This is a genomic window from Acinetobacter sp. Swhac1 (genome assembly GCF_013390985.1).
GTDB lineage: Bacteria > Pseudomonadota > Gammaproteobacteria > Pseudomonadales > Moraxellaceae > Acinetobacter > Acinetobacter towneri.
In genome coordinates this window covers 1-49,812 of the sequence record NZ_JACASN010000024.1, presented here as the reverse complement: position 1 = coordinate 49,812, position 49,812 = coordinate 1, and the positions used below count along the sequence as shown (strand labels likewise).

Genomic DNA, 49,812 nt, shown 5'->3' with positions numbered 1-49,812 from the left:
TTAAATTAAACATTCAATGAACACTGAATAGCCGGCACTTTTGCAAATTTACCTTGTCTCTATAAGCTCACATCAATTTCAGGTAAGAATAACAATAGATAGTGAACCGTACCGGGTTTGTCGGAGACTTTTTATTTAAGTTAGGCCACCTGACCTAACGGGTTAATCTTATCATTGTACATTGCTTCAAACTCAAAAGGCGATACATTGTCAACGGCATTCTAAAATTGACCCCTTTTACCTTACAAATGGCAAAGTAAAATTGCCCCCTGAAATCAGAGAAAGAGCGGTTCAATTACTAATTGAATCTGAAAAAGATTATCCTTCTACTTGGGCAGCAATCACAGCTATTGATCCTAAAATCGGTTGTACTCCTGAAACATTGCGTGTTTGGTATCAAAAATATTTAGATCAACAAAATCCTGTCAAAGTACAACAGATATCTGATCAAAAAAAAATGAAGGGTAATCCCCCCTAAAATACTAGCTCTTTAAAAGAGGCAGTATTATGCTTTTACAACATGGTGTTTAACTTGAGAAACTGAATTTAAAACAATCTACTGTAACTCTTCCAGACAGATATGAAATTAATCCACCCCTAACCCTTTAAACACCGCATCCACCGGATCTGCATAAAAGCTGGTCTGGAACTTGGTAAACAGTTCCACAGGAATCGTTGGGATATCTGCCGCACTACTCATTGGTAAAGCAACCTTCTTGGCACCCGCATCAAAAGCAACTTGCAGACATTCGGCAATACTTTCCACCGGTGTCACTGAACCACCCAAGCTCATATCACCCAGTACCACCATCTGACTTTGTACCGATCGTCCTAAGAGGCCAGAAGCGAAAGCCACTAAACTTGGCAGAGCAAGATGGCTGAGCGGGCCGGTATTCTGTAATTCCACCACATGTAAGTGGAAATCATGTTCCAGCACCTTACTGCCACCCGATATTCTGGATGCATTGGCCTTGAAGTAATCAAAAGCAATTTTGACCTGTTCTTTGGCACTGCTTGAATTCCATAAGCCTGATGTCGCCAATTTTCCTGAACCTTTGGTGACTTGAAGTTCTAAGCGGTATAAGCCTGGCATGCCTTTATTACTGAGCCCGATGGTATATAAGAAACCTGGCTTGGCTGGACCTTCGGGAATCAGTCCGCCACCACCCTGCTCTTTGACTGAGACAAAATGTTCTTCTAAGGTATCATTATCGATATAGCTGAAATGCACATCATAGAATTCCATACCACCAATTTTCTTCAGCTGCTCTTTGACCCGACGGCGTACCTGCAGCGCATATTCCAGACACTGGCGTACATCTTCTTTATTAAACTGACCGTGTGGGTAGAGCAGCTTCATCAATCCAGAAACCGTCTTGCGAACGGCAATCACATCGCGCTGATTCAGGTTATTTCCGAGTTTGAAGTACTTCTCAATGGCATCCGCAAAACTACGCTTACGCATTTCCCTGAAGAATTCAGCCAGATAATCAACGATTAGACCATAACGGTTGGTGAAGAACTCCGGACGCATTTTTGGAATTTCCCAGCCGGGGATATAGGCATGAAAGCGATCAAAGAATGCTGAATCGATCATGGCTTCAGGGAACGGCGCCAAGAGATGGCTGGTTTTAACCAGAGATTCCACGCTTTGGTTGATATTACCCACAAAAACCATCGAAGCTGAGGCTTCCATCTGTTCACGGCCACGGGCAAAAGATCCTGAGGCCATGTAGTCTTTCATGATCTGTACGCCATCTTTGTCCTTAAAGGAAATACCGGCGACTTCATCAAAGGCCACCACATCCCACAACCCCACCAGACCAATACGGCGGCTACTCATGTTATAGAACAGGTTGGCGACAGTCGTTTGCCCACCGGAGACTAAAATACTATTCGGTGAACACTCTTTGTAAATATGGCTTTTCCCGGTACCGCGTGGTCCCAGTTCACAGACGTTATAGTTATTTTCAACGAACGGAACCATACGCGCTAATAGGTGCCATTGCACATTCTCTTTTAGCGAAGCCGGTTCCATGCCGATAGAACGGATTAAACTCTCGCGCCACTGATCCGTGCTTAATGCTGCTCTGCCACTGAAGAGTTCATCCATATTCATATTCGGCATCTGAATCGGCTTGAGTAAGCTCACGCCAAATGGAGAACTGGTCTGCCCTTCATCAAAGTAGTAGCTGAGTGTGGCGATGACCCAGATACCACCCACCAGTAATTTTTCATACTCTTTAACGATGCCTGCCGAGATTTCGGCATCTTTGATACCCAGATTACTAAATGATGCTTCGTATTTGTCCTTACGCTCATTCAGCTTTACGGTCACCCGATCAATGACCTTATAACTGCCACGTTCACGGACCAGGGATTTCACCTTCTCAGCTTCATCAGGTCGTACATAGTTCTCTGCCAGAACCGTCTTTACGTTACGTAGTCCCTGTTCAATGATCTCTGGATCATCCGAGGCACAGTACATCCCTAGCAGGTATTCGAGTACATAGACCGGGACATTGGCCCCTTCTTTGATCAGTTTAGTCAGATCCTTACGTACCACCCGCCCAGCAAAGTGTTCATTCAGCAGCTGATCCAGTTCTTTATCGTTAGCAGATTCCATGTAGGCTACGCTCTATCGTTAATTCGTTATTAGAAGAAGTCATCGGTAAATGCCAGATCAATGGTGACCTTATAGCGCTGCATTTCGATATTCAGGTCTTTGTCCTTCAGTAACAGGAAGTAATCTTTCTTACGGTCAAAATCAGTGCCAGACAATGACAGTCTGACCTGTTTTACCCGTTCCGCAACAGAGTCTGTACTGCTATCAAAGGTCAAGGTTTCTTCACTAGATACTTTGAGATCCCCATCATAAATGGCAATCGACAGGGTCACTGGCATGACCAGCTCACTTACAGCTTCGGTTTGCATCAAATCAAACTTCTGGATGTTATTGACCATCTTCAGCGTGGATTTGGTAGAAATAACCTCAACTTTACGCTTGGTTCGTTGTCCAGCTTTTTCACCACGCAGCTGTTTTACCGTTAGTACAGGCACTACGATTTCCTGAGGCATGATTCCGCCATGTACGAAACGTGAGCCTCCCACAAAATGGAAACGGTTCGCCCCTTTTGGAATCCAGAAATCAGTCGCAGATAGTGTGCCTGCCGTAGCTTGGGTTGAGCCTTTCCATGCTTCCTTGCTCTCTGGTAAACCATGCCCAATCACATAGCGTTTTTTGCTTTTCAATGCATTGGTCGGTTTTTCAGTCAAGCTTGAACGATCCGCAGATTCCAGTTTACTTTGCTGGAACAAGAAGCCATGGTCGGCTGTGATCAACAGGGTAGAAATATTGAAATGCATCAAGATTTTGCGGCTAAGTTCAGTCAGCTCTTCAATGGCATGTTCCACCGCCATAAAGGTTTCTGATTCTGTAGAGGCACTGTCTCCCCGAGCATCAATCACGTTGTGATAAACGTAAATCAAATCATGGTCTTTAAGTGCTTCACGGCCTTCATCACGCGACCAACCTTTTACCGTTTCAGCGGTAACCGCCAATCCATTATAGGCAGCCAGAATTTTGGATCGTGCTGCAGTCCCTTTGCTGGACTGCCCATCTACTAAAACATCATCACCTGCGGCCTCTTTGTACTCCAAAGTCTGATGCGGCAACAACGAGGCCATGCCAAGTGTGGTGTAACTTGGGACAACGCCCAGCTGTGAAGACAATGTCGCTTCAGAATATCGCTTTTCATTGATACGATCACGCAGCTCTACCGCAGCTTCATAACGGAAAGCATCACTGATAATCACCACAATACGGCGTTTCGTTGCGGAACTGAGTAAGGGTCTAACGTGAGTATCGTAGAAGTTCTGCTGATTTGGGATATCCGTCATTTTCCAAACATTCAGACGTTGTTCAGCTTCTACACGCTCGCCCCAGTTGCGTGCCAAGTGGTCAATAAACCAGTAGGAATAGCAATTTTCCACTTCTTCATCGAGTTTTTTCAGGATATCGACATGAGCGCGTTGAGAAGCAGCACTGTAGTGGCGATAGGCCATATCAAAGCGATACAACTCCTGCTCGTAGGCTTTATACAAAGCTTCACTGGAGTCGAAATAGAAACCGGCATCAAACTGCTGTCGCAGGCTAAACAGCTCAATGGCTGCCTGCAACGCTGTATAGACAGTACGATATTTACGGCGTGTTGCATCATCCTTATGTTTGGAAGCCCAATAACCATCCAGACGGGTAGAAATAATCGTTATGAAATGTTCCAGTTCAGCTTTGGTTGCTGCAGGGATATGACTGGCCAAATCAACAATGATCTTTTGTTCAATCACTTCAAAGGTCATGACATCGAGCAGCTGCTCCAGATCAAAGGCCCCGACCTTCTCCTGGATCCGCAGTGCATTTGCCACGGTCTGGGAGAGTGTATCGAAGGTTGGGTAGTATTTAGAACTGTCTCTCCAGCGCGACAAAAAGGCTCTAGCCGTCGCACGGGAGCTGACGGATGACATCACCAGTTCCTGAGCCCATACGGGGATATCGCCCAGGCTTTCACAGAAACCTGTAGTCATCAAACGGATAAAGAACATACCGAGCTTGAATGGTGCTTCACCATTCAATTCTTCAACCGATGCTGGATAACCAATTTCCGCCTGTAATGCGGTCACCAAAGCCGGCACCAGTTGGAATTTTTCCAGTTCAGCAAAGGATTCTGTATTGACTTCCAGATCTAGGTTCTGCTGTACCATTTCATCTGCCAGCGCCAGAACAATATGCATCAGCTCGGCACTGTCGGCCTTGACCACCGCGGCAATCATGGCCATATCCAGATCCTGAGCATCTGCATCAGGCTGGATGTAGCGTTTTAAGGTGCTCAGACGCGCTTTGGCTTTGAGGAATTCTTCACGTTTGGCCAGATGTTCTCTTAGACTCTGCTGCTGTAAACCCAGCTCATTGAAAATAATAGAGAAACGATCGGCATAGAAGCTGCGTGAATACAGCTTGATGTCCAGTAACCAGTCTTTTTCAGTTTCAGGCTCAGCACTTGGGAAATACAGCAAGTATTTACCCTGCTGATCCTCAAGTTCCAGTTTAAGCTTGATCGCAAGGCTGGATTCGTCTGCCATATTCAGAATCTGGACATCATTCAACTTTAATGCCTGTACTTCGTCGCTAAAGGACCGTTCAGCGTCGTACCAAAAGACAATTCGATGTTTTTCAGTGTAGAAAGCCTGTTCCAGACCCTTCTGTAGCTGATCCAGATTCATGCAGTCACCTCTTCTTCTGCCACTACAACAGGAAATGGGATGCTATCAACATGAAGTAGCTTTTCTTTAAAATCTTGATCACCTAACGTGATTTCCCAGCGCTCCTCCATAAATTTTAATAGAGTTAAACCTCTCTCTTTAATTTCTTTAGGCGTCCAATCTTGTTTTGTATTTACTTCATTTTCAGATACTGATCCATTGTAATAGCCGACCCCATCATCATCATTTTTCTTTAACGGGAACGCCACATTTTGCAATGATGAATTTTTAGCACGGGATAAAGGAAGTAGATTTCCTAAGGAATGAGTTAGATATCGTCGTTTTTGCTCATCTAAGTGAGAATAATGCTTCAACCAATATGGGTCATCTGGCGTTTGTGGAAAAATATGTTCTAGGGTTACACAATCCTTTTGGCTAGATTTAACTACATCCCAAGATAATTTATTTGTTGATTGTTTACCTTTCTCTCTAAGCCATTGTTCATGTTCGTAGAGAAAATAACAAACACCATCCCAATGATAAAATCCATCTCGATCAAGCTCATATTTTTCATCAATATAGGCTAGAAATTTCTGTGGGTCATAAAAGTGGCTGATTAAATTTTTAATCGTTTCTATTACAGATTCAATTGTTATGGAACTTGTCAACAAATCTCTCGACATGCCAAAAAGTTCAGTATCACCGGTATTTGAACGGCGCTGACTTAAATTAAATAAAGTAAAATTATAACGCTCTGCTACTTGTAACAACTCGACAATTCTCACCGGATCTTGCTTTGAAACAAATGCAGAGAGAAGTAGTGGCTTAAAAGAACGGAAACTTAAACGTTCCAATCGATCTAACCAGCTTCGTTGTAAATCGGTCAGATTATCAGATTGATCAAAGTAAGGGTTATGAATATAGAACCAATAAATAATTGATTGTTGTAGACTTTTTACATATTCAGAGATCTCTTCGATTTTTAAAGCATCATCTGCAGTTTTAGGATGCGTGATGTTCCGCGCATTAAATTTCTCATTGAGCAAGAAATTAATGTAATCATCGCCTTTTCTTCGTGTGTACTTAAAATACATTGTCCAATGGTTACGAAGAAAAAGATTATCACTTAATGGAGCATCTGAATTTTTCCCTAAATATTCATACATGGTTTTCCAAGCATCGTTGATATTGGATCTCAGCTTGTCTTTACCCGTATTGTCTTTAAAAAGTGTTGATAAATAAATCAGTCTATTCTTTAGTAGCTCTAGACTAGAAAGAGGCCTACCACGATTGTTCATCGTTTCAAAGGTGACAAATACATCTATCTCGTCATTAATAACATAAAGATTGAACTTAAATTTTTGAGTTAATTTTTTATATAGTGCAGTTATATCTTCTAGTGATAAGACAGCCAACCGTTCTTTAAAAAACTCTTTTGAATTTTTCAAATTACGAGTGTAAAGGGTTTCTTGTTGCTGATAGGTGTGTGAATACATCCCAAAAATTTGAGTTCTCAAGAATTCATCACTTGGATTATCTTTTTCGTAGCCAAAAATGTAACTTTCGCGGATATTGTCATCCGCTTTTAATAAAATAAATTTTTGTTTAATTTTATCAACTTTTTGTGATGCAATTAACTCACCAGCCGGTATTGATTCAATAATTGCCTGAATCAGTACCATTGATGTAGTCAAACGTTGCTGTCCATCCACCACATAAAACGGCTTATAATCCAAATCTTCTATAAGCCATTGATCATTTGTCCATTTAGACCAGATTTTCTCAGGTACAGGTTCAAGTGTAATAACACCTGTATAATGTATTCTTTCAGGATCAAGCTGTAGTAAATCTTCCCAATAATCTTCCAATTGGGTCGTAGTCCAAGCATAGCCCCGTTGATAGTCAGGAATTCGTAAAATTCGTTCTTTAAAAATACTATTTAGACTTTGTAATTCCATGATTATTCCCCACTACCACCAGTAATCGCTTTCACTTCAGCCAGCAAGTCCCCAAACTTGCCATAATTCACTTTCACCCCATCATCCAGATCTAAAGTAATACGCTGATCAGCATAGTGACGCAGTTTTTCCTCAAAGCTACTCAGTTCAGCCTGTTGCTTATGTAAATCTTGCAGTTTTTTCTCGATGCGTTTGATTTCAGCCGCAGAGTCGCTATTTTCTTTAGCATTTTCCAGTGAATTAGCAAAAGCAGCCATTTTGGAAATGAGTGGCATCACGTATTCGGTACGCATACGTGCCAAGGTACTTTCGTTATAGCGGTGCAAGTACACCAACGCCTGGAAAGCCCCCTGTTTACCACTGCTGAATAACCAGTAGATCGGGCGCTTTTTATAGGTCTGCATGTGGTCTTTATAGAACTTGCTGGCTAAGTAACGGCGAATGGTATCTTCAGCACTTTCGCTGGCTTTTTTACCCAGACTTTCTGCGAGCCACTGCATATTGGCATCCAGTGTCTCTTTCCCCCAAACGGCAGTTAAGAACTCTCGAATACGGTGCGTTGCATCATCTTCAAACCAGTGCATTTCGGTCAATGGAATAATACCGTCAGCATCTGCCGGGAATGTTTGATAACGGCTAGCATCAAAGTCTTGATTGCCTGCATGGGCATAGATCAGACCTGGTTCGTCCAGGCTATAACGTCCCATCATGCAACCAAGCGCATAAGACACTAAACGTTGGCTGTCTTTTTCACGGTCGGCACGGGTAAGCGTAATTTGCGCATCAGGAACTTCTGGAGTCAGTTCATCCTGTAAACCATAAGCGTCAATAAACAGCTTATTGTTTTCTTCTTCCAAGCGTTTCATTTCAGCCACGGCGTCAGTATTTTGCTGTTGCCATGTGTTAAAGGCTTGTTCTAGGTTTGGTTGTTGAGTACTAATAATTGGATTTTGTGTAAAGTCCCATGAGGTTTCGTAACAATTCCAATCAAATTTAGAAATTTTAATTAATTTATTAATATTGTCTTCATGTATTAAATTTTCCAGCTTTTCGGGATATGGCAGTTTTTTATAATCACCGACTTGAAAATGAAAAGATTCATTCAATACTCTAGACAGCTCATACCCTAATTTAGAATTAAGAAACGCTAATATGATTTTTTGTACTTTTTTATCGACAATAAAAGTTGAATGCCCTGAAACGTCAAATATTGAACCTTTAGGTTGATAACGTGCTGACAACATTGAACTAGTCAAATCCGTCCATGTTATTGATTCTCTGAAGTAATACTTCCTATTCTTAATAACAAATTCAGGATCACTAATCTTAGGATACTTACTTGTAACTAAATCTATAAGTTCTTGCCCATTATTTTCATAACGCACAACATAATGTTGATTACCATACCATCTCCTTAAATCCCCACCTTTATTATAAGGAAACCAGTAACAACCATTCTTATTGCCTAAGTTAGCATTTTCATAATTAACTCCAAATTTTTCAAAAGTAATTTCATGCCAACTTCTCAAGTAAGTTGAATTATCTGTTGTAGCCATACCTTGTCGGGGATCAGAAACCGTACATATATTTGGAGAATTTTTAAAAAAATTATAGATATTATTATTTAACCAATATGCTATAGGACTACCTGGAATTTTCTTAAAATCATCTGGTTTTGCTGTTTTTAGTCGCTTGTTTTTTATAGGAAATTGTTTTGGCACTCCATTTTCATTTAGATCATCATACTCGCAATATGAAAAACTACCTGCATAATCGCCAATGTGTTTATTTAGCATAATTGTTGCAGCAGTACCGAAGGCAATACCCATAACACCATTGCTCATATGAGCCATACATGAAAAAGTTCGATCCTTTAGCAACTTTTCACGCATCGCTTCATATGATGATAGATACATCCAGCTTTGCATGGTCACCATGCTATTGAAACCACTGTCCTTACACCATCCAAAACCACGTTCAATAAACATGGCAAACAGATCTGACTTGCTGTCTGGGAATTTCTTCTTGGCAAAATCTTTTAAGGCTGTATTCATGCCTTTACCGCCCATATATGGCGGGTTAGCGATCACGGCATCATATTGCTTAGCGAGTAATTTAGCTTGCTGTACTAAAGGCAATAACTCTTGTGCTGACTGCTGACTAAAAATATCCCCTGATTCTAAAGCTGTATTCAGCTTGGTTTCTAAATCAGGCAGCTTTTTAGCGAATGCTTGAGGAATTTGAATCAAAGAACCAAAGGTCGAGGCATGCTCAAACAAGTCTAGCAGCTCTTTTAAATCAGCCTGAGCAATACCAGTGTTTGCCAAATCCTGACTGAATGCATCTAAACGCTCAGGCTGACTATCCCGCAACGCAATAATATTTAGCCGTGGTGGATTGCTAAATAAACGGCGGTCATCCTCGCGCGCTTTCATCAACAGTACAAAACTGGCGAGCTGTGCTGCACGGGTATCAATATCAATCCCGTACAGGTTATTTTCTAGAATCAAACGTGGAATATCACGACTGCGGTAACCACGTTCCAGATAAATCGCTTTTAAGCAGTCATAAGCTTCCACCAGAATATGCCCCGAACCACATGCCGGATCCAGCACCGTAATGCTTTCAGGGTTTAAAGTATCGCCATCTTCACTGATCCGCACATCAATCAGTTGTTTCAGTTGTGCATTGACTTCGTCGCTTTGCTCAGCTGGTTGAATATAGTATTCCCACTCACTGGCAAGCGTACTATCAGGCTGTGCCATCATCCATAAACGACCGACACTATTCTGTACCAGGTATTTCACAATCCAGTTTGGCGTGAAGAGTTGTGTCGCGGCAGGAATATCCTCACTTTTGACGACTTTACCAATCACTTGATCTTTCTTTTCAGAAATATAGAACTGATACAGCCAGCCAATAATCTGCACATCCGACCAATCTTCTTCCGGAATGCTGCTGACCAGATCACGGATCAAGGAATCGGTTTTGGTTAAATTGTCAGGAAGTAACAGTTCTGACTCATCAGAAACCTGTTCAAACAAGAGTGGCATCACCTGATTCAATGCATGGCACTGCGCCAGTAACAGCTCACGGTACAGCTCTTCGTCTTTATTACCATCCAGTTTGAGTTCGGCCACACGACTGGCATCTAAACCTGGTAGGTCAATATCCAGACATTCTTCCAGAATCTGTGGCAAGCCGGCACTGCCATCTGCACTACTCAGTACACGGCGACCATGATCCAGTAAGCCTTTGCATTCCATATAACGGATCGCACAGAGACGGTTAAACCAGCTGTAAGCGATATAATCAATCGTCTGCTCAAAACTGCTGGTTTGGATGCGTTTGATCAGCTTCTCACGTGGTTTCATGACGGATAGCGGAAAAACCTGATCGCCAATCAGCAGCAAATCGCCTTTCTGTTCTGCCGGTAAAATGCTGTCTGCGGTGATGCCATATTTGGCGGCCTGCTTGCGCATCGCTGCGATAAAATCGTTACGTGCTTGCGGTGCGTATTTTTTAATATTACTGGTATTCATCTTTAAACCTTTAATTAATGACTGATGCCGATATCCCTAAACCCTGTTAGCGGATACGCACACGCTTTTTATCACTCACGATTTTTTTCAGTTCAGCTTTGAGTGCGTCTACAAACTGATCTACTGACTCTTCTGTTTCCAAGTAAACATTGCTGAATGTTTTGCTATACAGACTCGCCACCTCGACTTCCACCACCGGTTTCGGTAGCACTACGGCTGTCACAGGCTGTACAGGACTCGCAGCAGGTGTTGATGTAGCTGGGCTGGAGATGGTTGCAGTGTTGGTTACACTCTCTGCTTTGCTCTGAGCCAGTTGTGCCGCTTTGGCCTGACGCTGGATTTCCGCCTGAACTTCGCTTTCCAACTCATATAAGGCTTCATCAAAACGCTCCACGGCGGTTTGGGTTTGCAGCATATAGATGGTGGACAGGCTAGTTTCCACTTCAATATCAGTTTTCAGCAGTTGTAGTGGGCGTAATAGCTTGTTACTCAGCTCAGCGCTAGCGATGCCACTGTTTTTAATCTCGGCTTCTAACTGCTTGATCTTGTCATCAATGTGTTCTATCGCCTGATTGCGCTTCTCAGTCAGCAATTTCTCATTGACGCTTTCCACTGTGCGAACCAAATCAGCCACTTTATTTAACAGGCCATAGGGCGATTCAAGGGTGGAAATACGATGTAATTCGGAGAGGGCTTTTTTTGCCACATCATCACTGCCCAGTGCCTGTTTGTTTTTCTCAAAATGACGTAAGGCCTGTTGCAGTTGCTGCCAGCTTGGCATCTGGTTAGTGAAGAACTCATGAATATCACGATAATCTTCTTCCAGATCCAGATAGTCGTCCTTGTTCTCGACCACGGCCTTAAAGAAATCAAAGCTGTCGCTATTCGCCAGCAAACGCTCCAAAGCCAGAATCGATTTTTCAATCACTTTCTTGCCCGGGAACTGTCCGACATCAGTTTTACTCTTATACGACTTAAAGTTGGCTAACCAAGTCTTAAAATGCTGCAAATAGAATTCAAATAGCTCTTTCTCAGTCGCTGGTCCCATGGCCGAGAATAGGTCTTGGGTGAGTTGGCGTGCCTGTTTCAACACCTGATCATCAGTCTGGCGCTTTTTAATGATCGACACATCACGGCGACGGCGGCTGTTTTGTAAAGGCTCAAAGGCATCTTTTAACTGTAAGCTGCCGCCATTTAACTGCAGTGAAATCCGCCCCATCGCAGCCAGCTGACCTACCAGCAGTAAAATCTCGGCATCTGGCCAGCCATAAGGACGTTTGGCAAAACGATCTATCACATCTGAGACTAGAATACGCTCTGTACCAGTGGCGCGTAGTGCAATGTACTGCTCCACTTCCTGTAGGGCTTTCGGATTGCTTTGACCGCCATCCAGAGACAATCCGAGTTGCGCCATATCATCAACAGTCAAGACGGCGTTCAGTTCACGCCAGGCATCCTGCTGATAGACCTGCAAATAGCTCAGTTTGGTATAAGTGTTTTCCAGCAGATAACGACAAGCCTCATCCAGCTTGGTGGTTGGACTTGAAGATGAAAGTTGTAGATGTTGACCCAAGGCATAACTTTCCGCGTCCAGCAACATTTCTTCGACCCGGGCACGCAGACGTTTTTTACGCTCCTGATTCTCACGGCCTCGGTCTGCCAAAATGCGACTGATATCCGATTGAGTGCCATCATCATTTAAACGGATGAATTTATTGGTTTTCAGCCAAGTACGCAGTTCATTAAAGAATTGCTTATCGTCTGCCAGTTTAAACAGTACCTGCCCTTCGGCCTCGGCGCTCTTACCAATACAGTAAGCTTCAGTATAGAGGTTGTATTCCGTATCCAGCGGAGAAATGATTTCAACTTTCAAATCGCTCTCATACTTACCATCCAGGCTATGACCATCCAGAAAACGTCCAATCTGATAGTCCATCTTGTTGGCTTGATGGCGGTATTTGTTCTGATCGCGCAGTAAATCTTTAAAGATCAGATTGGCTAACTCTTTATTTTCTTCTGAAGCTGCTAAGTCAGTGGCTTTAATTTTACGGGTGATATCGCGTTCTTCATTGGTCAGGAACAGGAACTCATCACCATTCCTCGTAATCAGGCTCTCTTTTTCCAGACGCAGTAGGCTTTCTTCAATCCGCTTGCGTAATGCCAGCTTATCTTCATCAATTTTCTCAATCGACAAAGTCACCAGGTTATCCAGCGTACCTTTGATGATATCGACATAGCGGATCATGAACAGGGTACGCAGCATCTGCACATCAAAACCATCCAGGGTCTTATTCTGCCCTGCCTGGTCGATGGTACGCTTCACTGCTGTATCCAGAAATCCTTCCACTGAAGTATAGAAGCGGTGGAAAGGAACCAGGGCACCGACTTCATCTGTAGCAATCGCATTCGCGGCCATCTGGAACGCATCCAACATGGACCGTTCACCATAGGCCAGGTGTGCACCGGTCGCACCGACCTTACGGATTTCTTCAAATACTTTTTGTACCAGCTGAAAATGGTACGGCGCAAAAGGATAGTTATGGATAAAGCTGTCTGGCCCCTCATAGTTCTTTAGGGTTGGGCCTGAACGGTCAAAGGTAATCTGATTTTTTAAGATATCGCCCTTTTGCTCAAACACTGATCTGAGCAATGCTTCTGCTTCTGGGGTTTTACGTAATAAACGTTTCTGGATGACTTCATCGGTATTGGAACTGGACAGTGATAACCGGGTTTTAAAACGACCAGCAATCTTGGAGAAGTCATTGGCTTTGGAAGAAGACATCTCACCTAAAACAGCATCGATGTCTGCCTGTGAGGTGACAATAATCCAAGCGCGGCCTTTACAGATCGTACCTAGGTTTTCAGTAATGGTTTGCAATGTCAGCATCAAGCGGGTATCACTGCCAATAAACTGCCCCACTTCATCCACCAGAAACAACATGCGTTGCTGGGGTCCTTTGCTGTCCAGGTATTCTTTCACCCACTGACAGAAGTTTTCGACCGAAACACTAAAAGTCTGCTCAGAATCCTCAAACCACTTGTGTGCCGCTTCTGCTGATAAGTTGAGGGCTTGGGAAATTGCGGTTTCGACATCATCCTGATAGAACTGATAGCCGTCACGTTCTTCTAGCCAAGACATGCCGCTAGATTCTTCAAAAGCCTGTTTAAAGCGCTCATACACCCCTTTCTGGCTCAGGTGACGTTCCATATGTGCAATATGTGGATGATCGGCACTAAAACCCTGATATTCGTTAAACACGCGTAAAAACACATTCAGAATCGGATTACCATCATCATTGGAGCTGGCTTTACTGTCGATATTAAATAGGATGACATCGGCATGATGACTAACCGCTTTACCAATATCCGCACGGATAAACGCATCCCGGATTTTGCTTTCATCAAAGAATTCTGCAGCACTGCGTTCGTTACCTTCCGCGTCACGTGCCACTTTATTGGCCAGAATATACGACAAGGTTTTCAGGAAATGTGATTTACCTGAACCAAAGAAGCCAGAAATCCACACGCCGACACGATTGGCAATCGAATGGTCGCTGAGGTCTGTACCATAGGACTGGAAAAAGTCACGAAAATGCTTTTCCAGCTCATTGGTGACCACGTACTCATCCAGCTCCTGGTAAACCGTGGCATTATCATCCTGATCTGCCTTCACCACCCCGTTAATTGCACGATCTAATGGCTTGTAAAAAAGTTCTTTAATGTTCATCTCAATCCATTCCCCCGAATTCTTATTTCTATTTGCCGTGTTTAAGGCACTAATCTGAATGCTCTGTAGTAATTGTTGCTTGGAATTTTTCCAAATAAACTCATCGCTTGACCGTCGTAATAGCCCGGGTAAAACAGCACCACTGGCTTATGCCCCAGTAACGAATGCAAACTGTTCAATAAGTGATGGGCACGTAACAGTGGCCAAACCGACCCTACCCCAGTCATCAACACAATATCTTGCGCATTGGTGGCATATTTATTCACCAGATAGGGCGCGAACTTATCCATATGCAGTGGGCCCTTTAAGGCTTTGAGCAGCGCTTCATCGCCTTTGGCTTTTTGCATTTGAATGGCTTTATCGATGAAGTTACGCTCAGCCAGATAATCCACCACGGCTTGCAGCAGGTTGATATTCACCACCTTCAGCTGACTGTGTTTTTTCTCCAGCATCCCGTCTAGAAAATGCAGATATTCGCGCACTTTCAACTCATCTTCAGGTGCATAATCAAAAATCCAGAAGCCAATTTCATTGCCCAATCCTTGACCGGTGATAAACTCGGTGGAAAGTATTCGCTCTGGAATCTGATTCAGACGCTCATGTATTTTTTGATTCATTGCTGCCCCCTCTACAACTACCGCGTCCATAGCGACACTTCCATAGATCTTTTAATGCGTTGTTTATAATGTTCTTCCAACAGGCTACGCAGCTCTGCTCTGACGATCACACGCTGCAACTCCAGCTTACGGGTACTTTTTAAGTAACCGGCTTCTGCCAGCATGCGAAACACCACCTGCCCCATTTTTTTCTTGCTGGACTCTTTCCAATCACAGATATCCGGATCTCGTTGTGAACGCTCATCCAGAAAGTCTGACCAGATATAACTGTCCAGGTATTGAGCCTGGGAGATATAGGCCTCTCTCATCACTGTTTCCATAAACTCAAGCAGCAATAGGTTGCGTTCCAATGCGCCACAAAAAGCCACCTGGGTCGCCAGCTCATCATCCCCATCACGTAGTGCTTTCCAGAAATCAGGCTCCAAGCGCTCCAGACGCTTACGAATAGCGGTGGCATTGCGTTGCGCCGAAGCCGCAGTTCTTTTTTGCAGAATATTGTCAATCTGAATGGCCTGATGCCATTGTTCTGGAGTCGCCTCTCGTAATAACAGATCCGCGATCAGCCGGCTTTCACGTACCATCAGTGAGCCACCAATCAGGTCACTGTCATAATGAAATTGTTCTAACATAGCCAATCTCCTATGAAGCTTGATCAAACAGGTAAGATGACAGCTTTTCGATATCTGAGCGTTGTAGTACCAAGGGATATTTCAAGGCATCATCCGCCTCAGCCAGCGTGATCGCGGCCTGATATCGCTGCAAAGTATAGTGAGCCAGGGCTTTTTTCACCGGAATCTGTAATCTGCCATCAGGCATGCCGAAGTCTTTTTCGACCAGAGCTTTTTGAGCTGCATTCAATTTTGGATTCGGGATCAGCGTCAGTACAATTTCTTCATGCCATTGCTGATCCTGAGCAGGGTCTACTGACTCAATCGCCATCACAACAGGTGTGCGATCAATTCTGGAGAGTAAAAAGTCCTTAAACTGCTTGCTCTGATGGCAATAGGCACGGACATGCCAGCGAAAACCGGTATACACCAGGGTGTGTGGGGAAATGATGCGTTCATGCCACTGCGGATTCTGCATCGAGGCATAAATCATTTTTAAAGTACTTTGGTTGCGGCAGGCACGCAAAACTTCCCGAATCACTTCAGGACGTACACTGCGATCAGGTAATTGAACTGCTGTAAGATTCGGTTCTGGCATCGCAATAAGGGCATGCGATTCACTGACCAAGCCCGAGAGCATATTGAGATATTCATTGATATGCGCTGTAGTCAGTACAGGCTGGAAGCTGGCCTTAGGCACATAACCCTTGACGGAGGGGTCATGAATCAAGGCATCTGGGTTATACAGCGTATTGTAACGCTTGATATCCGCAGAAGCCTGCTGTCGACTGAGCCCAAACCAGCTCATTAAACGATTGGTAACCAAACGACCTTCCCAGTAAGCAAGCAGCTCGATCGCTCGCATTCGTAGCAGGACTTCATGCTTATCTGTCGTCATATACCAATCAGTCAATAAATAGCAGCTTTAAGATTACCCTACAGCAAATATACAGTAAACATTTTTGACGGTATTTAAAGGTAGTATTGCAATCACCAGATAAAAAATATACTAATATCGTGATGATAGCTGTCAAAGTAAGATCTCTAGCAGATCATGGATCCTGGTATAGCGCGTGAATTGAGCTAAGTTTTAGAATGAGAGCAATATGGGTTTTAGATTTCGTAAAAGTATTAAATTATTCCCGGGTTTTAAAATTAATCTGACCCATAAAGGCATCAGCAGTGCCAGCATTGGCAAACCTGGTGCTTCTCTAAATATTGGGAAAAAAGGTACGCGAACCAGTGTTGGTATTCCAGGTACGGGACTGTCTTACTCTAAACACCAGCCTTACTCTAAAAAGACCCGTGTTCCACAACCGACATCGCAAGAACACACGGAATATGATCCTCAGAATTTAGAACAACCGAAGGCAAAGATATGGCCTTGGATTATTTTTGGAATATTGTGTTTTATGGTGGGTGCCGTCATTTTTTAGCAAGAACCGCATTGTATTTTAATCAAAAAAAAATGCCCAGATGGATGAATGGGCAAACTAAGGAATTAATATCCTTCAGAAACTCCAGCGCAATTCTCGCTACTTTCAGTAAGCGACTCTGGCTCAATCATGATAGTCTGACTCAATCGAGTCGAGGTAAATCGATCCATCACAATTGGAGCAGAAATTATGCTTGAATACATTCTTGAATGATGCTGAAAAGTCTTTGAGTTTTAATTAATTTTCTGCTGAAACGCTTGGGGTAAAAACTGCACCCGAACGGCTGTGCCATGCGGTAATACGTTGTTGATTTGACACTCACCGCCAAGGCTATGGCTACGTTCTTGCATGATGGTCATGCCGTAGTGGTGCTGACCGTCATCTTTGGGCTGTAGCCCCACGCCGTCATCTTGGATGTGTAAGCTTACCACGCCTTGTTGGTTTTGCGATAGGCTGATGTGGGCATTTTTTGCCTGTGCATGGCGGTTGATGTTGGACAGGGCTTCACGGGTAATTTGTAGTAAATCAACTTGCTCAGTGGCGGTCAGATTGATGCTCATCAGGCGATTGTCCAAATGCACGGCAAATCCGCCTTTGTTGGCGAACTCATCGCCTGCTTGTGCCAAGGCGGTATCAAAACTGCCTTCTTCTATCTTTAAGCGGAAAGTTGCCAATAATTCACGCAGTTGGCTATATGCCCCATTCAGACCGTCTTTGGTTTGTGATAATACTTGCTCAATTTTGTCGTTATTGGGGTTTTGGTTATCTTTGAGCAAGGTGGTGAGCATACTGACTTGCATTTTGAGATACGATAACGACTGTGCCAGTGAGTCATGTAGCTCTCTTGCCATGGTGTTGCGTTCTTCCGACAAAATTAGCTGATGCTCTTGTTCCCGCTGTTTTTGCCCTGCAAACATCAGTCCAATGAGGTTGGCAAGGGTGTTTAACAATTCATTTTCATCAAAAGAGGGTTCTTGACTATCGGCAAAATTTTGCCAGTTTTGTTCATCCAATAACGTGATACGATTGATAGGTGATGGCTTTTGGGAAGTAGCAGAGTTTGTGGGCTGGGGTTGTTTGCGGATGCCCTTGCCGTGATGATGGCGTGGCTTGACCAGTAATTCACCCCACTGGGTTTGTAGGCTGTTTATCGCATATACCCAAACGCCCTCATCATGCTTGATGTCACAGGTTTGGCAATGTGCTTGGTGGCAAAAACTTCGCCCCAAATGTCTTTTATCACGAATGCCCAAGCTGTGCATCGCCATCGCATCTTTGAAGTTATCATTGTGCAAATTAGCATCATGTAGGCACAGGCTAATGTCAAAATTGGGCAATACCGCACCAAACTGCTCAATAAGTACCTGTAGCCGTGCATAGGCAACTGGCTGTTGGTTAAGCTGTTTGGCAAAGTCATAGAGTAAGGTCAACGCTTGGTTACTTTGGGTAAGGTGGTAGGTTTTTTTGGCAACTTCGGCTTCTAGGTTGTTTTGGTAGGCTTTGAGGGTACTGGTCATTTGGTTAAAAGAATCACCCAACTCATTAAACTCTTCATAACCTGCGACATTAACGCTGGTGTCTTCCCCTTTACCAAATTGCTGTGTCGCCTTACGCAGTTGCCCAACAGGAATCAATACATTTTGTTGAATCTCATGTAACCCTGCCAACATGATAATGATGGTAAGTAACAACGCCCCAATTTGTAAGTTCTGTTGAAGCGATTGTCGATGCTCATTGCGGGTCTGAATTTGTTTGACCAACTTGTCAACATTATCCATATAGCGAAGTGAAATCGCATACAAGGCATCGCGATTGCCCTCTCTAACGCTCGTTTCAAGTGTTGGCTGAAGCTCTGTTGTCCAAATCTGCCGAATGGTGTCAATTTGCTGATTAATTTGGTCATCCCGATTGCCTTGCGACTGCTCATAATGAGCCAACTGGGCAAGACGACTTTGCATATCTTGGGTAAGTGCTGCCAGTAGCTCATCTTTACTCAAATGGCTGCCAATTGGCTGTGAAGCAGGAATACTTCGGGATAGAGCATCATTGGGTGATAACTGTTGGGATTGTATTTCGGGTTGTATTTGGGGTTGCGATTGTACTTGTGACTCATGGTTGGTGGATTGGTTAGCTAATGCTTGGGCGTTGGCTGGGGTTTGTGCTGGTCGATTTTCTTGTTTTCCCACCAAATAATTAATGCGGTAAGTCGCCATCCGCATCGAACCTGCGGTATTGACCGCCTCAGCATCTGGCTGAGCAATCCATGCCAAAATCCCGCTAACCATCGCCATACCGACTACCATCACCATGACAATCGCCACCGCACACCATGCCCGAACAGGCAGTGAGTTGCTAATACTGGGCAAAAAACGTGAACGACATACTGACTTTTGCAAAACTACCCCTAATCCTAAATAGTTGTGATGGCAAAATCGTATAGGCTTTTGCCTAACTTGCGTGAGAGTTTAGCATAAATAATTGAAAACTAGCGACTTTAGGAAATAATCCCATCGCAAAAGCCATACTACTTTAGCAGTAATTTGCATCATTATTGCCCTTGCCAGTCGCAGGGTTCGCCCCTGCCAGACCGGCAAAACCCCTTCATACCTTGCTATGATATTACCCATACACCCATTTTGTGTAAGCTGGAGCATATCATGGCAAGTCTAAAAACCAAACAATATATGGTGCTGACCTCATCCACTATAGCCTTTACGGTGTGTTTTATGGTATGGATGATGTTTGCGGTACTGGGGATTCCCCTCAAAAAATCGTTGGGTCTAAGTGAAACCGAATTTGGTCTATTGACTGCGATTCCTGTGTTGACAGGCTCACTGGTTCGGTTACCGATTGGGCTGTTGACCGATAAATTCGGTGGTCGGATTGTATTTTTTATTTTGATGTTGGCGACTGTGATTCCGATTTACTGTTTGTCGTTTGCCACCGAATATTGGCACTTTTTGGTATTAGGTCTGTTTGTCGGTTTGGCAGGTGGTTCATTTACCGTGGGGATTGCCTATGTCGCCAAATGGTTTGAACCACAAAATCAAGGCTTGGCAATGGGTGTCTTCGGCGCGGGGAATGCAGGTTCGGCACTTACCAAACTCATCGCCCCCAGTATCATCGCCATTGGCACTTGGCAATTATTACCCAAAGTCTATGCGGTGATGATGTTGGTGACGGCAATTGGATTTTGGTTTTTGACCTTTGACAACAAAGAACACCGCACCGCCAGTAATGCCAGTATCGGCAGTCAATTAGCCGTGCTAAAAGACCCAAATGTGTGGCGTTATAGCCAGTATTATTCGATTGTGTTCGGGGGTTATGTGGCGTTGGCGTTGTGGATGACGCACTATTATGTGGATGAATATGGTTTCAACCTCAAAACTGCGGCGTTTTTGGCAGCTTGTTTTAGTTTACCTGGCGGTGTACTGCGTGCGTTGGGTGGCTGGTTATCAGACCGTTATTCGGCTCATACCGTGACTTGGTGGGTGCTTTGGGTGTCCATGTTGATTCTATTCGTGTTGTCGTATCCACAGACTGACCTTGTGGTTCAAACCGTTACTGGCAATAAAAGCTTCCATTTAGGCTTAAACTCCACCCTATTCACCGTGTTGATTTTTGCCCTTGGCATTACCTTTGCGATTGGTAAAGCCTCGGTGTTCAAATACCTGTCTGATGACTACAAACAAAACATGGGAGCAGTGTCAGGCGTGGTTGGTTTGTTCGGTGGTCTAGGTGGCTTTATCCTACCCATTATGTTCGGTATGGCGGTGGATATCACAGGCGTGCGTAGCTCTGCGTTTATGATTATGTTTGGCGTGGTGTGGGTGTCGCTCATTTGGATTTATATGAGTGAAGTGCGTCCTACTATGGAAAAAGGGCATCAAGAACAAATGGCGTTGAAAAAAGCTCAGAGTTAAATGCTGGCTTAAATACTGGCGAAACCAAAAACCCACAAGTTATCTTGTGGGTTTTTTATGTTAAACCTTATCTACTCCCAAAGGATAATATTGCCCCTAAAACCTAGCCCTTGGCATAAGATTTTTTTGCTCAAAAAACCATTATGCTAACAAGGTAAAAAATCCTTTTGAGGCAAATCAAACGCACCCCAAGGGTATATTGGAGGCTCTTATGAACAACGAACTAAAAGGCGGTCGCCGTATTGACGATTGGCGACCCGAAGACGAAAAATTTTGGGCAAATGGTGGTAAACAAACCGCCACACGCAACTTATGGATATCCATTCCCAACTTACTACTGGCGTTCTCCGTGTGGGTGCTTTGGTCAGTGGTCGTGGTGCGTATGCCAGACGCAGGCTTTCATTTTAACAAAGCCCAACTCTCTTGGCTAACTGCTTTACCTGCCTTATCTGGGGCGACGTTGCGGATTTTTTATTCGTTCCTTGTGCCAATTTTTGGCGGACGTAAATTCACCACCCTTGCGACCTTATCACTCTTGATCCCGACCATTTGGATGGGCTTTGCATTACAAGACCCAAATACCCCTTTTGCCACTTTTGTTATCATTGCTTTGCTGTGTGGGTTTGGTGGGGCGAACTTTGCCTCTAGTATGTCCAATATTTCGTTCTTTTATCCAAAATCGCAACAAGGCACAGCGATGGGCTTAAACGCTGGTTTGGGTAATTTGGGTGTGTCGGTCATGCAGTTTTTAGTCCCTGCGGTGATTGGCGTGGGTATCTTTGGGGCGTTGGGCGGTGATGCCCAAACCACTGCCAAAGGCACGACCATGTATCTACAAAACGCTGGTTTTGTGTGGGTACCTTTGATTATCATAGCTGCCCTTGCCGCTTGGTTTGGTATGAATGACTTGTCGTCTGCCAAAGCGTCTTTTAAAGACCAATCGGTGATTTTCGGTCGTCAACAAAACTGGATTATGTGTATCTTATACCTTGCGACTTTTGGTTCGTTTATTGGGTTTTCGGCGGCATTTCCGATGTTGATTAAACAATCATTCCCAGATGTGAATCCGCTTAAAGTGGCGTTTTTAGGACCTTTGGTTGGTGCGTTATTCCGTCCGTTCGGTGGCTGGCTTGCTGACAAATTGGGCGGTGCAAAAGTCACCTTAATCAACTATGGCGTGATGGCATTAGCAGTGATGGCAGTAATGTACTTCCTAAAAGCAGGGAACTTTGTAGGGTATTTTGCGTGCTTTATGGTGCTATTTATCACCACTGGGATTGGTAATGGCTCGACTTTCCGTATGATTCCTGTGATTTTCCGTACTTTCCATGAGCGTTTGGGCGGTGCAGATTGGCAACTCAATGCTCGTAAAGAGTCAGCCGCGGTGGTTGGTTTTACCTCAGCCTTTGCGGCGTATGGTGGGTTCTTTATCCCTAAAATGTTCGGTTCAGGTCTTGGGGTGAATGGCACGTTTACCGCATTGATTGTGTTTTATGTGATTTGTATGGTGCTAACATGGTGGTATTATAGCCGTAAAGGGGCCGAGTTTCCAAGTTGATTTTAGAACCTGTTCTGAGTACATACAACAACCCACAAAATACGTCATAAAGCTCAACCGTTCTTGGTTTGGTCTTCTTCCGAGCACTTTCTAAAATAGGTAGTATGTGCTCGAATTGTTTTCGGCTAATGTCGCTTGGATAGGTTTTTCTCATGGTGATTGATTCGGTTATTAACTGAAGTTACGCACCGCTAATAGCCTTAAGCTGGGCAAAAGCCGACTGATTAGCGGAAATTAGTAACTTCGTACGCAAAGCGAAATGATTTAACTTGGTTTTGATTTTCAAACACTCAAGCTTAAACACCGCATACGTGGCTAAAAACATATGATTAAACCGAGCCCTTTGGCTATGAGCAGGCGACTTACCCAAATTGGCATTTTGCTTTAACGACTTATGATACACTTCAACCTGCCATCGTTTTTGATAGCCGTTGATAAATTTATCCTTGTCGCATTGCAAATCTGAGCATACTAGATATAACACCCCTGTAGAACCGTCCTTGTTTGTAAAGACTCGGCGTAATAACAAGACTTCATCATGATAGTCATTTAAAAAGCCGTGAACAGGGGTATTATCGGGTAAATTAGATTCATCAATACGTACAAAGTTACCTTTTTCTCTATCATCCGGGGTTAAAGCCACCAAGCGATTTGACTTTAACGCAAAGATGAAATGCTTGTTAGCTTTACGAATATGTTTGAATGTTGCTTTGGCTGAAAACCAAGAATCGGCTAATACATAGTCGAATTTGACTTGGTTTTTGATTGCCCTATCAAACATATCAAGCAGTCGCTGATTTTTGGTTTTATCACTTTTACGTTTAACCTTGCCTTTGTCATCGGTAAAGACATTGGGTTTGGTGATGATGTCAAAGCTTAAGGGTATGTCGATATCTTTGCGATGATACAGACAGTTAAGCAGGTTAATGCCTTTAACATTTTTGTTTTGGGTGTGGTCGTAGTGCCAGCAGTTGATGTCGTCGACGCTTGTGTGCGGTTTGGGCTGTATGGTGTCATCAAAGATGAGATAGCCGATGGCATTGGGTGTGGCATTTTCATGCTGTCTTAGCATGGGTTTAATCAGTTGCCATTGTTCTTTGGCGATGAGTGTTTCACTGTTTAGAAAGCGGGTGATGCTGTCATGGTAGATGCTCCCTTGTAGTAGATTGGCAAGTCCTGTGGCGGTGGTTTGCCCAAAACTTGCGATGAGGTAGTCGCTGTAGAGTTCTATCATGTCTTTGTTCATTTGTTTACTCTCGCTGACTACTTTTTTTGTTATGATAGCGCTTTTTTAAAGGGCTGCGTAACTTCAGTTATTAATCGATTATGGGGCTTATCCTAGTTTGACCCTTGCAACGTTATCCAATGTGGCAAATGCACTTGGCAAAAAGCTAAAAGTTGAATTTGTTGATGATTTGGCAATGGCATAACAAATAGTACTTGCAAATATCTCTCCCAAGTAGCTTGTCCAAAGTAAATCTTCCCCTATTACTCCCAAATGAGTATTGTTGCGATTGGTGAATCGGTGCAAAATAAACTTGAGTAAAGCACTGGGAATTCACCATGTCCACCAAAATACCGACCAAAACGTCATCAAAACTGCCGACCAACCTGCACGCTATCGCATCCGCTAATTATCCCCCAAATCCCCACACCCTATCCTAAACTTAGGCTTTCGGGTGTTCTTTGTCGGGGCATCGGTGTTTGCCATTATCACCATGGGGCTATGGCTTGCGGTATTGCAAGGCTGGATAGATTTTACACTGACCGCTTTCACGCCTTTTATGTGGCACGCCCATGAGATGACTTTTGGCTATGCGTTAGCGGTCATCGCAGGATTTCTGCTCACTGCGGTGAAGACATGGACAAATCAGCCCATGCCGTATGGGTGGCGGTTGTTTGCGATATTTCTGCCTTGGGCATTGGCAAGGCTGACATGGGCGTGCTTACCGCAGCTGTCGTCTGATATCACAGCGATTGGGCTAAGGCTTGCCAGTGGACTGGATATTCTTTGGTGGTCGCTGGTTTGCGTAGCGGTGTTTACCCCGATTATTCGGGTACGTCAACGTCGCCAAATCGGTATCCTTGCCAAACTTGCTTTGCTATGGCTTGCATTTGTCATCTTCGCTATTGGGGCATGGCGTTCCGATATCGCATGGCAAAAGACAGGCGTGTATCTAGCGTTTTATCTAATTATTGGGGTAGTGCTGACCATTGGGCGACGGGTCATGCCGATGTTCATCAGCAATGGGATCAATCATCATCTGCCCAAAAACGCTCCCAAAGTAGAACTCAAAAACGCTGTATGGGTGGATAGGGTCAGTCTGTTTGGCTTTCTTGCCTTTATGCTCGCAGACTTGTGCGGTCAGCCTGTGATTGCGTCACTGTTTGCCCTTGTCACAGCATTGGCGAATGGCTATCGGCTGATGGGTTGGTATCACAGTGGGATGTGGGGCAAGCCGTTGGTATGGTCGCTGTTTGTAGCGTTTGGCGGTATGGTGGTGGCATTGGGGCTGTTTGCGTTGTTGCCGTGGGCAGGTTTTGCCCATAGCTTTGCGGTGCATACATTGGCATTGTCAGGGATAGGGGTGATGACATTGTCGATGATGAGCCGTGTGAGTCTAGGGCATACAGGGCTGTCGGTGCATGAGCCACCTAAATTGGTCGGGGTGATATTAACGCTTATGGTGGTGACTATGGTTACTCGTGGGCTGTTGCCGATTGTATTGCCCGCTTACTATACACAGCTGTTGACTGTGTCGCAGGTGTTATGGCTTATCAGCTTTATACTGTTTTTGTGTGTGTATCTGCCGATTTTAAGCAAGCCCAGAAAAGACGGTTTATTTGGTTGAATTTAAATCTTCAAAAGTAAAATATTACGTACCAAAACAAAATTACCTTATTAACATAAAATCTTGTAGCATAAGTTAGTAAAGCGTAACACTCGGAAAACTAGAACAAATTAGTTTTAAAAGCTTTAGACTAAGTGATTGAACTTCAATCACTTAATTAGACTGGTTATCATACGACCTTTGCTTTTCAATCAAATCTTGACCACAGATCTGCATAATATAATTGAACTCCCAAGTGCCGTTTTTTATTTCTATATATTCACCATTGATATGAACTCAAAAAGTAAAAATATTGTGATTCTATGAACTAGAATCTATTTGGACTTCGCCCCAACCCATATATTGAACTGAAGCTTTTATTAATCTAATACCCCCTAAGTAGTAGTATTCACCACCCTATAGCCGATAGGCAAGACACTTTACACCTCCTATACTCATGCTAGATATAACCTTACCATCTAGGGCGTGTCCCTAATTTGAATAAGCCCAAAAGAGCCCTATTTTAACCCTATATTTCAACAAAATATAGGCAAACACAAACAATGGCGAGAACCGTAATAACTGACAACATATGGGAACAATTACAAACAACCATGAAAGCGCACGGCTGTCATCAATGGAAGAACGACCGTACCGTGATGGAAGCCATACTATGGAAGCTAAGAACAGGTGCACCATGGCGAGACATACCTATTGAGCTAGGGTCATGGAAAACCGCTTATAACCGCTTTAACCGATGGTCTAAAAAAGGCTTGTGGCAGAATTTTTTTTTGATCTACGAAAAGAAATTGACAAAGAATGGGTATTCATCGACGGAAGTTATGTACGGTGTCATCAACATGCAAGTGGAGCTCGGCGTGTTTTCGATAGAGCAATTGGACAAAGCCGTGGCGGAAACACGACAAAAATACACCTATGTGTGGACTCGCATGGAAATCCGCTCGATTTTAAAGTCACTGGGGGTAACGTGCACGACAGTCAAATTGCAAACGACTTGATAGAAGTCATACAAGAAGCCCAGTATTTTATCGCTGACAAAGGGTATGACTCGCAAGAAATCAGAGATAAAGCGATAGAACACGGTATGAAAGCTATTATACCAAAGCGTAAAAATGCCAAGCAACCTAACCCTGATTTTGATAGCTACCTTTATAAATTACGCCACTTAGTCGAGAATGCATTTGCACGATTAAAGCAGTTTCGTAGTATTGCTACTCGCTATGAGAAATTAGCTCGTAATTTTAAATCGATGCTTTACTTGGCTTGCTCTATTATTCATGCTAAGTTAAATTGAGGACACGCCCTAGATGAGGATAGCAAAATGAGCCATCTACTCGACCAATTTAAATTTTTTACCAAAAAAACAAGCGAATTTGCTGACGGTCATGGCGAAGTGCGTGACGAAAGCCGTGACTGGGAAAACAGCTACCGCAGTCGTTGGCAATACGACAAAATCGTCCGCTCGACTCACGGTGTGAACTGTACTGGCTCATGCTCATGGAAAATCTACGTCAAAAACGGTCTAGTCACTTGGGAAACCCAACAAACCGACTACCCACGTACTCGCCCAGACCTACCCAACCACGAACCTCGTGGCTGTCCTCGTGGGGCAAGCTATAGCTGGTATATGTACTCAGCCAACCGCCTAAAATACCCAAAAGTGCGTAAACCGCTACTCAAATTATGGCGTGAAGCCAAAGCCCAATTTGCCGACCCAGTCGAAGCATGGGGCAGTATCGTGTCTGACCCTGCCAAAACCGCCCAATACAAATCCAAACGTGGTTTGGGTGGCTTTGTGCGTTCAAGTTGGAACGAAGTGAACGAAATCATCGCCGCCTCGAATGTCTATACCGCCAAAACCTTTGGCCCTGACCGTATCATCGGCTTTTCGCCGATTCCTGCGATGTCAATGGTCAGCTATGCTGCAGGTAGCCGTTATTTATCATTAATCGGTGGCGTGTGCTTGTCATTTTATGATTGGTATTGTGACTTACCACCTGCTAGCCCAATGGTTTGGGGTGAGCAGACTGACGTACCAGAATCTGCCGATTGGTACAATTCTGACTATATCATCGCTTGGGGTTCAAACGTACCGCAAACTCGTACCCCAGACGCTCACTTCTTTACCGAAGTGCGTTATAAAGGTACAAAAACTGTCGCCATCACCCCTGACTATGCCGAAATCTCAAAACTTTGTGACCTATGGCTTAATCCAAAACAAGGCACAGATGCCGCCCTTGCTCAAGCCTTTAGCCATGTGATTATCAAAGAATTTTATCTCAAACAACCAAGTGATTACTTCGTTGATTATGCCAAACGCTACACCGATTTGCCGATGCTTGTTATGGTCGAAGGCGAAGGTCGAGAGTTGCGTGCAGGACGTTTCTTGCGTGCGTCTGATTTGACAGGCAACCTTGAGCAAGACAACAACCCAGAATGGAAAACCGTTGCCATCAATCAACATGGCGAATTGGTATCACCACAAGGGTCGATTGGCTACCGTTGGGGCGATGCCGAACGTGCCGACAAAGGCAAATGGAACTTGGAAGCTCGTGACGGCTCAACTGGGGCTGAGATTGATTTAGCGTTAAGCCAAAAAGACAGTGGCGAAACCGTGGAAGTCGGTTTGGATTATTTTGGCGGTGACGAACACCCTTACTTTACCGCAGTCGCTGGCGATGCCATTCAGTATAAAACTATCCCTTGTCGCACCATCAACCTTGCCAATGGTCAAACCGCCAAAGTCGTGACCGTGTTTGATTTAATGGTGGCAAATCTTGGCGTGGCAAATGGGGTTGGCGGTCAGCACGTTACCGATGATTACAATGATGCCACCGTCGCAGGCACACCTGCATGGCAAGAAGCCATCACAGGCGTAAGCCGCGAAAAAGTGATTCAAATTGCCCGTGAATTTGCCGAAAATGCCCACAAAACGCACGGTAAATCCATGATTATCATTGGTGCAGGGATGAACCACTGGTATCACCTTGACATGAACTACCGTGGCGTGATTAATATGCTCATGCTGTGTGGTTGTATTGGTAAATCTGGCGGTGGTTGGGCACATTATGTTGGACAAGAAAAACTACGTCCACAATCTGGCTGGGCCCCATTGGCATTTGCTCTTGACTGGCACAGACCACCACGCCACATGAACGGCACAAGTTTCTTCTACAACCATTCTAGCCAATGGCGTTATGAAAAATTGTCGGCTCATGAATTGTTGTCACCACACGCCAACAAAACCCATTTCCCAGAGCATATGCTCGACTACAACATTCGAGCCGAGCGTGCAGGTTGGCTACCATCTGCTCCACAGCTAAACCGCAACCCACTCACCATTGCCAATGAAGCCAAAGCAAAAGACATGAAAGTGGAAGATTATGTGGTCGAAAGCCTACATAATGGCTCATTAAGTTTTGCCTGTGAAAGCCCAGATAACCCTGCCAACTTCCCACGCAATCTGTTTATTTGGCGTTCAAACTTGCTTGGTTCATCAGGTAAAGGGCATGAATATATGCTCAAATATCTCTTGGGTACAAAAAATGGCGTATTGGGCGATGAAACCGTTGCCGAACTACGTCCGCATGAAGTCGATTGGGTCGAAAACGCCCCCACAGGCAAACTTGACCTTGTGACGACCCTTGATTTTCGTATGTCGAGTACCTGTTTGTATTCAGATATCGTGTTGCCAACAGCGACATGGTATGAAAAAGACGACATGAACACCTCGGATATGCACCCATTCATCCACCCATTGACTGCCGCCACCGACCCTGCTTGGGAATCAAAATCAGACTGGGAAATCTACAAAGGCATTGCCAATGTATTCTCACAACTGTCAGCGACCCATCTTGGCGTACAGACCGATGTCGTCACTTTGCCCATGCAACATGACAGCGTTGGCGAATTGGCACAGCCATTTGGCGGTACAGACTGGAAAACCGCAGGCGAAAAACCTGTTCCGGGTAAAAACTGTCCACATATCAAAGTTGTGGAACGTGACTATCCAAGCACCTATGCCAAATACACCGCCTTGGGTACGTTAATGGACACTTTGGGTAATAACTCTAAAGGCATGGACTGGGACACCAAAGAAGAAGTGGCACAACTTGGCGAACTAAGCTACACCGTTACCGAGCCGACTGTCGCACAAGGTCGCCCTCGTATTAACACCGCCATTGACGCTGCCGAAACCATCCTGATGCTTGCCCCAGAAACCAACGGTCATGTGGCGGTCAAAGCATGGTCAGCCTTGTCAAAAAATACAGGCCGTGACCACACCCATTTGGCAAAATCGAGCGAACACGAAAAAATCCGTTTCCATGATATCGTGGCACAACCTCGCAAAATTATCTCAAGCCCAACTTGGTCTGGACTAGAATCGGAAAAAGTCAGCTACAACGCAGGCTACACCAACGTACACGAGTTGATTCCTTGGCGTACTATCACAGGTCGTCAGCAGTTTTATCAAGACCACCCTTGGATGCAGGCGTTTGGTGAGCAGATGCAACAATACCGCCCACCGATTGACACCAAAACCGTTGAGCATTTTAAAGGCTACAAAACCAACGGCAATAAAGAAGTGGTATTAAACTTCTTAACACCGCACCAAAAATGGGGCATTCATAGTACCTATTCTGAAAACTTGCTAATGCTGACCCTTTCTCGTGGCGGTCCTTGTGTGTGGATGAGCGAAATTGACGCACGCAAAGCTGACATCGAAGACAACGACTGGATTGAAGTGTTTAACGCAAACGGCTCAATCACCGCTCGTGCCGTGGTGTCGCAACGTGTCAAAGAAGGCATGACCATGATGTACCATGCCCAAGAAAAACTGGTCAACATCCCAGGCTCAGAATCCACAGGCACTCGTGGCGGTATTCATAACTCAGTCACTCGTGCGGTGCTAAAACCCACCCACATGATTGGTGGCTATGCCCAACAAGCCTATGGCTTTAACTACTATGGCACAGTCGGCTGTAACCGTGACGAATTTGTGTTGGTGCGTAAAATGGCAAAAGTCGATTGGCTTGAAGGCAAACCCGATGACGAATTGCCTCGTCCATTACCGACTACGTTGGATTAAGATGTCATTAACCCCAACCCAACCCTCCCCTTAGCAGGGGAAGGAGCGGTTCTCCCCCTGACAAGGGGGATTTAGAGGGGTTAAATAGAGGATGATTTAGAATTATCTAGCTTTTTTAAAGCGTAGTCTAAATATAGGCTACTACTTTAGCATAATGAACCACCCAACTTATCCCCTTTGGCATGATGTTTTTGGCAAGCCGAGGGGGATACAATAAAAAAATGACAAATACCCAAATTTATGCTCGCCCCACTGATGCGGTCAGCCATAAATTAGGCAACCCATAAGGAATTTTTTATGAAAATTCGCTCACAAGTCGGCATGGTGCTAAACCTTGATAAATGTATCGGTTGTCACACCTGCTCAGTCACCTGTAAAAACGTCTGGACCAGTCGTGAAGGCATGGAATACGCATGGTTTAACAATGTCGAATCCAAACCTGGTATCGGCTACCCCAAAGAATGGGAAAACCAAGCCAAATGGAAAGGTGGCTGGATTCGCAACGCTGACGGCTCAATCAACCCAAAAATCGGGGGCAAATTCCGCATTCTCGCCAATATCTTTGCCAACCCAGATTTGCCGAGTATTGACGACTACTATGAACCGTTTGACTTCGATTACCAACACCTACACACCGCCCCGATTAGCGAACACCAACCGATTGCTCGCCCACGCTCACTGATTACAGGCAAGCGGATGCAAAAAATCGAATGGGGTCCCAACTGGGAAGAAATTCTTGGTTCAGAATTTGCCAAACGCCGTTTGGACAAAAACTTTGACAACGTCCAAGCCGATATCTACGGTCAATACGAAAACACCTTTATGATGTACCTACCACGCCTGTGCGAGCATTGCTTGAACCCTGCGTGTGTTGCCTCATGTCCAAGTGGAGCGATTTATAAACGTGAAGAAGACGGCATTGTGCTGATTGACCAAGAAAAATGTCGTGGCTGGCGGATGTGTATTTCGGGCTGTCCTTACAAAAAAATCTACTACAACTGGAAGTCGGGCAAATCCGAAAAATGTATCTTCTGTTACCCTCGTATCGAAAGCGGTATGCCAACCGTGTGTTCCGAAACCTGCGTAGGGCGGATTCGCTATCTAGGCGTGCTATTGTATGATGCCGACAAAATCAAAGAAGTCGCTGGTATCGCCAACGAAAAAGACCTTTACCAAGCCCAACTTGACATTTTCCTTGACCCAAATGACCCTGCGGTCATCGCCCAAGCCCTAAAAGACGGCGTGGATATGTCGGTCATCGAATCCGCTCAAAAATCGCCTGTGTATAAACTGGCAATGGACTGGAAATTGGCATTGCCATTGCACCCAGAATACCGCACCTTGCCAATGGTTTGGTATGTGCCACCACTATCGCCGATTCAAAACGCCGCCGAAGCAGGCACAGTCGGTATGGACGGCTTGATTCCAGATGTCGATAGCTTGCGTATTCCTGTCAAATACCTTGCCAATATGCTGACAGCAGGCGATGAAGCCCCTGTCAAATTGGCACTCAAGCGCTTACTTGCCATGCGTAGCTACAAACGCTCACAACTGGTCGATAAAGTTGATGCCCAAAGCGTGCTAGACAGCGTAGGTCTGAGCAAACACCAAGTCGAAGAAATGTACCGCTACCTTGCGATTGCCAATTACGAAGACCGTTTTGTCATCCCAACCGCTCACCGTGAAGAAGCCCTAAGCGATGCGTTTGCCGAGCGTGGTGGCTGTGGCTTTACCTTTGGCAATGAATGCAACGGTGACAGCGATTACAGTATATTTGGCAACAAAAAAACCAGTCGCCGTGACATGATTGACACCGTGCAAACTTGGGAGAGCTGATATGAGTGACGCTACCCCAACGGTTGAAAACACCAATATTGAGCAAACCAATATTCAGAGCAACAGCCATGATATGAAACTGTTAAAAGTGATTAGTTTGCTCATGGATTATCCCAGTCACGAACTGTTTGCCGATGACACGTTAGACGTTTGCAAAGACTTGGTAAAAAATTCACGCTTGATTAGCCCAGCAGTGCGAGGCGAAATCGCAGACTTGATTGACAGCTTGACAAATTTGGGTGAATTAGAAGCCCAAGCCCGCTATGACAGCCTATTTGAACGTGGTCGCACCTTGTCGCTATGGCTGTTTGAACATGTTCATGGTGAAAGCCGTGACCGTGGTCAAGCCATGGTCGATTTAATGGCTCAATACGAGCAAGCAGGATTTGCTATCGATGCCAAAGAATTGCCAGATTACATTCCGATGTACCTTGAGTTTTTGGCATACCAAGCCGTAGCCACAGGTGACGAAATGCAAGTCCGCATGGACATTGCCGATGTCAGCCATATTTTGGCAGTGCTTGGGGCAAGACTTATTGATAAACAAAGTGAGTACGCCAGCTTATTTAAGGCATTATTGCAAGTCGCAGGACAGCCGTTAAGCTTGATTGATGACGAGCTTGCCAATATGAATAAATCCGAAGCGGTCAAACTTGCCGAAGACAGCCTTGAAGCCATTGACAGCGAATGGGAAGAAGAAATGGTTGATTTCTTGGGAGCCGAGCAAGAAAACTGCCCGAGCAATCAAACCAAGCAACATATCGCCCAAACCCTCGGACAACAAGCCCAACGCAACAGTGTTGCCCCTGTGCATTGGGTCGATTTTAACCAAACTTCTAGTCGTGCCAACAGTCAGTTTAATGAATTACAAAGTCAATCAAATCATCTAAAAAATAACACCCTCAAAGAAGGAGTCCAATGATGAACGCAGAAAATTGGATGCACGTTTTTTTATACGGTATTTACCCTTATATCGCCCTCACCGTGTGTATTTTCGGCTGTTGGGTGCGTTTTGACACCTCACAGTACACATGGAAAACCAGCTCAAGCCAAATGCTTCAACCTCGCAATATGCGTGTGGCAAGCAACCTGTTTCACATTGGTATTTTGATTCTATTGTTAGGGCATTTGTTTGGTATGTTTACACCGCACGCCGTGTATGAACACTTTATCACCGCTCCGCAAAAACAAATCATGGCAATGATCGTGGGTGGCGTGGCAGGGGTCGTGTGTTTGTTTGGTTTAATCATGCTGATTATCCGCCGTTTTTCTGACCCTCGTATCAGCCATACCTCGACCTTTGGCGACAAGGCGTTATTGATTATCTTGTTGGCTCAGTTGTTGTTAGGTCTTGGCACGATTTTTGTGTCAATGGACCACATGGACGGCGTGATGATGATGAACTTGGCAAGTTGGGCTCAAAACTTGGCGATTCTTCGCCCTGTGTATGCTGCCTCACTGGTTGAGCAAGCTGGGATTGTGTATAAACTACATATGCTTTTGGGTACGACTTTGATTTTATTAGTGCCGTTTACTCGCTTGATTCACATTATCTCTGCACCGATTTGGTATTTGGGCAGACGTTATCAAATCGTGCGTCAAAAATCGGCTCAATAATCTAAATGTTATGATACGGATGTAGGGGCACCATGCTTACGCCCCACTATAGTAATTTAAAAAACTGATTTATTTTCCCAGTTCCCACGGATAGAACACTCCAGCCGTCTATTCGTGGTTTTTTTTCGTCTTTAATGACATTAAATGACCAAATTCATATCAACATTATAGCCACTATATTTCAATTCTTTTGCTAAATTCAATTTCCAATCGCCTGTTGTGGGAATATAAACTACTCCTGAAATATCATTCGGTTTTTCAACATTGCCTTTAACTAAGGCAGCAACGTTCTTTCTACCAATTTTGGCAATTAAATATCCATGTTCAAAAACTACGTTTTGCCTTGCTCTTGGTTGAAGATTATCCTTATGCTTTATATCGTTTCCAACATCACAAGGTGTATATAAAACTACTCCAAAGCCAACATCTGTATTTCTATCAATTTTTTCAATGATAGTATCTCCAGAATTTGGTTGTTCATGTAAAATGATAGGTTCAAGTTTCAATCTTTCTATAAAACGAGCAACTTCATTTTTTAACGCATCATCATGACCATGTACAATAAAAACTTTATTATTTTTTGGGCTTGGTTGGTTTAATTTCTTAATAGGAGTTTCAAGAGGTTGAATTCTTCGACAAGTCATCAAAGCACCTAGAATAAAGCTCTTTTGTTTTTCTAAAGTATCTTCATAATTACCATCTAATTGAACTTTATCTAATTGTTCAAACGCTCTCCAAGGTGAACTGTCTCTACCAAAATTAGTTAAAATAACATCCTCGCATTCGGCAATCCATGCAAGCATCTGAGGAGTTGGACGTGAATAAACACCATGATTTGTTCGATAGTTATTTTTTTCAAAACTGTGAATATCAGCCTCTTCAATTAGCTCTTCGACCTTGTCTAATATCTTCATATTTTTCCTTAAGACAATGCACTAAAGTTTCTTAAATATAGATTGAAATTCTAACTTGTAATGCTAAAGCGGTATAGTAAAAAACGACAATACCATCAATAATAATAAAAAATTTTAACCTATATGATTTAAGGGTAGCTTATGAGCGTTTCAACTTTCGACCCAAAAAACAACCAAATCAACCAAGCCAACTCTGAACAAGACGATAATATTCGTATCATGCCAACCTCAGATGACCTCAAACGCCCCCACAGCGAAAAAGAACTCATCGAAGAGGCACTAGCTGAGGCGAAACGCCCCGATAATCTAATCGCCAGTAGTCGCCAACAAATCCCCAATATCAGCGTCAATGGCGTGGTCATCGACCCCGCCGCTATCGCCCAAGAAGTGCAATATCACCCAGCCAATAGCCAAGACGAGGCGTTATTTTTATCCGCCCAAGCCCTGGTCATCCGAGAACTGCTCAAGCAAGCCGTGTATGCCGACCCCACATTGGGCGAATCCGCTTGGCAAGCCGATGAAGAAACCGCCATCAGCGACTTGATTGATAAAAACGTCCAACCCACCATACCTAATGAAGATAGCTGTCGCCAGTTATTCGATAGCAACCCACAACGCTACGTCACTCCACCGCTGTTGACGGTACGCCATATTTTATTGGCTTCGCCACCCGATGCAGGGGAAGAACGTATCGAGCTAAAAAAACAGGCGACAAACCTAATTGAAACCCTGCAAAACAGCCAAAATCGGGACGCTGACTTTATCCAATTCGCCCAACAATACTCATTGTGTCCCTCAAAAGACAACGGCGGTGATTTGGGCGAAATCGTCAAAGGTGAAACCGTACCAGAGTTCGAGCAAGCGGTGTTTGGTTTGCCTGTCGGCGTGTCGGTCAATCCCATCGAAACTCGCTATGGCGTGCATATTGTTGAGGTGTTAAGCCGTGAAGACGGTCAAGCCTTGAGTTTTGAGCAAGCCATGCCGATGATTGCCAATGAATTGATCCAACAATCGTTTCATCATGGTTTGACGGACTTTTTGTTCAAACTTAGCCATAATGCTGATATTCAAGGCATGAATTTGCAAATGAATGAAGAAAATGTGTATCGTGGGTAACGCTTTGCTAACCCGCCCTACTTATTTGAATGTATTAGAGATGAAGTATGATATCCGTCCAAGATTTAAAATCCGCCATTACCGAACGTTGCCAACAATATTTAGCCGAACATCCGCTCAATCAGCGAGCGACCCAAACGCTACCACTATTGCAAGCCAAAAATCATATTTTGGCACAAGACATCACCGCCAGTTTTGACATTCCACGCCAAAACCTATCCGCAATGGACGGTTATGCCTTTGCCAAGGGTAGCGAGCTTGCCGAACACACCGCTCTGACTATCGTGGGTGAATCGGTCGCAGGCAAGGCATTTGACGGCACATTACAAGCAGGGCAAGGCGTGCGGATTTTTACAGGGGCTATCGTGCCGAGCGATTGCGACACCGTGGTGATGCAGGAAAATACCAATTTTAACGATATTAAAGATAGCATTGATAAAACCCAGCGCTATGCCATTACGCTAACTAAAACCGCCACAGTCAGCTCAAATATCCGCTATCAAGGCGAAGAAGTGCAAACAGGCGAAACCGTCCTAACCATTGGCAAACGCCTGAATCCCACTGATATCAGCCTATTGGCAAATCTAGGCGTGGCTCAAGTGTCGGTATTTGCCCCTTTGACCGTGGGTATCATCGCCACGGGGGATGAGTTGGTACAAATTGGTGAGCCACTCACCGATTTGGCAAAGATTTATAATTCCAATACCCCAACGCTGAAATCCTTGCTCCATGAATTGCCCATTATTATCAAAGATTATGGCATTGTTGCCGACACGCTTGAGGCGACTCGAAACACGGTACAGCAAGCAATTAGCGAATGTGATTTGATTATCTCAACTGCAGGGGTATCGGTGGGCGATTATGACTTTTTAACCACGGTGATTGATGATTTGGGGCAAATTAACCATTATAAAGTGGCGATGAAACCCGGAAAGCCGTTTGTGTTTGGAGAGTTTAAAAAAGCCGAAAAAACCGTTTTGTATTTTGGTTTACCCGGAAATCCGTTATCGACGGTGGTCGGTTGTTTGCAGTTTGTCAAACCTGCGTTATGGCGACTGTCAGGGGTCAATGAAATGGATCTGCCAAAGCCATTAAGGTTACAAGCCAAAACCACCCATAACATCAAAAAAGCGGTTGGCAGACAGGATTATCAACGAGCGATTGTTGCCCAAGACGATGAGGGGAATTTAAGCGTCACGCCCTTATCCGCTCAAGATTCGCACCGTATCAAGCAGTTAAGCCAAGCGAATTGTTTGTTGGTATTACCGCAAGACAATGCAGGGGTGATGGCAGGTGAATGGGTGACGATTGAGCCTTTTAGTTGGAACTTTCAATAATTTTAATTTTTAAAATTGTTAAAAATACACTACATTGGTGAAATGATTTTGGATATCAATAAATTTTCCATCTTTCAAAACAATAGTAGGTGGGAAAAAATTGGTATCTTTAAATTCATTAATAGCTTCATCTATAGAGATAATTTCAGGATTTCTAAATTTGAAAAAACTTAACTCTCTTAAATGCTCATGAAATATCTCATCAACGAATTTAAATTTATTAATTTCTTTTTGGTCAAAGTCATCAGAGTTTTCTAAATAATTTACAAAATCCGAAAACAAAGTTTCTATAATGGCATATTGTGCATTATCAATATATTGGAGTTTTTCCATTCTGACTACATCACTCCAGTCATCATAGGTAAATAAAAAACCTTGTGAACTCTGTTGTAATATATTGTCGTAATTTTTACCAAGCATAAGCTCTTTTACTGATTGAAAAGTATTAAGCATTTCTGACTTAATCAAAGGATGTAATTTTTTCCTAGTTGTTGGTTTTTGGCTTGATAATTAATGATTAGATTATACAAAATTCCTTTAAATCTTAATACCGTCTTTATCTGTACCGCTAAAGTAGTAGTTTGCCTTGCTAATGGTGAATGGTATTCTTACTAAAAACTTGTTACAGTAAAATTTCACCCATTACCGAGGCAACGCCTAAAGCTCACCATGAAAACCATCACCACCCACCCAATGCCTGTAGGCTCAAGCCCTACCGCTCATCGTTATGCCCCCAAATCAACGCTGGTGGACGGTTTTCATAGACAACTCAATTACTTGCGCCTGTCAGTCACCGATTTTTGTAACTTCCGCTGTGACTATTGTTTGCCAAACGGCTATACCGCCAACGGTGGCAAACGCCCCGATAATGAACTTTCCCTGAATGAAATCAATATCTTAGTACAAGGCTTTGCCGAATTGGGTACAAGCAAAATCCGCTTAACAGGCGGTGAGCCGTCCATTCGCTCTGACCTTACCGATATCATCGCTTTGACCAAAAGCCACGGCATTGCCACGGTAGCGGTGAGTTCTAACGGCTATAAACTCGGCAAACACCTATCCGCTTGGCACACCGCAGGGCTAAATCAGCTTAATCTTAGCATTGATAGCTTTGACCCCATGCTGTTTAAACAAATCACAGGCTTTGATATGTTGCCGACTTTATTAGGTGATATTGATACGCTACTCGACAGCACCGATATTCGCCTAAAAATTAATGGCATACTCAAAGCCGATACCGCTTTTGACAATTTATTATCCGCCCTAGACTATGCCAAAACTCGCCCTGTGACCTACCGCTTTATTGAGTTTATGCAGACTTCGGACAATGGCAAGCTGTTTTTTGCCGAGCATACCAATGTCAGCCGAATCCGTGATTATCTACTGGAGCGTGGCTGGGTGGCACAGGTGCGAGCCAGTGATGCAGGACCTGCGACCGAGTATTGCCATGACGATTATGTCGGCAAAATCGGCATTATCGAGCCGTATGCCACGCATTTTTGTGATTCGTGCAATCGCTTGCGAGTGAGCAGTCAAGGCAAGGTGCATTTGTGTTTGTTTGATAAGGCAAGCTATGATGTGCGTGAGTTTTTGGCGAGTGGCGATGTGACTGGGCTAAAAAGAGCGGTGCAAAATCTAATGCCGATTAAGCCAGAACATCACCATTTACATGAACAAAATAGTGGGTTGATGAATAATCTTTCTATGATTGGTGGTTAAAAAGGCAATCTTGATAGCGAAACAGTCGATAAATGGCTTGCGATTGATTGTTTAGAAGATAGTTGGAAAAAAGTGCTTGCCAAAAAACACTTGTCGAGCGACTAACACCAAATCCAAAAAGAAGACAGGGCGTAAGCCTTACGCCCCTCCAGCTAACAATAAGGAACTCAAAATGACGAAACCTGCCAAACCCTTTATCCCGCTAAATATCGCTGTACTCACCGTATCCGACACACGCACGCTAGACGAAGATACCTCTGGTAAATACCTAGTCGATAGCCTAGTCGAGGCAGGTCACACCCTTGCCGAACGTGCCTTAACGACAGACTGTATTTACCAAATCCGTGCCATGGTCAGCAAATGGATAGCCGACCCCAATGTCCATGCAGTCATCACCACAGGCGGTACAGGGTTTTATATCCGTGACAGCATGCCAGAGGCGGTGTCGCCTTTGTTTGATAAAGAAGTGCAGGGCTTTGGCGAAATGTTCCGTGCCTTGTCAAAAGACGAAATCGGTATGTCCACGCTCCAATCTCGTGCGGTGGCAGGTATGGCGAATAATACAGCGATTTTCTGCTTACCAGGGTCAACTGGTGCGTGTCGCACTGGTTGGGAAGGGATTTTAAAAGAGCAACTCGACAACCGCACTCGTCCGTGTAACTTTGTACCGCATCTAATGCGTGTCAACCCAACACATGATTGATTTGGCAGGAATTGTGATTTTGGCAGGGGGCGAATCTACTCGAATGGGTTCGCCAAAAGCCCTGTTAACATTGCCAAACGGTGAAACCTTGCTAGAATGGCATATCGATCATGCTAAATCTTTAAGTACGCAATTAAGGCATGAAACAAATTTAAAAGTGCCAGTGATGATAGCGGATAATGGCAAAAATTTTTATCACCCAAGCTATTTGGAAAAAGGCAAAGTAATTGTGATTGCTGACGAATTGCCAAGCGATGACAACGGTAAAGGAGCAGGGGCATTATCTGCGATTGCCAATGCAATGTTGCAAGTGGTTTATCCTGAAGATTATTTAATGGTGATTAGCTGTGATTGTTTGATTGGTGCAAATCAGCTTTATCATCAGTTGTTTGATAGAGCAACTAATAAACATGAAGATGTTATTTATCTAAAGGGTGAAAAAGATTACCCACTATTAGGGCTATATCGCACTGATTTATTGCTTGAGCTTTATGACTATTTAGATAAGGGCAATCGGTCGGTGATGAAGTTTTTGGTGGATAAAACGGTTAAAATGGTTGAGTTGCCAGATCCTTGGGTAAACTTGGCGAATTTTAACACGAAAGATAAGTTTGAATTGGCTTTACAAAAATTAGAGAATTAAAAAATGACAAATCATTTAACCCATTTAGATGCAAACGGCGATATCGCAATGGTCGATGTATCCACCAAAACCGCCACCACACGCACCGCCACCGCCACAGGGCAAGTCATATTCCCTGCCGATATCTACACCGCCATCAAAAACGCAGACGGCATGACAAAAAAAGGCTCAATCACCCAAACCGCCTACATCGCAGGTGTCATGGGAGCAAAAAGCACCTCAGACCTGATTCCCTTATGCCACCCACTGCCACTTGATAGCGTGAAAATGAGCTTTGACTATGGCGACAGCCAGCACGCCATCACCGTGACCGCCACTGCCAAAGTCACCCACAAAACAGGGGTCGAAATGGAAGCCTTGACCGCCGTGTCAGTCGCTTGCTTAACCATCTATGACATGACCAAAGCCTTATCGCACGACATTATTATCAGTGATATCAAATTGCTAAACAAAACAGGGGGCAAGTCTGATTATGTCAACAATTAAACATTTAGAGATTTTATACTTTGCTAGTCTTGCCAAAAGTGCAGGCAAAGACGAAGATCGCATGACCTTTGACGGTCACAGCTTGACCGAGTTGTACCAATTTTTGACCGACAAATATCAGTTTAAATTACCCCAACAAAAGATTGCGGTTGCAATCAACCACAAAATTACCAATTGGAACGCACCCCTTCAAGACGGTGATGTGGTCGCCTTTATTCCGCCTGTGGCTGGGGGTTAGCATGACTTCCTTACATCAAACCTCATCCAAAATTCTTCTAAACGAAGACGAAGCCTACCAAACTGCTATTAATCAAGGCTTTGCGTTACTTGATAAGCCAATTGATGACAGACGGCTGAAACAAGCTTTGCTTAATGGCAATTGTGGGGCATTAGCAACTTTCGAAGGTTGGGTACGCAACCATAATAACGCTCGCCCAGTCACCAAGCTGACCTATTACGGCTACGAAAAACTGGCAATTAACCAAGGTGAAAAACTTATCACACAAGCCAAACAGCAGTTTGACATCATCAATGCGGTGGCGATTCATCGGATTGGTGACTTGGCAATCGGTGACATGGCGGTATGGATTGGCGTTACGGCTCACCACCGCTACCCTGCGTTTGATGCGTGCCGTTGGTTACTCGATGCCATCAAAGCAGATATCCCTGTGTGGAAACAGGAATTTTATGCCGACAGTGAAGAAAGTTTGTGGTTGAGTAATAATGGTTAGAAAGGATAAATAAAAACGATGCCCACCGCTATTTTAAGTGTTTTATTCTTTTTATCCGCTTTGTTATATTCATCCGTTGGGCATGGCGGTGCATCTGGCTATTTGGCGGTCATGGGAATTGTCGGCGTCGAGCCTGCGATGATGAAACCCACGGCATTGTGCTTAAATATCCTCGTGTCTGCAATTGCGTTTTGGCGGTTTTATAGTGGCAAAAATTTTTCGTGGCAGATTTTTTTACCACTAGCGGTGACTGCTGTACCAATGGCATTTATTGGCGGTATGACCCATTTGCCAAGCTACTTTTACAAGCCGATTGTGGGGGCAGTATTGGTATTTTCTGCCCTTTATTCGTTCAAATCTGCCAAAGTTTTAACCGCTGACCATTCGCTAAAACCTGTATCAAAGTGGCTGTTGGCTGTGGTCGGTTCGATACTCGGTTTGTTGTCAGGTTTGACAGGCGTCGGCGGTGGCGTGTTTTTGAGTCCGATTTTGTTGTTTAGCAACTGGGCAAGCCCAAAAGTAGTGGCAGGAATTGCCTCGGCATTTATTTTGGTTAATTCGATGTCTGGGCTGTTGGGATTGCTGATGACAGGCGGTAAGCTCCCATACGAATTACCGATTTGGTTGGTGGTGGCATTGGTGGGTGGCTTTGTCGGAGCGACTTATGGCAGTAAACGCCTTGCCGACCCAATGCTCAATAAATTACTGGCGGTGGTGTTGCTCATTGCAGGAGTAAAGATGTTTGGTATTTTTGAATACATGGCAAATTACTTTTGGTAAAAAGCACAAATTAACACACCTTATCACTCACGTATTTGGTTTATATGTCTTATGACAAGACGATTCGGTTCGCTCTTTAGCGAGGATACATATGTCACTTAAAGACTGAACTGTACTTGGAGTGTCGGAGACCTAAAACTCTGAGACAATACCCTTATGAAAAGCAAACAATACAGGGCAGAAGTTAAGACACGAGCCATCGAATTACTGATTGAATCACAAAAAGATTATCCCTCACTGTGGGCGCCCATCCAAGCCATCGCCCCCAAATTAGGGTGTACCCCTGAAACCCTACGCTCATGGCATCAAAAGCACCTAGCTAAGCAAAATCCTGTTATCGTCACTACTCAAAGCCAAGCCACTCGCATTGCAGAGCTTGAAAGAGAGATTAAGGAGCTTAAACAAGCCAACGAAATCATTCGAAAGGCGGCCGGTATTGAAGCCCAGGCAAAGCTCGACCGCAAACCGAAGTAATGGTCAAATTCATTGATGACGAAAAACACAACCATGGGGCCCTTTCGATTTGCAGAATCCTGCCAATCGCACCATCCACCTACTATCGCATCAAAGATGAACAGGAAAACCCAGAGAAGCAAAGCCGACGCAGGCAAAGCGACAAGCACCTCATGGCACAAATCAAACAGATTTGGCAAGCCAGTGGCTGTCGATATGGCATTCGTAAAGTTTGGCACAAACTCAAACAGAATGACTTACCCAAACTGGCTCGCTGTAGCGTTGAACGGCTCATGAAACAAGCAGGCATCCAAGGCGTATGGCGTGGTAAAGGCAAAATCACCACCAAACAACGTGATGATCAACATAAGCCAAATGACCTTGTAAAACGTAACTTTACCGCAGACGCTCCAAACAAGAAAAGACGATTGCGGAGCAGTGCTCCTCAGGTCGCAGATTTTACCTACATCAAAACTAAATCAGGCTGGGTCTATACCGCCTTTGTCATCGACGTGTTCAAGCGAGTTATCGTGGGTTGGAAAGTATCCAATCGCATGGATACCCAACTGGTGCTTGATGCGTTAAATCAAGCCTTAGACGCTAGAGGTAGACCAAGCGGGGTAATTCATCATTCTGATAAAGGTAGTCAGTACCTATCGATTAAATACGGTGAACGGCTTAAACAGTCTGGACTTGCTGCCTCAGTCGGCACGACAGGCGATTCCACTTCAGGCATAGCCCTGCTTTGCCCGAGTGCAAGACGGAGAGCTATGCTCGTAGTGGATGCGGAAAATATCTACTGTTGTTCATTAATTCCGTCAGGCTATGCTGCCTGACTCAAGTAAACTTGTCTCCGATAAAACCAGGACGGTTCAAAGCCCTTTTGCTCTGATTTACTGGTAGTTTTAACGCTTTGAGAGTCAATAATGGCGTAGGTTGGTGTTGCTGTTTTGCCAACGCTCAATCGTTTTTTTAACCAAGGCTTGTAGTATTTCATCCCAAAGCCCTGCTTGATTGGATAAATTTAAAATTATCAATTACAGTATTGACCACAAACCCTTAAAAACTCACTCCGTTCTATGATAAGATGATTACGCCAATCTCAACTTTTAAGTGCTTGAAATAAAAAGGACATAACCCAATTTTAGTTTCGACCAAGAAATCAAAGCAAAGTTATGTCCATTGAAGAATTTATCATTTTTGTCTATTTAATCATAGAAGAACTTTACCTCATTGTTGTTGATCGACCGCTTAGAACTCGTGGCTTTCCACCTGCTGTGACTGATGTGGAAATCATCACTATGCAAATTGTGGGGGAATTTCTTAGTCTAGACACGGACAAAAGCATTTGGATGTATTTTAAAAACAATTGGTTAGAGTGGTTTCCAAAATTGGGGTCTTACCCCAATTTCTGTAAGCACTGTGCAAACTTGTGGCATATCAATCAGAAAATTATGTCTCAACTCAATCATCGTTATGGTTCAGATAATATTCACTTTATTGATGGTTTCCCAATCCCTGTCTGTGCTTACACAAGAGCCAGAGGACATAAAAACTTTAAAGAACATGCAAGTTTTAGTTATTGTGCTGCAAAGCAAGAAAAATATTATGGGTTTAAAGGTCATATCGTCATTAATCTTTCAGGAATGATTACAGGTTATACCTTTGCCCCTGCTCATTGTGATGAACGAGATGTTGCTCCTGAGATCACAAAAAATATTTATGGTTTACTTGGAGCGGATAAGGGGTATTTAAGACCCGAGTTGACAAGGCATTTAGAATCTCAAGGTATTGATTTACAAACACCATTTAGAAAAAATATGAAAGATTCCAGACCTAAAGATGCAATGCGAACGCTGATGAAGGCTCGGAGAAAGATTGAGACTGTGATTGGTCAATTAACAGATCGCTTTCACATCCAAAAGGTAAGAGCAAAAAACTTATGGCATTTAACGCATCGTATAACGCGTAAAATTCTTTCACATACGGTTTGTATTGTGCTAAATAAAAAACTAGGTCATTCGCCAATTCAGTTCGAAAATCTTATTTTAAGTTGAGATTTGCGTGATGATTATCAGATTGAATAATAAAATAGAAGGACATAGCCATGGGACAGTTAAGCCATATTACGGGTATCGAAGTAGATTATAATAATTTAAATAATGACCGTTTTTCTTCTAATACTATTGAAGCCATTAAGTATCGTAGAGCCTACGCTAGGGCGAATAATGCGATTGAAGGTGTGGTACTATCTGAGACTGACAGACGCTTTATGGATAGCATTCCTGTTGGTATGTCAAAAACCGACTTTACCAAAGCTGTACTCAATCACCTACGCTCAAAACGCCACTAAGCTTAATAATATCCAGAATGAGTTCATCAAACTCTAATACGATTAAGGCTCAAGCCTATTTTCAAGGTGAAATTGGTAGAAGCCCGCTTGTTAATAAACTAGGTATTACCATCCAACAAGAATTAGAAGCCGTCGAAGCCTTTTACGTCGAACATGCGATTGTCAACGGTCTATCAAATTGGCTGCCATAGCTTCTCTAGAGGCCGCTAAGCCATTCATACAAGCAGGTACCCCGGCATAGACCGCCATTTGAATCACAACTTCTGTAAATACCCCAAACTTATAGTTAAAACTGTAATATAATAAACATTTTTGATCACTACTATGCCCAAAGTATACCACCAAGACTTACGAGACAGCGCCGTCAAGCACTGGCAAAAGGCAGGCAACAAAAGCAAAACAGCCAGGCTATTTGAAATCAACCGCAACACCCTTGATGACTGGATAAAACTCTATCAAGCACAAGGGCATACCAAGCCAAAACCCTTTGCCGCTGTGGGTGTAAAACATATTATCACTGACCTAGTCGCCTTTGAGGACTATGTTAAATCACAAGAATTTGACACCGCAAAACAACTTAGAGAACAATACTTAAAGGACCATCCCGATGTCAGTATTTCCTATAACGCCTTTTTGGAAACACTACGTCGAATCAAATGGAGCTTTAAAAAAAGACCACGCTGTTTAAGCAAGCCGACCCCATAAAGCAAATTGGGTTTAAACTGAGGCTAGGTTTACTGCTTTTAACCTTAAGTATCACGGCTGGCAACATACTGTTTATGGATGAAACAGGTTTTTGTCAAAGGCAATATTACACCCGCAGTTGGTCACCGATTGGCAAACCCTGTTATGCTAAAATTGATGCCAATAAAGGCAAACGCTTAAACTTAATCGGAGCGATGCGGTTAAATGATTTTAAACTCATCGCTCCTATGACCTTTGAAGGTGGTTGTAAACGAGTGACGGTTGAAAATTGGCTACACACGTTGGGACGAGATTTGCCAAAAGATGATAATGGCATAGTTCAGTTTACGTTTGTGATGAGCCTGTCGAACCATCAACGTAAACCTTAACCCTTCGACAGGCTCAGGGCGAACGGTTTTTTATTTCAATTTAACCCACCTCATAACTAGGCGGATTCAACGAAAAATAAGGAAACATAATGTCAATCAAAGTCTATACCGCCACCAGCCCTGCCAAACTCTTATTGGTTGATGACCACCCGATGATACGGCGTGGGCTTGCCGATTTGCTAGGCTTTGAGAATAATATCAGCGTGGTTGCCGAAGCCAATCATGGTGAAGAGGCACTGGCATACCTTGCCAATCACAGCGTGGATTTGATTGTATTAGACAACAATATGCCTGTGATGAATGGACTTGAGACCCTAAAGAAAATCCGTGAGCGTGAGATAGAGGGCAAAGTGCTACTGTTCACCGTATCCGACAACAGCAAAGACGTACAAGACGCTCTGCAACTGGGCGTGGACGGCTATCTGCTCAAGGACATGGAGCCTGAAGATATTATCAAAGATATCCACAAAATCCTGCGGGATGAGCTGGTCATCAGCCCAAGTCTAGCCCCGATATTGGCACAAGCCATGCGAAAACCTGCCAAATCCGCAGACAATTTTGACTTGACCGAACGTGAACAGCAAGTGTTACAGATGATAGCTGAGGGCTTAAGCAACAAGATGATAGGCAATAAGCTTGGCATTGCTGAATCCACGGTCAAAGTCCATGTCAAGCATATCCTAGGCAAAGTCGGACTGCGTACCCGTGTCGAAGCCGCCGTCTGGGCTGTACAGCAGTATCAGAAGTGAACTGTCATTAACAAGCTATTTACCACTTTTAGCTAATCCATTCCACCTAAATAGGCATGGGCTAAATCCGCATAATTTGATAAGGTGATGTTAAATCAACCACCTTGCTATAGCCCATGACCGACCAAGCCAACCCCTTACAACATCTTATTGACAACAATCAATTTTGGTCGCAGGCTCTATCCGCCCGTGATCCAGATTATTTCCCAAGATTATCCCGCCAACAGCACCCCAAATACCTGTGGATAGGCTGTTCGGACAGCCGTGTCCCTGCCAATGAAGTGGTCGGCTTAATGCCTGGAGAGCTGTTCGTGCATCGCAATGTCGCCAACATGGTGGTGGCTACGGACATGAATTTGCTGTCCGTTTTGCAATATGCGGTGGATGTACTCAAAGTTGAGCACATCATCGTCTGTGGGCACTATGGCTGTGGTGGGGTCAAGGCAGCATTAAGTCATCAAGAATATGGCTTGATTGACAATTGGCTTCGTGCGTTAAAAGGGATGCGGTACCAATACGACGATGCTTTTCAACACCTTAGCCTAGAGCAAGAGGTGGATTTACTCTGTGAAATTAATGTAAAACGCCAAGTGACCAACGTTTGCCATACCACGATTGTGCAGAACGCTTGGCATCGGGGCGAAAAGCTATCAGTGCATGGCTGGATATATGGCTTATCCGATGGGCGTATTCACGACTTAAACGTCAGTGTCTCTGGGCATCATCAGTTGATTGACGCTTTTATTTATACATTGTAATTGGAGTCATCTGAGAATTCGGACCATAATGTACGCTAAGGAATTTTGTCGAGTATTTATAAAAATGATAAAGGTTAAGGTGTCCAAAAAACGGTGATTTTTTAGACATTTTATTTTAGGTAAACAATAAGGGCTTTTAGCCCCCATTCCTGTATAGCAAGTCGTCAATCAAACAAATGCTAACTATTCTTAACAGCAAAAGTTTTTAATGAGCAACGCGCAGTAGCACTTGGGGTTCAACTTTTGCAATTTTCAGCAGAACGCTAGCCGCCTTTGATGGATAGCGTTTCCCTTGCTCCCAAGCTTGTAAGGTTCGGACTGACACACCTAGAATTTCAGCAAATTCTCGTTGTGATAGTCCCACATTCTGTCTGGCTTCAATGGCTTCGTTAACAATAGGTTGCTCACGTACTACACCTTGCCCGGCTTTAGCTTGTCGGACACTTTCAAGCAATAATGCCCCGAGCTCATCCCCAGTAAACTCATGGTTAGCCAAGTTAATAGTATCTAAGTCTTTCATGCTTTTTATTGCCATGTGTCTAACTCCTTTACCAAGTCTTTTAGTATATGAGCAGGAATATTTTCGGTTTTCGCCTTGGCATAAACCAATAGCATAAAGATTTTACCGTTTTCTAAGCGATTATAATAAATCACTCTAACACCACCGCTTTTACCACCACCTTGCCTAGCAAAACGCACTGTACGAACACCGCCACTTTTCGAAACGACATCACCAATATCAGGATTTTGGCTAATCATGGTATGCAGTTCGCCCTGTTCTTCTTTAGTTAATAGGCTATCAACCATTTTTATATACAAAGGCGTTTCAACAATGGTAAACATAAATAATCTTACATACTACATTGTAGTAGTATAACAGACTATGCATTTAAAATTAACCTCAAAATTTAAATGCTATAGGCTTAAAAAAACAGGTAATGCAAAGGCTATTCAGAATTTAGCAAATCCACCCCTGCCTTTTTAAGCTCCCCTTTCGCCGTCACATAATGATATAGGGTACTACTCGGAATATCACCCAGCTCTTTACAAATCGCCGGAATACTTTTGGTTTGGTCAGCCATTAAATGCTGGGCATAACGAAGTTTCTCAGCCGTCATAATTCTAGGTCTGCCGCCTTTACGCCCCCGAGCCCTAGCAGCCGCAATCCCCTCTTTCACCCGTTGACGAATAATATTGCGCTCCATCTCTGCAAACGCCGCTTGAATCTGTAAAAACGCCCGACCTGCGGGTGTGGTGGTATCCATCGGTGAATTAATCGCTTTAAAGCCAATGTCTTTTTCAGCCAGTTCATCAATCAACTTTATCAAATCACTGGCTAACCGCCCTAACCTATCCAAATCCAAAACAACTAGCACATCGCCTTTTCGCAAATAATTGAGACAATCATCCAAGCCTTTACGTTGGGAATTACTACCCGATGCTTTGTCTTCAAAAATCCGCTCACAGCCGATTTCTGTTAACGCATCAACTTGACGATCCAATAATTGTTTCCCTTCAGAAGTTGACACTCGGGCATAACCGATTAAACTCATGATAAATTTCTCACGATAAATGATAATTATCATATCTTATCATTTTTAGATTTATTTGGCTTTATCGTGAAATAAACTTAATAAAAAAGTGCCGAATTAGCGCTGATTTACGAACTCACGAAAAACAATAGGTTGTCGGTATTATGTAAAACTCGTCTATTAAGCAAACATTTGTTAGATAAACATAAAATCAATAAGTATTTAAGTATTCGCAGATTCAAATCTCAAGTGCAACACATTTGTAGTTAGTTGAAAAAGTTAGGTGTATTCATAGAATCATTAGACTTTTTCAACCCGCAATTGGAAAGCACACAATGAAGAAATACACCCAACTTTCTCAAGATGAAAGATACGAAATTTATGCTACTTTGAAAAGTAAAAGTTCAATCGCTACCCTTGCTCGGGAGTTAGGACGTTCACGA

General features: G+C 43.8%; 40 protein-coding genes and 3 pseudogenes. 27 read left to right on the top strand and 16 right to left on the bottom strand.

What is annotated here, in order from left to right; translation table 11 throughout:
* Positions 1-226 precede the first annotated feature (226 nt).
* Positions 227-463: pseudogene (locus HX743_RS12005) on the top strand (hypothetical protein); the annotation flags it as partial.
* Between the two features lie 123 nt (positions 464-586).
* Here the strand turns inward: HX743_RS12005 and brxL are convergent.
* The 8 genes from brxL to HX743_RS11965 are packed head-to-tail and all read right to left on the bottom strand — an operon-like array spanning position 587 to position 16,609.
* Positions 587-2,626, bottom strand: a complete 2,040-nt coding sequence (brxL, locus tag HX743_RS12000; RefSeq protein ID WP_160255366.1) for a protease Lon-related BREX system protein BrxL — start codon at positions 2,624-2,626, stop codon at positions 587-589.
* A 29-nt stretch (positions 2,627-2,655) separates the two neighbouring features.
* Positions 2,656-5,280, bottom strand: a complete 2,625-nt coding sequence (pglZ, locus tag HX743_RS11995) for a BREX-1 system phosphatase PglZ type A (RefSeq protein ID WP_160255367.1) — start codon at positions 5,278-5,280, stop codon at positions 2,656-2,658.
* A complete protein-coding gene (locus HX743_RS11990) occupies positions 5,277-7,217 on the bottom strand; it encodes a DUF262 domain-containing protein (RefSeq protein WP_178319336.1) in 1,941 nt (646 codons plus the stop codon). Before HX743_RS11990 ends, pglZ begins: the two co-directional genes overlap by 4 nt.
* Before the next feature lie 2 nt (positions 7,218-7,219).
* Positions 7,220-10,759: a BREX-1 system adenine-specific DNA-methyltransferase PglX gene (pglX, locus tag HX743_RS11985; RefSeq protein WP_178319335.1), complete on the bottom strand. Its 3,540-nt coding sequence runs from the start codon at positions 10,757-10,759 to the stop codon at positions 7,220-7,222.
* Between the two features lie 46 nt (positions 10,760-10,805).
* On the bottom strand, positions 10,806-14,486 hold the full coding sequence (brxC, locus tag HX743_RS11980; protein ID WP_178319334.1) for a BREX system P-loop protein BrxC: 3,681 nt from the start codon (positions 14,484-14,486) through the stop codon (positions 10,806-10,808).
* A gap of 41 nt (positions 14,487-14,527) precedes the next feature.
* Positions 14,528-15,103 carry a DUF1788 domain-containing protein gene (locus HX743_RS11975; RefSeq protein WP_178319340.1) on the bottom strand — a complete coding sequence of 192 codons (576 nt, stop codon included), beginning with the start codon at positions 15,101-15,103 and terminating at the stop codon, positions 14,528-14,530.
* Positions 15,104-15,120: 17 nt separating this feature from the next.
* Entirely contained in the window at positions 15,121-15,732 is a 612-nt protein-coding gene (locus HX743_RS11970) for a DUF1819 family protein (protein WP_096902446.1), read from the bottom strand.
* Positions 15,733-15,742: 10 nt separating this feature from the next.
* On the bottom strand, positions 15,743-16,609 hold the full coding sequence (locus tag HX743_RS11965) for a WYL domain-containing protein (RefSeq protein ID WP_160255371.1): 867 nt from the start codon (positions 16,607-16,609) through the stop codon (positions 15,743-15,745).
* A gap of 208 nt (positions 16,610-16,817) precedes the next feature.
* On the opposite strand from HX743_RS11965, the gene HX743_RS11960 reads away from it, so the two are divergent.
* Positions 16,818-17,147 carry a DUF4236 domain-containing protein gene (locus HX743_RS11960; protein ID WP_139853775.1) on the top strand — a complete coding sequence of 110 codons (330 nt, stop codon included), beginning with the start codon at positions 16,818-16,820 and terminating at the stop codon, positions 17,145-17,147.
* Between the two features lie 233 nt (positions 17,148-17,380).
* Here HX743_RS11960 and HX743_RS11955 read toward each other — a convergent pair whose 3' ends face one another.
* On the bottom strand, positions 17,381-19,543 hold the full coding sequence (locus HX743_RS11955; protein WP_178319333.1) for a histidine kinase: 2,163 nt from the start codon (positions 19,541-19,543) through the stop codon (positions 17,381-17,383).
* Positions 19,544-19,831: 288 nt separating this feature from the next.
* Here HX743_RS11955 and HX743_RS11950 point away from each other — a divergent pair, with 288 nt between their 5' ends.
* Both HX743_RS11950 and HX743_RS11945 read left to right on the top strand, forming a co-directional pair.
* A complete protein-coding gene (locus HX743_RS11950) occupies positions 19,832-21,070 on the top strand; it encodes a nitrate/nitrite transporter (protein WP_306172528.1) in 1,239 nt (412 codons plus the stop codon).
* A 211-nt stretch (positions 21,071-21,281) separates the two neighbouring features.
* Positions 21,282-22,628: a NarK family nitrate/nitrite MFS transporter gene (locus HX743_RS11945; RefSeq protein WP_050324472.1), complete on the top strand. Its 1,347-nt coding sequence runs from the start codon at positions 21,282-21,284 to the stop codon at positions 22,626-22,628.
* Between the two features lie 7 nt (positions 22,629-22,635).
* Here HX743_RS11945 and HX743_RS11940 read toward each other — a convergent pair.
* Positions 22,636-22,782 (bottom strand): annotated as a pseudogene (locus HX743_RS11940) (IS5/IS1182 family transposase); the annotation flags it as partial.
* A 27-nt stretch (positions 22,783-22,809) separates the two neighbouring features.
* The gene (locus HX743_RS11935; protein WP_178319331.1) at positions 22,810-23,874 is read right to left on the bottom strand and encodes a transposase; all 1,065 of its coding nucleotides are present in this window, start codon (positions 23,872-23,874) and stop codon (positions 22,810-22,812) included.
* Positions 23,875-24,286: 412 nt separating this feature from the next.
* Here HX743_RS11935 and HX743_RS11930 point away from each other — a divergent pair, with 412 nt between their 5' ends.
* The 6 genes from HX743_RS11930 to narI all read left to right on the top strand — a co-directional run bounded on the left by HX743_RS11930 (position 24,287) and on the right by narI (position 34,022).
* The gene (locus HX743_RS11930) at positions 24,287-25,480 is read left to right on the top strand and encodes an NnrS family protein (protein ID WP_178319339.1); all 1,194 of its coding nucleotides are present in this window, start codon (positions 24,287-24,289) and stop codon (positions 25,478-25,480) included.
* Between the two features lie 542 nt (positions 25,481-26,022).
* A protein-coding gene (locus HX743_RS11925; protein ID WP_214129018.1) for an IS5-like element IS1301 family transposase occupies positions 26,023-26,774 on the top strand; the annotation gives its coding sequence in 2 pieces (ribosomal slippage) (positions 26,023-26,224 and positions 26,224-26,774; 753 coding nt in all).
* A gap of 27 nt (positions 26,775-26,801) precedes the next feature.
* Complete coding sequence (locus tag HX743_RS11920; RefSeq protein WP_178319329.1) at positions 26,802-30,569, top strand: nitrate reductase subunit alpha; 3,768 nt, start codon at positions 26,802-26,804, stop codon at positions 30,567-30,569.
* A 297-nt stretch (positions 30,570-30,866) separates the two neighbouring features.
* Positions 30,867-32,405: a nitrate reductase subunit beta gene (narH, locus tag HX743_RS11915; protein ID WP_178319328.1), complete on the top strand. Its 1,539-nt coding sequence runs from the start codon at positions 30,867-30,869 to the stop codon at positions 32,403-32,405.
* A gap of 1 nt (position 32,406) precedes the next feature.
* Entirely contained in the window at positions 32,407-33,327 is a 921-nt protein-coding gene (gene narJ / locus HX743_RS11910) for a nitrate reductase molybdenum cofactor assembly chaperone (RefSeq protein ID WP_250316237.1), read from the top strand.
* Entirely contained in the window at positions 33,327-34,022 is a 696-nt protein-coding gene (gene narI, locus HX743_RS11905) for a respiratory nitrate reductase subunit gamma (RefSeq protein ID WP_250316236.1), read from the top strand. The genes narJ and narI overlap by 1 nt, the downstream gene beginning before the upstream one ends.
* Before the next feature lie 140 nt (positions 34,023-34,162).
* Here the strand turns inward: narI and HX743_RS11900 are convergent, their stop codons facing one another.
* A complete protein-coding gene (locus HX743_RS11900) occupies positions 34,163-34,936 on the bottom strand; it encodes a TIR domain-containing protein (RefSeq protein ID WP_178319326.1) in 774 nt (257 codons plus the stop codon).
* 141 nt (positions 34,937-35,077) lie between these two features.
* Here HX743_RS11900 and HX743_RS11895 point away from each other — a divergent pair, with 141 nt between their 5' ends.
* Positions 35,078-36,052 carry a peptidylprolyl isomerase gene (locus HX743_RS11895; RefSeq protein WP_178319325.1) on the top strand — a complete coding sequence of 325 codons (975 nt, stop codon included), beginning with the start codon at positions 35,078-35,080 and terminating at the stop codon, positions 36,050-36,052.
* Positions 36,053-36,099: 47 nt separating this feature from the next.
* Positions 36,100-37,389 carry a gephyrin-like molybdotransferase Glp gene (gene glp, locus HX743_RS11890; RefSeq protein ID WP_178319324.1) on the top strand — a complete coding sequence of 430 codons (1,290 nt, stop codon included), beginning with the start codon at positions 36,100-36,102 and terminating at the stop codon, positions 37,387-37,389.
* An 18-nt stretch (positions 37,390-37,407) separates the two neighbouring features.
* On the opposite strand, the gene HX743_RS11885 is transcribed toward glp, so the two are convergent.
* Positions 37,408-37,842: a hypothetical protein gene (locus tag HX743_RS11885; protein WP_214129017.1), complete on the bottom strand. Its 435-nt coding sequence runs from the start codon at positions 37,840-37,842 to the stop codon at positions 37,408-37,410.
* A gap of 240 nt (positions 37,843-38,082) precedes the next feature.
* Between HX743_RS11885 and moaA the strand changes: the two genes are divergently transcribed.
* The 14 genes and pseudogenes from moaA (at position 38,083) to can (ending at position 47,837) form a co-directional block, all read left to right on the top strand.
* A complete protein-coding gene (gene moaA, locus HX743_RS11880; protein ID WP_250316238.1) occupies positions 38,083-39,108 on the top strand; it encodes a GTP 3',8-cyclase MoaA in 1,026 nt (341 codons plus the stop codon).
* Positions 39,109-39,280: 172 nt separating this feature from the next.
* Positions 39,281-39,811, top strand: a complete 531-nt coding sequence (moaB, locus tag HX743_RS11875) for a molybdenum cofactor biosynthesis protein B (RefSeq protein ID WP_178319321.1) — start codon at positions 39,281-39,283, stop codon at positions 39,809-39,811.
* Positions 39,789-40,454, top strand: a complete 666-nt coding sequence (locus HX743_RS11870) for a molybdenum cofactor guanylyltransferase (RefSeq protein WP_227522709.1) — start codon at positions 39,789-39,791, stop codon at positions 40,452-40,454. Before moaB ends, HX743_RS11870 begins: the two co-directional genes overlap by 23 nt.
* Before the next feature lie 3 nt (positions 40,455-40,457).
* Entirely contained in the window at positions 40,458-40,940 is a 483-nt protein-coding gene (moaC, locus tag HX743_RS11865; protein ID WP_178319320.1) for a cyclic pyranopterin monophosphate synthase MoaC, read from the top strand.
* Positions 40,927-41,178 carry a MoaD/ThiS family protein gene (locus HX743_RS11860; protein WP_178319319.1) on the top strand — a complete coding sequence of 84 codons (252 nt, stop codon included), beginning with the start codon at positions 40,927-40,929 and terminating at the stop codon, positions 41,176-41,178. The genes moaC and HX743_RS11860 overlap by 14 nt, the downstream gene beginning before the upstream one ends.
* A gap of 1 nt (position 41,179) precedes the next feature.
* Positions 41,180-41,671 carry a molybdenum cofactor biosynthesis protein MoaE gene (locus tag HX743_RS11855; protein WP_178319318.1) on the top strand — a complete coding sequence of 164 codons (492 nt, stop codon included), beginning with the start codon at positions 41,180-41,182 and terminating at the stop codon, positions 41,669-41,671.
* Between the two features lie 18 nt (positions 41,672-41,689).
* Entirely contained in the window at positions 41,690-42,451 is a 762-nt protein-coding gene (locus HX743_RS11850; RefSeq protein WP_178319317.1) for a sulfite exporter TauE/SafE family protein, read from the top strand.
* A gap of 156 nt (positions 42,452-42,607) precedes the next feature.
* Positions 42,608-43,629, top strand: a pseudogene (locus HX743_RS16415) (IS3 family transposase); the annotation flags it as partial.
* Between the two features lie 450 nt (positions 43,630-44,079).
* The gene (locus HX743_RS11835) at positions 44,080-44,961 is read left to right on the top strand and encodes an IS982-like element ISAba47 family transposase (protein WP_178319314.1); all 882 of its coding nucleotides are present in this window, start codon (positions 44,080-44,082) and stop codon (positions 44,959-44,961) included.
* Between the two features lie 50 nt (positions 44,962-45,011).
* On the top strand, positions 45,012-45,257 hold the full coding sequence (locus tag HX743_RS11830; protein WP_050324814.1) for a hypothetical protein: 246 nt from the start codon (positions 45,012-45,014) through the stop codon (positions 45,255-45,257).
* 324 nt (positions 45,258-45,581) lie between these two features.
* The gene (locus tag HX743_RS11825; RefSeq protein ID WP_178319313.1) at positions 45,582-45,962 is read left to right on the top strand and encodes a helix-turn-helix domain-containing protein; all 381 of its coding nucleotides are present in this window, start codon (positions 45,582-45,584) and stop codon (positions 45,960-45,962) included.
* A gap of 74 nt (positions 45,963-46,036) precedes the next feature.
* A complete protein-coding gene (locus tag HX743_RS11820; RefSeq protein WP_178319312.1) occupies positions 46,037-46,330 on the top strand; it encodes a transposase in 294 nt (97 codons plus the stop codon).
* An 89-nt stretch (positions 46,331-46,419) separates the two neighbouring features.
* The gene (narL, locus tag HX743_RS11815) at positions 46,420-47,079 is read left to right on the top strand and encodes a two-component system response regulator NarL (RefSeq protein ID WP_178319311.1); all 660 of its coding nucleotides are present in this window, start codon (positions 46,420-46,422) and stop codon (positions 47,077-47,079) included.
* Positions 47,080-47,195: 116 nt separating this feature from the next.
* Positions 47,196-47,837, top strand: a complete 642-nt coding sequence (can, locus tag HX743_RS11810) for a carbonate dehydratase (protein WP_178319310.1) — start codon at positions 47,196-47,198, stop codon at positions 47,835-47,837.
* Between the two features lie 205 nt (positions 47,838-48,042).
* Here the strand turns inward: can and HX743_RS11805 are convergent, their stop codons facing one another.
* The 3 genes from HX743_RS11805 to HX743_RS11795 all read right to left on the bottom strand — a co-directional run bounded on the left by HX743_RS11805 (position 48,043) and on the right by HX743_RS11795 (position 49,423).
* Complete coding sequence (locus HX743_RS11805) at positions 48,043-48,372, bottom strand: DNA-binding transcriptional regulator (protein ID WP_065263946.1); 330 nt, start codon at positions 48,370-48,372, stop codon at positions 48,043-48,045.
* Positions 48,363-48,680 (bottom strand): type II toxin-antitoxin system RelE/ParE family toxin, encoded by a 318-nt coding sequence (locus tag HX743_RS11800; protein ID WP_178319309.1) that lies wholly within the window; start codon positions 48,678-48,680, stop codon positions 48,363-48,365. The genes HX743_RS11805 and HX743_RS11800 overlap by 10 nt, the downstream gene beginning before the upstream one ends.
* A gap of 104 nt (positions 48,681-48,784) precedes the next feature.
* Positions 48,785-49,423, bottom strand: a complete 639-nt coding sequence (locus HX743_RS11795) for a recombinase family protein (RefSeq protein WP_250316235.1) — start codon at positions 49,421-49,423, stop codon at positions 48,785-48,787.
* 281 nt (positions 49,424-49,704) lie between these two features.
* Between HX743_RS11795 and HX743_RS11790 the strand changes: the two genes are divergently transcribed.
* Positions 49,705-49,812, top strand: a 108-nt coding sequence (locus HX743_RS11790) for a helix-turn-helix domain-containing protein (RefSeq protein WP_178319009.1), incomplete at its 3' end; no start/stop codon positions are given.

Bases quoted from the DNA above. Each gene is read 5' to 3' on its own strand.
- can (WP_178319310.1), top strand. From the start codon at position 47,196: ATGACCGACCAAGCCAACCCCTTACAACATCTTATTGACAACAATCAA.
- HX743_RS11935 (WP_178319331.1), bottom strand. From the start codon at position 23,874: ATGAACAAAGACATGATAGAACTCTACAGCGACTACCTCATCGCAAGT.
- HX743_RS11825 (WP_178319313.1), top strand. From the start codon at position 45,582: ATGCCCAAAGTATACCACCAAGACTTACGAGACAGCGCCGTCAAGCAC.
- moaC (WP_178319320.1), top strand. From the start codon at position 40,458: ATGACAAATCATTTAACCCATTTAGATGCAAACGGCGATATCGCAATG.
- HX743_RS11960 (WP_139853775.1), top strand. From the start codon at position 16,818: ATGGGTTTTAGATTTCGTAAAAGTATTAAATTATTCCCGGGTTTTAAA.
- HX743_RS11850 (WP_178319317.1), top strand. From the start codon at position 41,690: ATGCCCACCGCTATTTTAAGTGTTTTATTCTTTTTATCCGCTTTGTTA.
- HX743_RS11830 (WP_050324814.1), top strand. From the start codon at position 45,012: ATGGGACAGTTAAGCCATATTACGGGTATCGAAGTAGATTATAATAAT.
- HX743_RS11805 (WP_065263946.1), bottom strand. From the start codon at position 48,372: ATGGCAATAAAAAGCATGAAAGACTTAGATACTATTAACTTGGCTAAC.
- narH (WP_178319328.1), top strand. From the start codon at position 30,867: ATGAAAATTCGCTCACAAGTCGGCATGGTGCTAAACCTTGATAAATGT.
- pglX (WP_178319335.1), bottom strand. From the start codon at position 10,759: ATGAATACCAGTAATATTAAAAAATACGCACCGCAAGCACGTAACGAT.
- pglZ (WP_160255367.1), bottom strand. From the start codon at position 5,280: ATGAATCTGGATCAGCTACAGAAGGGTCTGGAACAGGCTTTCTACACT.
- HX743_RS11900 (WP_178319326.1), bottom strand. From the start codon at position 34,936: ATGAAGATATTAGACAAGGTCGAAGAGCTAATTGAAGAGGCTGATATT.
- HX743_RS11965 (WP_160255371.1), bottom strand. From the start codon at position 16,609: ATGACGACAGATAAGCATGAAGTCCTGCTACGAATGCGAGCGATCGAG.
- HX743_RS11920 (WP_178319329.1), top strand. From the start codon at position 26,802: ATGAGCCATCTACTCGACCAATTTAAATTTTTTACCAAAAAAACAAGC.
- HX743_RS11835 (WP_178319314.1), top strand. From the start codon at position 44,080: ATGTCCATTGAAGAATTTATCATTTTTGTCTATTTAATCATAGAAGAA.
- HX743_RS11820 (WP_178319312.1), top strand. From the start codon at position 46,037: ATGGATGAAACAGGTTTTTGTCAAAGGCAATATTACACCCGCAGTTGG.
- HX743_RS11970 (WP_096902446.1), bottom strand. From the start codon at position 15,732: ATGTTAGAACAATTTCATTATGACAGTGACCTGATTGGTGGCTCACTG.
- HX743_RS11945 (WP_050324472.1), top strand. From the start codon at position 21,282: ATGAACAACGAACTAAAAGGCGGTCGCCGTATTGACGATTGGCGACCC.
- brxL (WP_160255366.1), bottom strand. From the start codon at position 2,626: ATGGAATCTGCTAACGATAAAGAACTGGATCAGCTGCTGAATGAACAC.
- moaB (WP_178319321.1), top strand. From the start codon at position 39,281: ATGACGAAACCTGCCAAACCCTTTATCCCGCTAAATATCGCTGTACTC.
- HX743_RS11855 (WP_178319318.1), top strand. From the start codon at position 41,180: ATGACTTCCTTACATCAAACCTCATCCAAAATTCTTCTAAACGAAGAC.
- narJ (WP_250316237.1), top strand. From the start codon at position 32,407: ATGAGTGACGCTACCCCAACGGTTGAAAACACCAATATTGAGCAAACC.
- HX743_RS11795 (WP_250316235.1), bottom strand. From the start codon at position 49,423: ATGATAATTATCATTTATCGTGAGAAATTTATCATGAGTTTAATCGGT.
- HX743_RS11800 (WP_178319309.1), bottom strand. From the start codon at position 48,680: ATGTTTACCATTGTTGAAACGCCTTTGTATATAAAAATGGTTGATAGC.
- moaA (WP_250316238.1), top strand. From the start codon at position 38,083: ATGCCTGTAGGCTCAAGCCCTACCGCTCATCGTTATGCCCCCAAATCA.
- narL (WP_178319311.1), top strand. From the start codon at position 46,420: ATGTCAATCAAAGTCTATACCGCCACCAGCCCTGCCAAACTCTTATTG.
- HX743_RS11895 (WP_178319325.1), top strand. From the start codon at position 35,078: ATGAGCGTTTCAACTTTCGACCCAAAAAACAACCAAATCAACCAAGCC.
- HX743_RS11950 (WP_306172528.1), top strand. From the start codon at position 19,832: ATGGTGCTGACCTCATCCACTATAGCCTTTACGGTGTGTTTTATGGTA.
- HX743_RS11990 (WP_178319336.1), bottom strand. From the start codon at position 7,217: ATGGAATTACAAAGTCTAAATAGTATTTTTAAAGAACGAATTTTACGA.
- HX743_RS11885 (WP_214129017.1), bottom strand. From the start codon at position 37,842: ATGCTTAATACTTTTCAATCAGTAAAAGAGCTTATGCTTGGTAAAAAT.
- brxC (WP_178319334.1), bottom strand. From the start codon at position 14,486: ATGAACATTAAAGAACTTTTTTACAAGCCATTAGATCGTGCAATTAAC.
- HX743_RS11975 (WP_178319340.1), bottom strand. From the start codon at position 15,103: ATGAATCAAAAAATACATGAGCGTCTGAATCAGATTCCAGAGCGAATA.
- glp (WP_178319324.1), top strand. From the start codon at position 36,100: ATGATATCCGTCCAAGATTTAAAATCCGCCATTACCGAACGTTGCCAA.
- HX743_RS11860 (WP_178319319.1), top strand. From the start codon at position 40,927: ATGTCAACAATTAAACATTTAGAGATTTTATACTTTGCTAGTCTTGCC.
- narI (WP_250316236.1), top strand. From the start codon at position 33,327: ATGAACGCAGAAAATTGGATGCACGTTTTTTTATACGGTATTTACCCT.